A 57,671-nucleotide genomic window follows, 5' to 3' on the forward strand; every position below is an offset into this window, starting at 1 on the left:
GCGGATCTGCTCGTGCACGAGGTCGAGCCCCGTGATGGCTTCCGTCACCGGGTGCTCGACCTGCAGACGGGTGTTCATCTCGATGAAGTAGAACTCGCCGTTCTCGTACAGGAACTCGATCGTGCCGGCGCCCCGGTACTTCATCTGGGCCATGGCGTCAGCGCAGATCTCGCCGATGCGGCGGCGCTGCGCGTCGTCGAGAGCCGGGGAGCGGGCCTCCTCCCAGACCTTCTGGTGGCGGCGCTGGAGCGAGCAGTCGCGCTCGCCGAGGTGCACCGCCTTGCCCTTGCCGTCGCCGAACACCTGAACTTCGATGTGGCGAGGCTTGCTGAGATACTTCTCGAGATAGACGGCATCGTCGCCGAACGCCGCGCCGGCCTCGGCGCGCGCCGTGGACAGGGCAAGCGACAGGTCGGCGGCCGTATGCGCCACCTTCATGCCACGCCCGCCGCCGCCGGCCGACGCCTTCACGAGGACCGGAAAGCCGATGTCCTGCGCCACGCGCATCGCCTCGGCGTCGTCGGTCACCGCGCCGGCCGAGCCGGGCACGACGGGAATGCCCAGCGCCTTGGCCGTGCGCTTGGCCTCGATCTTGTCGCCCATCACGCGGATATGCTCGGCGGTCGGGCCGATGAAGGCGATGTTGTGCGCCTCCAGAATGTCGGCGAAGCGGGCGTTCTCGGACAGGAACCCGTATCCCGGATGGACGGCGTCGGCGCCCGAGATCTCGCACGCCGCCAGGATCTGCGGAATGTTGAGATAGCTGTCGCGGGCGGGCGGCGGCCCGATGCAGACGCTCTCGTCCGCGAGGCGCACATGCATGGCCGCGTTGTCGGCCGTGGAGTGGACCGCGACCGTCGCGATGCCGAGCTCCTTGCAGGCCCGCAGCACGCGGAGCGCGATCTCGCCGCGATTGGCGATCAGTACCTTGTTGAACATGAATGCCCTTCCGATGCTCGCCCGACCGCGAAACCGATGCGCGCCTCCTTGCGGAGGATCAGCCGATGACGACCAGCGCCTCGCCGTATTCCACCGGCTGGCCGTTGTCGACACAGATGCGCTTGATCGTGCCCGAGCGAGGCGCGGGGATCTGGTTCATCGTCTTCATCGCCTCGATGATGAGGAGCGTCTCGCCCTCGCTCACCGTCTGCCCGATCTCGACGAACGGCTTGGCGCCCGGTGCGGAGGCCAGATAGACCGTGCCGACCATGGGCGAGGGGACGGAGCCGACCTCGGGCCCGCTGGACGCGGCCGGAGCGGCGGGGGCCGCCGGAGCCTGGGGCGCCGCGACCGGCATGGGTGCCGGTGCCGGAACGGCATGGGCATAGCCGGCGGCCGCCACGTATTCCTTCTGGCGCGAGACGCGGATGCGCAGCTCGCCCTGCTCGATCTCGATCTCGGTCAGATCGGTGTCGTTCAGGATGTCGGCGAGCTCGCGTACCAGCGAACGGTCCACAGTCGAATCCTTTTCCATATTGGTCCTTCGAACTCGCCGGGCGGGCAGGGCGGAATGGGCCACCCGCCGCCGGTCAATCATGCAACGCCGGGCCCGGACCACGAACGGTCCCGGCTCCGAAAGGGGCAGGCGGGAGCCTGCCGGTCAGCTTTGTGACGGATCGAACGCCGAAGCGACGCATCCGTTCGATCCGTGCCGTATAAACGCTTGCGGGCGGCACGGAAAGCCGGGACGACGCGGCCGGGCCGCCAGGATCAGTCCGCGGCGGGCGGACAGGTGGCCGAACCGCAGGCGCGCACGCTGGCGATCTTCTGCGCCAGCGCGTCGGCCCCGACGGCACCCGGCACCAGCTCGTCGCCGATCACATAGCTCGGCGTGCCGTTGATGCCGAGCGCGGTTGCCAGCTCCGCGCTCTCGTTAAGCGCCGCCGCGACGGCGGTGCCGCCCATCAGCGGGCGCAACGTCGATTCGGGCACGCCCAGCTCGGCGGCGACTTCCAGCGCCCGCGCCTCGTCCACCTGCGCGCGGGAGCCCAGAAGCGTCTTCTGGAATGCGGGATAGGCGTCCGGCTTGGCTTCGCGGAAGGCGAGGCTGACGCGTGCGGCGGCTTCCGAGGGAGGGCCGAGGACCGGAATCTCCTTGTAGACGACGCGCAGCTTCGGGTCGCTTTCGAGCAGCACCTGGAGGTCGCTCGCGGCACGGCGGCAATACCCGCAATTGTAGTCGAAGAACTCGACCAGGGTGACGTCGCCTTCCGGATTTCCGGCGACCGTGCCGTCCGGAGAGGACACGAGCCGGTCGCGGAGTTCGGCGATCGTTTCGCCCTGGCCGGCCTTCGCCTCGGCCGTGCGCTTCGCCTCCAGGGCTTGGAGCGATTCGAGGAGCACCTCCGGATGCTCGATCAGGTAGTTGCGCACGATCGTCTCGATCTCGCTCGTCTGCGCCTGATCGAAGGCGTGCGCCGGCCCGGCAACGAGCGTCGCGCCGACGAGCAGCGGCGCCGTCGCCCGGAGGAGACGCGTCGCAGGGGAACCGATCCGTTGCCGGGGAGATGTCATTTGCGGTTCACCTTCGTCGTGATGATGTCCTGCGCCTGCCGCCACTGCGGCGAGTTCGGACGGAACTTCTGTTGCGCGCGCGCCGCGAAAACCTTGGCTTGGCGGAAGTTGCCGCCCTCCCAGTATCCCTCGGCGGTGGCGAGCTCGGCGGCACCGATGTCGCCGGTCTTGCCGTAGGCCATGGCGAGGAACTGATAGGCGGTAGAGTTGCCCGGATCGCGCTCCAGCCCCCGGCGGATCTGCGCGATGGCGTCCTTCATCCTCTCCGGCTTGCCCCCGGTCACCAGCGCCTGGCCGACCGCAGCCTCGAGGATGCCGGACTTGGTGGGATCGAGCTTGGCAGCCTTGGCAAAGGCGGCGGCGGCCTCGTCGGACCGTCCGGCCGCCATAAGGATCTCGCCGCGGACCTCGTGGAACCACGGCGTGCCGGGCGATTCGGCGATCAGCGCATCGATCTTGGCGAGCGCGGCGCGCGGCGAGCCCGCCAGATGCGTCGCGATGGCGTCGCCGTAGCGGGCCGGAAGGCTGTTGAGATTGCGTCCGAAGGTGCGCCGGACCTGGCCCGCTCCGCCGTTGTAGGCGGCGATCTTGGCTCGCGCGAGGTCGTGGCGAAGCTGCAGGGCCGGCGGGTCCTTCTTGTCGAAGTAGGGGCTCTCCTTCGCCGCCGTCTGGAGGAAGCCGATGCGGTCCTGCGGCGCCGGGTGGGATGTGACGTAGCGGTCCGACGAGACGCCCGACAGCATGTTCTTGCGCATCAGGCCGGCGAAGCTGTCGAGCAGACCCTTGGGCGACTGCTGGGTCTTCAAAAGATAGGTGAGGGCGGAGCGATCGGCGGTGGTCTCCTCCGTCCGCTGATAGGCGAAAAGGCCGCGCTGGGCGATGTTGCCGCCGCTGGTCATCAGGCCGCCGCCGAGCCCCGCGACAGATCCGGAACCGCTGGCCGCGCCGGCAGCCGCGACGCCCGCGCCGAGGAGGCCCGCCACCACCGCGATGGTCTTGGCGCGCTCGATCTGGTCGCGCAGCCGCTCCTGGTGGCCACCGGCCAGATGGCCGATCTCATGCGCCAGAACGCCGATCGTCTCGTTGGGCGTCTCGGATTCGAGGATCGTGCCCGTGTTGATGAAGATGCGGCGGCCGGCCACGAAGGCGTTGAAGGCGAGATCGTTGACCAGCACGATCTCGACCCGGGCCGGCGAAAGGCCGGCGGCGCGCAGGAGGGGCTGCGAGTAGTCCTTGACGAGGCCCTCGATCTCGGCGTCGCGCACGACCGGCAGCGAGGCGCGGCGCGCCGTCTGCGCATGGGCCGGCGGTAGCGCGATGGCGAGAGCCAAACCGGCGGCGACGCCCTTGGCGAACAGGCCCTTGAACAAAAAATCCACCCCAAGTCTTCCCAGGCTTGTCCACGCACTTCTAGAACGCGGTTCCCCGGACGGCCATCCTCGGATCCTGGAAGGGCACTTTTTTCCGGCGTTTATGAGGCTTCCATGTACGACACCCCGCCCGCCGCCCCGTCGCGCCGCTCCGACGTCGACCCGTTCCGGGCCATGGACGTGATGGCGGCCGCGAATCGGATGGTCGCCGCCGGGCGAGACGTGATCTCGCTCGCCGTGGGCCAGCCTTCGGCGCCCGTGCCGGGCACGGTGGCCGAGTCGGTCGGAGCGTTCCTGCGCCGGGGACGCATCGGCTACACGGACGCGCTCGGCCGGGCCAGCCTGCGGGCGCGCATCGCGCGCCATTACGCTGAGGCCTACGGCGTCGACGTGCCCGCCGAACGCGTGATGGTGACCACCGGATCCTCCGCCGGCTTCAACCTCGCGTTCCTGACCGCCTTCGACGTCGGCGACCGGGTCGCCATCGCGACGCCCGGCTACCCTGCCTATCGCAACATCCTGAAGGCGCTCGGCATCGAGCCGGTCGAGATCGAGGTGGGGCCGGAAGACGACTACGTGCTCACCGCCGAGGCGCTGGAGCGTGTCCACCGCGAGACGCCCGTGCGCGGCGTGCTGATCGCGAGCCCCGCCAATCCGACCGGCACGGTCACGTCGCCGGACGAGCTGCGACGCCTGGTGCAGTTCGCGGACGCCGCCGGCATCGTCTTCGTCTCGGACGAGATCTATCACGGGCTCGCCTTCGGGCGGGAAACCGCCTCGGCGCTCCAGTTCTCGGACCGGGCGATCGTGGTGAACTCGTTCTCGAAGTACTACTGCATGACCGGCTGGCGGATCGGCTGGTTGGTTCTGCCGCCGCATCTGGTTCGCCCGGCCGAGCGCGTCGGGCAGAGCCTCTACATCTCGGCACCTGAACTCAGCCAGGTCGGCGCGGAGGCCGTGTTCGAGGCGACCGAGGAACTGGAAGCCGTGAAGCTCGGCTACGAGCGGAGCCGCGCGCTGCTGATGGATGCGCTTCCCGCCCTCGGCTTCGGCGACATCGCCCCCATCGACGGCGCGTTCTACGCCTACGCTTCCATTCCGCAGGGGTTCGCGGACGCGACGGAGCTGGCCCGGCATCTGCTCGACACCGCGCTCGTCGCCGCCACGCCGGGGCTCGACTTCGATCTGCGGCGCGGCCACCGGACGATGCGCCTGTCCTATGCCGGAGACCCGTCGGAGATCGCGGAAGCGGTGAGGCGGCTGCGGACGGTGCCCGGCCTCGGCGGCTGAACGCGGCCCGTAAACGAAAAGAGCGGCCTTTCGGCCGCTCCCTCGTCGCTTACTCGGCGCTGCGGCGCGACCACCAGCCGCGGCGCTTGGGCTTTTCCTCGGCGCCCTCGTCCGTGGCCTCCTCGCCGTTGGCGATCAGGCGCAAACCGCGACGAACCGTGACCGTCTCCTCCTCGACCGGCTCCTCGTCCTCGGACGGGAAGACGGCGTCGAGCGGCGGGTTGCCGTCCATGGCGGCGCTCGCCTCGGCGGTGGTCGACATCACCTCGTTCTCGTCGGGAACCGCGACGTCGGCGTTGGTCAGCGCCTCGGCGGCTTCCTCGGACGGGTCGCCCTCGACCGCCTCCACCGCGTCGGTCATCTCCGGCTCGAACGAGGCATCGGGAACTGCTTCCGCGAGGACCGGCAGTTCGGGCACCGCATCGTCGCCGGACAGCTCGGCGACGGGCTCCGCGCCGTCGTCGCCGCCGGCGGACGCCTCGTTGCCGGCTTCGTCGTCGCGGTTGCGGCGACCGCCACGGCGGCCGCGGCGACGGCGCTTGCGGTCGCCGCCGTTGCCTTCGTCGTCCGACGCTTCCGTGGTCGGCGCGGCCGGAGCATCGCCCTCCGCGGCGGCATCCTCGTCAACGTCGGCCTCGTCGTCGTTCGCGGCCGAGGTCGCGGCGCCGTTCTCATCGCCCCGACGACCGCCACGACGGCGGCGGCGGCGACGGCGAGAGCCGTCGCGCTGCTCCTCGCCATCCGAGCCGCCGGCGCGGGCTACGGCTTCCTCTTCGGTCGACTCCGCCTCGGACTCCACCACGACCTCCTCGATCTCGACCGTATCGGGCGAGACGGAGGAGAGGGTGGCGATGGCCTCGGGCTTCACGCGGCGCGTCGCCTCGGCGCCGTGCTCGATCGCCACGTGCTGGTGGCCGAAGCCTTCCACCGCCTCCAGGAGGATGCGCAGCCCGTAGTGGCGCTCCAGCTCGTCCAGGGTGGAACGCTTCTCGTTGAGCACGTAGAGCGCCGTCGCGGTCGGCACCTTCACCGTCAGGTCGTGCGTGCCGTGCTTCTGCAGGTGCTCCTCGATGGAGCGCAGCACCTGGAGCGCCAGCGACGACGACGAACGGATGAAGCCGTTGCCGTTGCAGACGGGGCAGGTCTGCGTGGTCGATTCCAGGACACTCGCGCGGATGCGCTGGCGGCTCATCTCCAGGAGGCCGAAATGCGAGATGCGGCCGATCTGGATGCGCGCCCGATCGTCCTTGAGGCAGTCCTTCAGCCGCTTCTCGACGTTCCGGTTGTTGCGCTTCTCCTCCATGTCGATGAAGTCGACCACGATCAGGCCGGCGAGATCGCGCAGGCGGAGCTGGCGGGCGACCTCCTCGGCTGCCTCCAGGTTGGTCTGGTAGGCCGTGTCCTCGACCGAGTGCTCGCGCGTCGAACGGCCCGAGTTCACGTCGATGGCGACCAGCGCCTCGGTCTGGTTGATGATGATGTACCCGCCGGACTTCAGCGTCACGTGCGGCTGCAACATCTTGTCGAGCTGCGCCTCGATGCCCTGCCGCGCGAAGATCGGGCTCTGATCGCGATAGGGCTGCACCACCTTTGCCTGGCTCGGCATCAGCATGCGCATGAAGTCCTTCGCCTCGCGGTAGCCGCTCTCGCCGGCCACGAGGATCTGGTCGATGTCCTTGTTGTACAGGTCGCGGATCGACCGCTTGATGAGGCTGCCTTCCTCGTAGACGAGGGCGGGCGCGGTGGACTGGAGCGTCAGCGTGCGCACCGTCTCCCACAGCCGCATCAGGTACTCGTAGTCGCGCTTCACCTCGGCCTTGGTGCGGTTGGCACCGGCCGTGCGCAGGATGATGCCCATGCCGCGCGGCACCTCGAGATCGCGCGCGACCTCCTTCAGGCGCTTGCGGTCGGCCGCGTTGGTGATCTTGCGGGAGATGCCGCCGCCGCGCGCCGTGTTGGGCATCAGCACCGAGTAGCGGCCGGCCAGCGACAGGTAGGTGGTGAGCGCCGCGCCCTTGTTGCCGCGCTCTTCCTTGACGACCTGCACCAGCAGGATCTGGCGGCGCTTGATGACCTCCTGGATCTTGTAATGCTTGCGCGGCGCGCGGTTGCTGCGAACCGGCACTTCCTCCATCGCATCTTCGCTGCCGAGATCGTCCACCTCGTCGGCCTCGTCGACCGCAGGCTCCTCCTCGGTCTCGCGCGAGCGACGCGAGCGGCGGCCGCGACGCGGCTTCCCGTCCTCCTCGACGTCGGCCTTGGCCTCGGTAGCCTCGGTGGCTTCGCCCGCTTCGTCAACGCCCGTCACCGCCTCGGCGGTTTCCGGACCGGCCTCGCCGGACGCGGTCTCGCTGCCGTCGGCCGCGGTATCCGCGATCTCGGCGTCGTCGCCGGTCTCGCCTTCGACCACTTCGGACACGCTGTCGTCCGTCGCCTCGGCGGCCTTGGCCTCGGCGGAGCGCGAGCGGCGGCTGCGCGAACGGCTCGGCTTGGCGGGCTTGCGCTCCTCGACCTCGTCGTCCTCCTCGGCCTGCGCGAGGTCGTGCTCGATCAGCGCCTGACGGTCGGCGTGGGGGATCTGGTAGTAGTCGGGGTGGATCTCGTTGAAGGCGAGGAAGCCGTGGCGGTTGCCGCCGTACTCGACGAAGGCGGCCTGGAGCGACGGCTCGACGCGCGTCACCTTCGCCAGATAGATGTTCCCCTTGATCTGCTTCTTGTGCTCGGACTCGAAATCGAACTCTTCGACCCGGTTACCCTTGACGACGACGACCCGGGTTTCCTCCGGGTGGGCCGCGTCGATCAGCATCTTGTCTGCCATGGAAATACAACTCCGGGACCCGCGGGCGCCCGGATCGCGCGACCTCGAAGGTCGGACGCGGAGCTGGCGCTGGGGGGTCCGCAATGGTGCGTTCGGGCCGTGGGGAGGCGAGCATCCGCGACGGACGAGCGTCCGGCCCGATGGGGCGGGAGGCGGGCGTCGATGGGAGCCGGTATGCCAATGACACGCGAGAACGACCTGCAACATAGGATGGCCGCTTTCGCGGCCGACGAGAACGCGACTTCGGCGGAGTCTTATCCATGCCTCGTTCGCGAAGAGACCGGTGAGCGTGTGAGACCCTGCCGGCACAAATCTGTGTGAGTTTCCCGCGCCGGTCGGATCGTGCGCCGGTCGAGGGGGCCGACCCGCACGGGCCGACGAATTCGACGACGCACCCGTTCTGGTGACGCGGGAGCCTCAATCATGCTTGTAAGGCTCTATAGTCCCGCAAACAAGGGGAGAGCCCGCCAAAGCGGCAGTTGCGGCTTTCGCCTCCATGTTGTTCGACCCGCCCAGCACGTGAACTCAGCATCCGACGGTCGCCACTCGTGTCCTTCCATCGCTTCGTACTCGCCCTGTTCGCTTCGCTCCTGCTGGCCGCCGCCGTGCGGCCAGCCTGGTCGGCGGGCGATCCATCCATCGTCACGGCCATCCGCGAGATATCCGGCCCCGACGGATTCGGTCTCGACATCGACGTCGAAGGGGCCGCCAAGCCGCGGCTGATTCTGCTGCGCAATCCCTATCGCGTGGCCCTCGACTTCGACCACACGCTGGCGGCGGCGAAACTACCACCTGTCCCGGACGGCCCCCTGGTGAAGGATCTGCGGCACGGGCTGATCGGGGCGGACCGCTACCGGCTGATCCTGACGCTGGCCCGCGCCGTGCGGCCCGAGCTCAGCGTGGTGCCGCGCGGCGATGCCTCGCGCGTCTCGCTGCACCTCGAGCCGGCGGCGGACGACGCTTTCGTCGCCGCGCCCGTCCGCAGCGCGCCGACGCCGGTCCAGGCCAAGGGCGGCGCACGAAGCCCCTTCGTGGTCGTGCTGGATCCCGGCCACGGGGGAATCGACCGGGGGGCCACGGGCGAGAACGGGACGGAGGAGAAGGCCGTCAATCTCGCCTTCGGCATGGCGCTGCGCGACGCCCTGGCCCGCTACCCCGGCGTGAAGGTGCTGATGACGCGCGAGGACGACACCTTCATTCCGCTGAACGAGCGCGCCGCGATCGCGCGCCGGGCGAACGCCAACCTCATGGTGTCGCTCCATGCGGATTCGATCCGCTACAAGGACCTGCGGGGAGCGACGGTCTACACGCTTTCGGAAAAGGCCTCCGACAGCCTTTCGCGCGAGCTGGCGGACGTGGAGAACTCGGCGGACCGTTTCGCGGGCCCCGAATGGGACCAGGATGCGCCCGAGATCCACGACATCCTGGTCGATCTGGTTCGACGCGAGACCGAGGGGCTTTCCGAGCATTTCGCCGTGCGACTGGTGGCCGACCTGCGCGACGGCGAGATCCGCCTCATCAACAACCCCAAGCGTTCCGCAGGCTTTCGCGTCCTGCGTGCGCCGGACGTGCCGTCGATCCTCCTGGAGATGGGGTACCTCTCCAACCCGGAGGACGAACGGGAGCTGAAGTCGGCCGAGTGGCAGAAGCGACTGGCCGAGATTCTCGCGCGGTCGATCGCCGATTTCGCCGGCCGAGCACCCGTCTCTGCCAAGCCCTGACGGTGCAATCGTTGCGGGCGCGCAACAGTCGGGGCGGCAACACCCCGCGATCATCCGGCCGCCGCATTCTCCACGCATGAACGATGCGTTAGGAATTCCTCCAACGCGGGGCCATCCCGCCATGCCCGGCCCACCGAGCCGCGCGGCGTCTCCCTGCGCCGCCGGACCGGTAGCCATGGAGACACGATGATCAGACTTCTCGGCTACCTGTTCGGCATCGGCACGGTGTTCGCGCTGATCCTCGCTGGCGGCGTCGCCTGGTACGTGGCGAGCATGAGCCAGGACCTGCCGGACTATCAGGTCCTCGAAAAGTACGAGCCGCCGGTCACCACGCGCCTCCACGCCGCGGACGGCTCGCTGATGGCCGAGTACGCCAAGGAGCGGCGGCTGTACCTGCCGATCCAGGCGATCCCGCAGCGCCTCAAGGACGCGTTCCTCTCGGCCGAGGACAAGAACTTCTACAACCACCCGGGCGTGGACCTCGAGGGGATCGGCCGCGCCGCGCTGCTCTACGTGCGCGGCGGCCCCATGCAGGGCGGCTCGACCATCACGCAGCAGGTCGCCAAGAACTTCCTGCTGACCAACGAGCGGTCGCTGGAGCGCAAGGTGAAGGAAGCGATCCTGTCGCTGCGCATCGAGCAGGCCTACTCCAAGGACCGCATCCTAGAGCTGTACCTGAACGAGATCTATCTCGGCATGGGCTCCTACGGCGTCGCCGCCGCCTCGCTCGCCTATTTCGACAAGTCGGTGAACGAGCTCGAGATCCAGGAAGTGGCGTATCTCGCCGCCCTGCCGAAGGCGCCCGAGAACTACAACCCGTTCCGCGACCCGGAGGAGGCGATCGGCCGCCGCAACTGGGTGATCCAGCGCATGGCCGAGAACGGCTTCATCACGCAGGACGAGGCGCTGGCGGCGATCGCCAAGCCTCTCGGCGTCAACCCGCGCCCGAGCGGCACCTATCTCGCCTCCGCCGAGTATTTCACCGAGGAAGTGCGCCGTCAGGTGATCGCCCGCTACGGCGTCAAGGCGCTCTACGAGGGCGGCCTCTCGGTCCGCTCGACGCTCGATCCGCAGTTGCAGGTCGAGGCGCGCACCTCGCTCCAGCACGCGCTGGTGCAGTACGACCAGACGCGCGGCTATCGCGGGCCGGTCGAGACCGTGGAGCTGGGAGGCGACTGGGGGCAGGCGCTCAACAAGATCGAGCCCTATGCGGACGTGCCGGAATGGCGCCTCGCGGTGGTCCTCTCGTCCGACGCGAACTCCGCGAGCGTCGGCCTCCAGCCGCCGCGCGAGGTTTCGGGCCGTCGCGGCGCCGAGCGCGAGATCGCGACGCTGAGCCAGGCCGACATGAAGTGGGCGATGCGCCAGGATCGCGACGGAAAACGCAGCACGGCGCGTTCGGTGGACGACGTCTTGGCGCGCGGCGACATCGTCTATGTCGAGCGGCAGGCCGACGGCGACGGCTACGTCCTGCGCCAGCCGCCGAAGGTGCAGGGCGCGCTGGTGGCGATGGACCCGCACACGGGCCGCGTGCTGGCGATGGTCGGCGGGTTCTCCTACGCGCAGTCCGAATTCAACCGCGCCACGCAGGCGATGCGCCAGCCCGGATCGGCCTTCAAACCCTTCGTCTACGCCGCGGCGCTGGACAACGGCTACACGCCGGCGTCCGTGATCCTCGACGCGCCGGTCTCGATCCCGGACGGGCGGGGCGGTTTCTGGGAACCGAAGAACTACGGCGGCGAGGTGGCCGGCCCCTCGACGCTGCGGCTCGGCATCGAGAAGAGCCGCAACCTCATGACGGTACGCCTTGCCGACGACATGGGCATGAAGCTCGTGGCGGAATACGCGGAGCGCTTTGGCATCTACGACAAGATGGCGCCTTATCTTCCGATGGCGCTGGGCTCCGGCGAGACCACGGTCCTGCGCATGGTGTCGGCCTATTCGGTGATCGCCAACGGCGGCCGTTCGATCGAGCCCTCGGTGATCGACCGCGTGCAGGATCGCTACGGACACACCGTGTATCGCCACGACAACCGCCAGTGCGACGCGTGCAACGCTTCCGGCTGGGACGGCCAGAGCGAGCCGGAACTGGTGGACGAGCGCCAGCAGGTGCTGGACCCGATGACCGCCTACCAGATCACCTCCATGATGGAAGGCGTGGTCCAGCGCGGCACCGCGACGGTGGTCAAGCAGGTGGGCGTGCCGATCGCCGGCAAGACCGGTACCACCAACGACGAGAAGGACGCCTGGTTCGTGGGCTTCACGCCGAACCTCGTGACCGGCGTGTACCTGGGCTACGACAACCCGCAGTCGCTGGGCCATGGCGGAACCGGGGGCGGCTTCGCGGCGCCGGTCTTCAACGAGTTCATGAAGCAGGCCCTGGCCGGCAAGCCGGTGGTGGACTTCCGAATTCCCGACGGCATGACGCAGATCGCAGTGAACCGGGCCACCGGCATGGCCGCTTCGCCGGGTGCCGAAGGCTCGATCATCGAGGCCTTCAAGCCGGGCACCGGCCCATCCGATCAGTACGAGGTGATCGGCGGCACCTATGCGAGCGCCCCGGCGGAACAGGCGATCTCGCCCGAGGCCGCACAGGCGATCGCGAGCGGGGCGGGCGGGCTGTTCTAGCCGTCGGCCGAGACGCGACGCGGATGTTTCCGGCCCCGGCGGTTCGCTCCGTCCGGGGCCGGTCCGCTTTACAGCCCGGCGCGCCGTCCCTATGGTCCGCGCCATTCTTCCAGGACATCACGAGGGGAATGCCGGCATGCGTGCCGAAATCGAATCCATTGTCTCCGACATCAAGCAGGCCGTAAGCCTGCTGAGGAGGCATCTTTGACTGGGATCAATCGGTCCGAGAACTCGATCGCCTGAACGCGGCCGCCGAGGATCCTTCCCTGTGGAACGATCCGGCCGAGGCGCAGCGCCTGATGAAGGAGCGCCAGCGCCTGGAGACCGCCATCACCGGCATCCGCGCGCTGGAGCAGGGCCTCCAGGACAATATCGAACTCATCGCCATGGGCGAGGAGGAGGGTGACGCCGAGGTCGTGACGGAGGCGGAGAACGCCATCCGTGCGCTGGAGAAGGACGTCGCCGAGCGGCAGATCGAGACGCTGCTCTCGGGCGAGGCCGACGCCAACGACACCTACGTGGAAATCCACTCGGGCGCCGGCGGCACGGAGAGCCAGGACTGGGCGTCGATGCTTCTGCGCATGTACATGCGCTGGGGCGAGCGTGCCAAGATGAAGGTCGAGATGCTGGAGCACAACTCCGGCGAAGAGGCCGGCATCAAGTCCGCCACCATCCTGCTGAAGGGGCACAACGCCTACGGCAAGATGAAGGTGGAATCGGGTGTCCATCGGCTCGTGCGCATCTCGCCCTACGACAGCCAGGCGCGCCGGCACACCTCGTTCGCGTCCGTCTGGGTCTATCCGGTGGTGGACGATTCGATCGAGGTCGACGTCAACGAAGGCGACGTGCGCATCGACACCTATCGCGCCTCGGGCGCGGGCGGCCAGCACGTCAACACGACCGACTCGGCCGTGCGCATCACCCATCTGGCGACCGGCATCGTGGTGCAGTGCCAGAGCGAACGCTCGCAGCACAAGAACCGCGCCACGGCCTGGAACATGCTGCGCGCGCGGCTCTATGAGGAGGAGCTGAAGAAGCGCGAGGAGAAGGCGAACGCCGAGGCCGCGTCCAAGACGGACATCGGCTGGGGCCACCAGATCCGCTCCTACGTTCTGCAGCCCTACCAGATGGTCAAGGACCTGCGCACCGGCGTCGAGAGCACGGCGCCGCAGGACGTGCTGGACGGCGGGATCGACGGGTTCATCGAGGCGGCGCTGGCGCAGCGCGTCTTCGGCGGCGACGTCGAGGTCACCGACGTCGACTGACCGGTCTGCATCGAACGAACGGAGAGAGGCCGCCCCGAACCGGGCGGCCTTTCGCTTGTTGGAAGGTCAGAGTTCGGCCCAGCGGCGACCGGCGTCGATGTAGCGTTGCGGATTGACGGCCTCGCCGTTCACCCGCACCTCGTAGTGCAGGTGCGGCCCCGTGCTGCGTCCCGTGGTGCCGATCAGGCCGAGCCGCGTGCCCGGCGCAACGCTCTGTCCGACGCGGACGTCGATCCGCGACATGTGGGCGAAGCGCGTGGTGACGCCGTTGCCGTGATCCACCTCGACCGCCAGCCCGTAGCCGCCCTGGTCGCCGGCCGAGATCACGCGGCCTTCGCCCGTGGCACGGACTGGCGTGCCCGGCGCCCCGGCGAAGTCGATGCCCGTGTGCATCGCCGCGCGGCCGAGGAACGGGTCGGTGCGCAATCCGAAGGTCGAGCTTCGCACCGTGCCCGGCGGCTTGGGGTCGGCCAGCGGCAGGCGCTCGGCCGTGCCGCGCAGGTCGTCCATGCGCGACAGCATGCCCTCCAGCAGATGCAGCTGCGTGTCGAAGGAGGCGTCGGCCGGGGGCGGCACGAAGATGCCGCCTTCCCCCATGTCCGCTCCAAGAGGACGCAGGAGATCGCTCATGCGATCGACCTTCTCGGCGGCGTCCTGCGACAGCTTGGCGACGCCGGCCGCCTGCTGGCCCTCGACCATGCCGACGCTCTGGCGGATGGAGGGCAGCACCACGTCCCGGATATGCTCCACCGCATCGGCCCGCGCGTCCCGCGAAGGCGCCAGCGCCTTGCCGATGCGCCCGAGCATGCCCCAGCCGCCGGCGGCGGGCTCCGTGGACGCTGTCGTGGCGGCATCGATCAGCCCCTCGGCCGCTGCCTTGTCGAGCAGGGGTTCGAGCTTCTCGAACCGCCCGACGAGCTGCGCCTGCTGCGAAAGCAGAACGTCCAACTGCTTGGCGATCTGATCCCGGTCGATGTGCTGCCGGGTGGTCAGCTTGTCCACCTCCTGGCGGAGCCCGCTGATGCGCTTCTCGTAGACGGTGGTCGTCGCGACCTCGCGCTCCACCATCATCCGCACCACGCTGTCGCCCGACAACGACAGGCCCACGGCGCCGATCCCGCCGACGACGCCGAGAACCGCCGCTACGGCGGCGGTGCCCAGGAGCCAGGACGGCACGGTCCAGTGGCGCACGCGCTCGCCGCGCGCGATGACGATCGTATGGGATCTGACTCGGTTTCCGAAAACGGAACCGCGAGGCTGCAAACTCATGCACCCGCTCCACCCGCGCCGGACAGTCGGCAACATGGAGGAATTAGAAACGGTTAAGGTTAAGGGGTCGTTGACGCGGCGTGCCGACGGCTATTGCGAGAGCGGCGACAGGTTGCGGTAGAAGGTCGGCGTCAACCCGGCTTCCGCGCGGGCGCGGTCGTTGAAGGGCGCCTTGACCTCGCCGCGGAAGCACTCGCGCACGAGTTCCTGGAACCGCCGCGCCGGATCGATCCGCTGGCGCGCGCACAGGAAGCGGAACCACTTGGCGCCGACCGCGACGTGACGTTTCTCGTCGTTGTAGATGACGTCGAGGATGGCCGCCGTTTCGGGGTCTCCGACCTCGTGGAGCTTGGAGAGGAGCGATGGCGTGACGTCCAGCCCGCGCGCCTCGAGAATCAGCGGCACAACGGCAAGGCGCGCCGCCAGATCGTGGCCGGTGACCTCCACGGCCTGCCAGAGACCGTCGTGGGCGGCCATCGCGCCGTAGCGCGAGCCGAGCGCGGCGAGCCTGTCCGACAGCAACCCGAAATGGCGCGCCTCGTCGGTCGCCACCATCATCCAGCCGTCGAAGAACGAGCGCGGCACCGGCTGGCCGCAGAAGCGGGCGACGATGTCGAGCGCGAGGTCGATGGCGTTAAGCTCGATATGGGCAAGGGCGTGGATCATCGCGATCCGCCCGTCCAGCGTATGAACGGAACGCCGTGGCACGTGGCGCGGCGAGACCAGCATCGGCTCGGCCGGGCGGCCCGGCCGCGCGGGCAGGGGCGGATCCGAAGGCGCCGACAGGCCGAGCGTACGCGCCGCCCACCGTTCGCCGGCCAGACGCGTCAGTTGCCGCTTGCGATCGAGGTCGGGCTCGCCCAGCGCCTCGATCGCGAGCCCGCGCAGGGTGGGCGTCGCCAGACGGCTCACGCGGCGGCGCCCGCCAGCTTGCGCGCCTCGTCCAGCACCTCGCGAGCGTGCCCGTCCACCTTGACCTTCGGCCAGACACGGCGGACGACGCCTTCGCCGTCGACCAGGACGGTGGTGCGTTCCACCCCCATGTAGGTCTTGCCGTACATGCTCTTCTGCACCCAGACGCCCGCGGCTTCCAGGAGGGTGCGCTCGGTGTCGGCCAGAAGGGGCACGGCGAGCCCGTGCTTGTCGCGGAAGCGGCAGTGCTTGTCCACCGGATCGGGAGACACGCCGTAGACCGGCACGCCGGCAGCGGCGAAGTCCGGGGCGAGGGCGGTGAAGTCGAGCGCCTCCAGCGTGCAGCCGGACGTGTCGTCCTTGGGATAGAAGAAGGCGACGAACGGCCGGCCGCGAAGCTGCCCGCTCGCCACCCGGCCGCCGTCGTCCGCCGGGAGGTCGAAATCCGGAAATGCCTGTCCCGCGGTCAAGTTCGCCATTCGTCCGTCCTTTCGGTCCTCATGCGCCTCACTCGGCGTCGCGTCCGGCGCGACCGAGCCGCTCGCGAAACGAGCGCACGCTTCCAATTCGCCCTCAATCATAGCGTCGGCAAGTCGAAGGCAAGCTATCGCCGTATTGATGGGTCCTTAAGGGTGGGGTGGCTTGTAGCGCCCTTCGCCGCTCAATGGGAGACGATCGGACTTGATGGGAAGAATTCGGCGTCTCGTCGGTGCGGTTCTCGGCCTCCTTCTGTTTCTCGTCGTGCTCGTTGCGGGCGCGGCGGCGTTTCTCCTTGCCACCGATACCGGCGAGCGCTTCGTCCAGTCGCAGACCCAGGCGGCGCTTTCGCGGCTTCTGGGACCGCGCTACGAGGCCTCGCTCGGACGCCAGCAGCTCGAACTGCGCCGGGACGGCACGCTGGCGCTGAACTGGTACGACGCCGCCCTGCATCGCAAGGACCGGCCGGACCGCGAATCGCGGGTCGACCGGGTGTCGGTGGCGCTTCGGCTGATGCCGCTTGTCGGCGGCTCGCTGGAGTTCGGCAGGCTGGAAATCGCCGGAGCCGACCTCGACCTCGCCGCCTTCGCGGGAAACGCCCCTCGGGCGCCCAGGGACTCCGCCGCGGCTGCGGACGGACGCTCAGTGCTGGCGCGCACGATCGACAACGGCGTCGCGGCGCTCGAACGACAGCTCCAGGCCTTGCAGGCGTTCCATTTCGATACGCTGAGCCTCCAGGACATCCGCGTCGTGGGATTGCCGGACGCCGCGAAACCGTGGTCGGACCTCGTGGTCCGGCGAGTGGAGTTGCACCGGGCGCTGGACGGCACGCTGCGGCTCGTTTCCAACGTCGAGGCGGGGGCGATCCCGCTGCTGCTTTCGGGCACGGCGGAGTTCGATCCGGCCACGAGCCGACTGACGCGGCTCGGCGCGCATTCCGGTCGGATCGACCTCGGCGCCGTGGCGCCTCCGGCGGACGAGGCCGACGAGCAGGACGAGCGGCCATTCGGGAGCGATTCCGAAACCTGGTTCGATCTGTCGCTCGACCGCGCCCGGCCCGACGAACCCGCCGTCGTACGCGCAAGCGCCCACCTCGGCGCGGGGCATCTCCAGCTCGGCCTGAACCGCACGCGCGTGGAAAGCGGGCGGCTCGACGCGACCTATCGCCAGGGCGACGAGCGGCTCGTCATCGAACCGAGCCCGTTCCGCTTCCGCGACGTCGCCTTCGACCTGTCGGGCTCGGTGGAGCAGACCAACCGCGACGCGCCGGACGAAGCGCCGGTCTACGGGTTCAAGGTCGCGGCGCCGGCGATCCGCTCGGCGGTCGGGCGGGACGCCGCATCGGAGGGCTCACCGATGAGCGCCGACCTCGAGCTGGAAGGCAGCTTCACGCCGCGCGCGCGGCAGCTCGAACTGCGGTCCGCCTCGCTGCGAACCGACGGCGGGACGCTGGAAGGCAGCGCCGGCTACGACGGCTCGGCGCCCGATGCGCGCAGCTTCCTGAACCTCGGCGCGACGTCCATTTCGGCCGCCTCGGTGAAGGCGTTCTGGCCGTTCAACATCGCCGGAAAGGCCCGTCGCTGGGTCCTGGATCACCTGGCGTCCGAGGGTCATGTGCCGAGCGGCACGATCGCGATCGACATCCGGCGCGACCGGATCGGCGAGGCCTTCAAGATCGGCGGTTCGCCAAGCGACACCGAGCTGCGGCTGGACGTTCCCGTACGCGGCGTGGCGCTCGCGACCGTCGGCGATCTGCCTGGTCTGCGGCAGATGGACGGTCTGTTGACCGTGCGCGGCATCCGCACCGACATCGCGGTGGAGAAGGGGGCCGTCGACGGTTTCGACAAGATCGCGATCGAGCCGTCCCACCTGGTTCTCCAGCGCCCTCCCGAGGGCAATCCCCGCGATCTCGGGATCGAGCTCGACATGCAGGCGTCGGGCGAGATCGCGCAGCTCATGGCGGTGGCGGATCGTGAGCCGATCCACGCCTTCCGCAACGTTCCGCTCGCGATCGACCCGTTCAAGGGACGCGCGTCCGCCAAGGTCGGCGCGACGCTCGTGCTCGGCGACGACATCCCCCGCGACCGACAGGTAACGAGCTGGAGCGTGGAGGCCGAACTCGACGGCATCGATCCGGGACAGGCGATCGAAGGGCGGAGGTTCTCGGACCTGCACGGCTTGTTCCATGCGATCCCCGGACAGGCGAGCGGTTCGCTCGACGGTTCGATGGACGGCATACCGGCCAAGATGACCTTCGCCTTACCCTTCGGCGCGAACCCGGTGGGAGCCCGCAGTCTCGAGGCGGACCTCAAGGTGCCGTCCGCCAAGGTCGTCGACCTCGTGCCAGCGCTGGACGGTGTGGTGAAGGGGACGATCGCCGCGCGGATCACCGACGACGCCGACGGCATGCATGCCCGACTCGACCTCGGCCAGACCCAGCTCGACCTGCCGGCCGTGGCCTGGAGGAAGGGCGCCGGCATCGCGGCCGAGCTCTCCTTCGCGCTGCGGCGCGACGGCGACACGACCGAGCTGCGTGATCTCGATCTGAAGGGCGACGGGTTCCGCGCGAGCGGAACGATCGCGGTGGACAAGCGCGGGCTGCGCCGGGCCAGCCTCAGCCGCGTCGCTCTCAATCCGGGAGACGCGGTCGCGGTGGACGTCGAACGGCACGGCGACGGGTTCGGCATCCAGGTCCAGGGCGACCGCTTCGATGCACGTCCGATCCTGGCCGAGATCAAGGCCGGCCTCGGACGCGACAAGAAGGGCCGCGTGGGCGGCGGCACGTTCGACGTGACGATGGACGTCGGGCGGCTCGACGGGTTCAACGGACGCGCCGTGGACGGGTTCTCCCTGAACTACGCGTCGGCGGACGGGCGCATGGCGGCGCTGGCGCTCGGCGGTTCGATCAACGGCGCCAGCCTCGCCGGCGATCTCGCGCCGCAGAAGGACCAGCGCCGCATCCGCATCGCGGCGGGCGACGTGGGCGGCCTGCTCGGCTTCGCCGGGCTCTACGGCCACATGGAAGGCGGGCAGGGAACCCTTGCAGTCATCGGCTCGGCCGACGCGGGCTATGCGGGCGACCTGAAGCTCACGAATTTCACCTTGGTGGACGAGCCGCGCCTGTCGCGCATCGTGGGCTCGTCGCCGACACCTGGTGCCGCCAGCCTGTCGCAGGCGATCGGGCAGGACCTGCGGACGGAACGGGCCTTCTTCGACCATGCCTCGGCCAAGCTCGCCTATGGCAAGGGCAGCCTGCGGGTGGCGGACGGGATCGTGCGCGGGCCCATCTTCGGATCGAGCTTCGCCGGCGTCGTCTACGATCCGAGCGGCCAGATCGACGTGTCGGGCTCGTTCATGCCGGCCTACGGGATCAACCGGGTGTTCGGCGCGATCCCGCTTCTCGGGCAGATCCTCGGAAACGGCCAGGAGGGGGGGCTGATCGGGATCACCTACCGCTTGAGCGGGGCCATGGCCTCGCCGTCGCTGGTGGTGAACCCGATCTCGGCCATCGCGCCCGGCATCTTCCGCCAGATCTTCGCCTTCGACTGAGATCAGTCGGCGGTCTTCACCAGGACATGCCGCTTCTTACCCAGCGAGAGCTTGGCGACGCCGTCCGCCAGCGCCGACGCGGTCACCGTCATGCGCTCGTCCGAGACGGGCTGGTCGTTGAGCCGGACCGCGCCGCCCGCGACATGGCGCCGCGCCTCGCCGTTCGAGGCGGCAAGACCGGCCTTCACGACGAGCGACAGGATGCCGACGCCGCCATCCAGTTCGGCCTTCGGAAGGAGAACGGTCGGCAACGTGTCGGCGAGCGCACCTTGCTCGAAGGTCGTGCGGGCCGTCGCCTCGGCTTCCTCGGCCGCGGCGCGTCCGTGAACGATCGCGGTGGTCTCGGTGGCGAGGATCTTCTTCGCCTCGTTGATCTCGGCCCCACCGAGCGCGGCGAGGCGCGCGATTTCGTCCAGCGGCAGGCGGGTGAAGATCTTCAGGAAGCGTCCGACGTCGGCGTCCTCGGTGTTGCGCCAGTACTGCCAGAACTCGTACGGGCTGAAGAGGTCGCCGTTGAGCCACACGGCGCCCGAGGCCGACTTGCCCATCTTCTCGCCGGAGGACTTGGTGAGCAGCGGCGTGGTCAGCGCGTAGAGCTGCGGGCCGCCCATGCGGTGGCTGAGGTCGACACCGTTGATGATGTTGCCCCACTGATCGGAGCCGCCCATCTGCAGCACCGTGCCGTAGCGCCGGTTGAGCTCGGTGAAGTCGTAGCCCTGCATGATCATGTAGTTGAATTCGAGGAAGCTCAGCGACTGCTCCCGGTCGAGCCGCAGCTTCACCGAATCGAAGCTGAGCATGCGGTTGACCGAGAAATGCCGCCCCACATCGCGCAGGAACTCGACGTAGTTCAGCTTCATCAGCCAGTCGGCATTGTTCACCATGATGGCCGCATTGGGCCCGTCGTAGCGCAGGATGTTGCCGAAGACGCGCTGGATGCCGTCGATGTTCGTCTGGATCTGCTCGGGCGTCAGCATGCCGCGCTGGCTGTCCCGGAACGACGGATCGCCGACCATCGACGTGCCCCCGCCCATCAGGCTGATCGCCTGGTGGCCCGTCTCCTGGAGCCAGTAGAGCATCGTGACCGAGATCAGGTTGCCGATGTGGATCGACGTCGCCGTGGCGTCGTAGCCGACATAGCCGGTGATCCGGCCCCGATGCGCGAGCGCGTCCAGTCCCTCGGGGTCGGAGACCTGATGGATGAACCCGCGCTCGTCGAGAACGCGCAGGAAGTCGGATTTGAAGCGGCTCATGGGTCTGTTCCGTCGCATGGGCGGCGGCGGCGCGCTCGGGCGCGGCCGCCGGCTGTCGGGCTTACTTCAGGCGCTTGGGCCGGGCGTCGGAGAGCTCTCCGGCCAGGCGGCGGTCGAGATATTCGGAGCACTCGGCCAGAAGCTCCTCGGTCTGCTCGCCGAAGAAGTGGTTGGCGCCCGCCAGCGTCTTCTGGGTGATCATGATGCCCTTCTGGGTCTTGAGCTTGTCGACAAGCCCCTGGACGTCCTTGGGTGGCGCCACCTTGTCCTTCTCGCCGTGAATGATGAGGCCCGAGGACGGGCAGGGCGCCAGGAACGAGAAGTCGTAGGAATTGGGCTGCGGCGCGATGGAGATGAAGCCCTCGATCTCCGGCCGGCGCATCAGGAGCTGCATGCCGATCCAGGAACCGAACGAGTATCCCGCCACCCAGCAGTGCTTGGAATCGGGGTGCAAGGCCTGGATCCAGTCCAGCGCGGCGGCGGCGTCCGACAGCTCGCCCGCGCCGTGGTCGAACTCGCCCTGGCTGCGCCCGATTCCGCGGAAATTGAAGCGCAGCGTCGTGAAGCCGCGCTCCACGAACATGTAGAAGAGCTGGTAGACGATCTGGTTGTTCATCGTGCCGCCGAAGCGGGGATGCGGATGGAGAACGATCGCGATCGGCGCGTTCTTCTCCTTCGCCGCCTGATAGCGACCTTCCAGGCGGCCGGCCGGTCCGTTGAAGATGACTTCGGGCATTGCATAACCTCAAGGGGGACTCGGGTGACCGGACGGGCCAGGCACCTTGACGGGGAATGGGCAGCCTCTTAAAGTTCTTGGTTAGAACGATTCAAAACTACACGGGTCCTACAGGGGCGCTATGTAGTCCGCCGAGTGCTTCGAACACAAACATTTTCGAGCGTCGGCTGTTGAGCGAACCCTCGACGGGCCAACCGGAAGAAGCGCGAAGGTCGGCTGTGCGCGAGACGCGTCTTTATCTGGACCACAACGCGAGCGCGCCCCTCCTGTCCGAGGCGCGGGACGCCATTGTCGCCGCGCTGGCGACAGTGGGCAACCCGTCGTCGGTCCATGCGGAGGGACGCGCCGCACGCTCGCTCCTGGCGACGGCCCGCGCCGACGTGGCGCGGCTGGCGGGTGCCGAGGCCGAAGCCGTGGTCTTCACCAGTGGCGCGACGGAAGCGGCGTCGACCTGCCTGACGCCGCATTGGGCGCGGGACGGGCGGGACGTGACCGCCGCTCGGCTTGCGGTGATCGACACCGACCACCCCTGCATCCGCGAAGGCGGCCGCTTCGCATCCGCCGACGCGACGCGCCTTCCGGTCGATCCGAACGGCGTGGTGCGGCTCGACGCGCTGGACCGGTGGCTCGCGGCCGGGCCACCGGGTCTCGTGGCCTTCTGCGCCGCCAACAGTGAGACCGGGTTGCTGCAACCGGCGGGCGAAATCGTGAGCCGGGCGCGAGCCGCAGGCGCGATCGTCGTCTGCGACGGCGTACAGGCGGCCGGGCGGATCCCGCTGGATGCGCTGGCGCTCGGGGCGGACGCGTTGATCCTGTCTGCCCACAAGATCGGCGGCCCGAAGGGGGTGGGTGCGTTCGTGCTCGGCTCCACCGGCCTTCGCCCCCGTCCGCTGCTGACCGGCGGCGCGCAGGAGACGCGCCAGCGCGCCGGAACGGAGGCTGCGGCCCTGATTGCCGGCTTCGGCGCGGCGGCATGCCTCGCTCGGCGCACGCCCGAAGAGCGCGCCCGCATGCTCGACCTTCGCGAGCGGCTGGAGCGCGGCATCCTGACGCTGTCGCCGGGATTCTCGATCGTCGGCGGCACGGCGGAACGCCTGCCGCAGACCGTGATGCTGCATCATCCCGGCCGACGCGCCGAGACGGCGCAGATCGCCATGGACCTCGCCGGGATCGCGGTCTCGGCCGGGTCGGCCTGCGCCTCCGGCAAGGTGGGCGGGTCGTCGGTCCTGGAAGCGATGGCGCGCGGCGGCGCCGCCGTGGAGCCCGACATGGGCGGACTGCGGATAAGCTTCGGGCCGGAAACGGAAGCGGCCGCGATCGACCGCTTCCTGTCGGCCTTCGGCGCGCATTGCGCCCGCTCGGCCGAAAGGGCGGGCACACGACAAGTCGCGTGAACGGCGTCAGCCAATCTGGTCCGGCACCTTCAACTTTTAGGGTCGGACCCCCATTTGAACCGTTGTGAACTGCCGCTATAGGGCAGTCCACGAGCCAACCACCGGACCTTGAATCCGGCGAGTGTGGAGAGAGACGATGCCAGCAGTCCAGGAGACGATCGATCAGGTGCGCCAGATCGACGTCGACCAATACAAGTACGGCTTCGAGACGCTGATCGAGATGGACGTGGCCCCGAAGGGGCTGAACGAGGACACCATCCGGTTGATCTCGGCCAAGAAGAACGAGCCGGAATGGATGCTGGAATGGCGGCTCCAGGCCTTCGAGCGCTGGAAGTCGATGGAGAGCCCGTCCTGGGCGCGTCTCGACTATCCGCCGATCGACTTCCAGGACATCCACTACTACGCGGCGCCGAAGTCGATGTCGGGCCCGGCCTCGCTCGACGAGGTGGACCCCGAAATCCTGCGCACCTACGAGAAGCTCGGCATCCCGCTCAAGGAGCAGGAGATCCTCGCGGGCGTCCGCAGGGCCGACGAGCCCTCGCAGTTCGACGCCGAGGACGATTCCGGCGTGCCGCCCTCGGAGGGCAGCTACGGCCGGCGCGTGGCCGTGGACGCGGTGTTCGATTCGGTCTCGGTCGCGACCACCTTCAAGAAGGAACTCCAGAAGGCCGGCGTGATCTTCATGCCGATCTCGGAGGCGATCCGCGAGCATCCCGAGCTGGTGCAGAAGTACCTCGGCTCGGTGGTCCCGGTGTCGGACAACTTCTTCGCCACGATGAACTCGGCCGTCTTCACCGACGGGTCCTTCGTCTACGTGCCGCCGGGCGTCCGCTGCCCGATGGAGCTGTCCACCTATTTCCGCATCAACGAGCGCAACACCGGCCAGTTCGAGCGCACGCTGATCATCGCCGACAAAGGCTCCTACGTCTCGTATCTCGAGGGCTGCACGGCGCCCCAGCGCGACGAGAACCAGCTCCATGCGGCGGTGGTCGAGCTCGTCGCGCTCGACGATGCCGAGATCAAGTACTCCACCGTCCAGAACTGGTATCCGGGCGACAAGGAGGGCAAGGGCGGCATCTACAACTTCGTCACCAAGCGCGGCGACTGCCGGGGCGCGAACTCGCGCATCTCTTGGACGCAGGTGGAGACGGGCTCGGCCATCACCTGGAAGTACCCGTCCTGCATCCTGCGCGGCGACGGCTCGCGCGGCGAGTTCTATTCGATCGCGGTGTCCAACGGACGCCAGCAGATCGATTCGGGCACCAAGATGATCCACATCGGCAAGAACACGTCGAGCCGGATCATCTCCAAGGGCATCTCGGCGGGCAACTCGAACAACACCTATCGCGGCCAGGTCACGGCCATGCGCAAGGCCGCGAACGCGCGCAACTTCACGCAGTGCGATTCACTTCTGATCGGCGAGGAATGCGGCGCGCACACGGTGCCCTACATCGAGGCGAAGAACGCGACGGCGCAGTTCGAGCACGAGGCGACCACCTCGAAGATCTCCGAGGATCAGCTCTTCTACTGCATGCAGCGCGGCATCCCCGAGGAGGAGGCCGTGGCCCTGATCGTCAACGGCTTCGTCAAGGACGTGATCCAGCAGCTCCCCATGGAGTTCGCCGTGGAAGCGCAGAAGCTGATCGGGATCTCGCTCGAAGGCAGCGTCGGCTAAGCGTCGACGCCTGCCAGCCCACACCATCTCGACCGCGCACCGACCGATGCGCCGACCAACGCTCTAGAAGAACGAAGATGCTGGAAATCAGAAACCTGCACGCCCGTGTGGCGGATACCGACACCGAAATCCTGCGCGGCCTGGACCTGACGGTCGCGGACGGCGAGGTTGCGGCGATCATGGGGCCGAACGGGTCGGGCAAGTCCACCCTGTCCTACATCATCGCCGGCCGCGAGGACTACGAGGTCACCGAAGGCGACATCCTGTACAACGGCGAGTCGATCCTGGAGATGGATGCGGCCGAGCGCGCGGCCTCCGGCGTGTTCCTGGCCTTCCAGTACCCGCTGGAGATCCCGGGCGTCGCCACGATGACTTTCCTCAAGACGGCCCTCAACTCGCAGCGCAAGGCGCGCGGCGAGGGCGAGCTGACCACGCCCGAGTTCATGCGCCGCGTGAAGGCCTCGGCGGCCGATCTCAAGATCGAGGCGGAGATGCTCAAGCGCCCCCTCAACGTCGGCTTCTCCGGCGGCGAGAAGAAGCGCGCCGAGATTCTGCAGATGGCGTTGCTAGAGCCCAAGCTCTGCGTGATGGACGAGACCGATTCCGGCCTCGACATCGATGCGCTGAAGATCGTGGCGGACGGCGTCAACGCGCTGCGCGGCCCCGACCGCTCGTTCTTGGTCATCACGCACTACCAGCGCCTGCTCGATTACATCGTGCCGGACAAGGTGCACGTCCTCTACAAGGGCCGGATCATCAAGTCCGGCGACAAGTCGCTGGCGCTGCAGCTCGAGAACGAGGGTTACGCTCAGATCATCGGCGAGGCGGCCTGATGTCGGCCGTCACCCAGACCCGCACCAAGGCGGAACTGGCGCTGATCCAACGCGGCCAGACCTCCGCCGCCACCGACGCGCAACGGCGCGCGCTCGACGTGCTGGCGGCCGAGGGCCTGCCGAGCCGTCGCGTCGAGGCCTGGCACTACACGGATCTGCGTGTCCTGCTGGGACGCCAGGCCGAGGCGGGGAACGAAGGCGGCGAGCCGAGCTATCTGACGCCCTTCCTGCCGCACAGCGTGGTGGTGGAGCTCGGAACGGCGGGCGCCGGCAACGACCCGGCGCCGGGCGTCGCGATCGAGGCGGCTACGCAGGCCCCGGGGTACGACGAGGTGGTCAACCATCTCGATCGCGCGGTGGATACGGTTCGCCTCGTCAATACGGCGATGGGGGCGGCGGGCTCGCACCTGCGCATCGGCAAGGCCGAGGGCGCCGAGAGCGTCACCGAGCTGCGCCCGCAGCCAGGCGCCGGCGGCAGCCATGCCTTCTCGCGCGTCGAGGTCGGCGCGGGGGCCCGGGCGACGCTGGTCGAACGCGCGCCGGCGGGCGCGGCGGGCGACCTGTCCTCGGCCGTGCACGATCTCGACATCGGCGACGGCGCGGAAGCGCTGTGGATCGTGGTGCAGGAGAAGGGCGCGGCCGAGACGCATCTCGGCCAGCTCAACGTGCGCCTCGGCGCGGATGCCAAGCTGCGGCTGTTCGTCCTGAACGCCGGAGGCGCCGTCGTGCGCCAGGAAGTCCACGCGGTGACGGTGGGCGAGGGCGCCGACATCCAGATCCGCGGCGTCAACCTTCTCGAGGCGGGCCAGCACGTGGACGTCACCACGACGCTGAACCACAACGTCGCGCACACGACCTCCACCGAGATCTTCCGCAACGTGGTGTTCGGCGGACACGGCGTGTTCCAGGGCATGATCCGCGTGGCCAAGGGCGCGCAGAAGACCGACGCGCGCCTCGCCTGCAACACGTTGCTCCTATCGGACGACGGCGACTTCTCGGCCAAGCCCGAGCTGGAGATCTTCGCGGACGACGTTCAGTGCGGCCACGGCGCGACGGCCGGCGAGATCAACGCCGATCACCTCTTCTACCTCATGAGCCGAGGCATTCCCGAGGCGCCCGCGCGCGCGCTTCTCGTGAAGGCCTTCGTGGACGAGGTGGTGGAGGACCTGGAGGACGAGGCATTGGTCGAAGCGCTGGAAGCGCGGATCGACGATTGGCTGGCGCGGGACCGGTAGTCCCGCGCACCATCCGAGCCGGCTTGCCGCCGGAAACGCGGAGAGCGGACCGATGAACATTCAGACCGTCGCCAGCGAGCGATACGATGTCGAGGCGATCCGTCGCGACTTTCCGATCCTCGCGCGAGAGGTGCACGGGAAGCCGCTGGTCTATCTCGACAACGGCGCCTCGGCGCAGAAGCCGCGCCAGGTTCTGGACCGTATCCAGTCGGCCTATGCGAGTACCTATTCCAACGTGCATCGCGGGCTGCACTTCCTGTCGAACAAGGCGACGGAGGAGTTCGAGGCCGCGCGCGAGACCGTTCGCGGCTTCCTGAACGCCGCGAGCCACGACGAGATCGTCTTCACCCGCTCGGCCACAGAGGCCATCAACCTCGTGGCCTACGGCTACGGGATGAAGGAGATCGGGGAGGGCGACGAGATCGTGCTCACGGTGATGGAGCATCACTCCAACATCGTGCCATGGCATTTCCTGCGCGAGCGCAAGGGAGCCAAGCTCGTCTTCGTGCCGGTGGCGGACGACGGGTCGATCGCGCTCGAGGACTTCGAGCGGGCCCTTTCGCCGCGCACCAAGCTCGTCGCCTTCACACACATGTCCAACGTCCTCGGCACCGTGACGCCGGCGAAAGCGGTGACGGCGCTCGCGCATTCGCGCGGCATCCCCGTGCTGATCGACGGCAGCCAGGGGGCCGTCCATCTGCCGGTGGACGTGCAGGACATCGGCTGCGACTTCTACGTGCTGACCGGGCACAAGGTCTATGGCCCGACCGGCATCGGCGTCCTCTACGGCCGCTTCGAGATGCTCGACCGCATGCAACCGTTCAACGGCGGCGGCGAGATGATCGTGGAGGTGAGCGAGGAGAGCGTGACCTACAACGCCCCGCCGCATCGCTTCGAGGCCGGCACGCCGCCGATCGTCCAGGCGATCGGGCTCGGCGCCGCGCTCGACTATATGCTCGCGGTCGGGCGGGAGCGGATCGCGGCGCACGAGGAGAGCCTTCGGGCCTATGCCCACGAGCGCTTGAAGGCGGTGCCCACGCTGCGCATCTATGGCGAGGCGCCGGGCAAGGGCGCGATCGTCGCCTTCGATCTCGAAGGCATCCATGCCCACGACGTGTCGATGGTGATCGACCGCGAGGGTGTGGCGGTCCGCGCCGGCACGCATTGCGCCCAGCCGCTGCTGCGGCGTTTCGGGGCGACATCCACTTGCCGCGCCTCGTTCGGCATGTACAACACGCTGGCCGAGGTCGACCGCCTCGCCGAAGCGCTGGAAAAGGCGCATCGCTTCTTCGCCTGAGGAGCCATCTGATGGCCGACACACACGACACGGCGGCGCTCGATACGCCGCAGACCACCGACGCGGAGCGCGTCGGCGCCAACCTCCAGACTGCCGGAACGGCCAAGGAATCGGCCATTCCGCCGGACGAGCTCGCCCGGCTGACGGACGACATCGTGGCCGCGCTCAAGACCGTCTACGATCCCGAGATTCCCGCCGACATCTACGAGCTCGGCCTGATCTACAAGATCGACATCGACGACGACCGCAACGTCGACATCGACATGACGTTGACGGCGCCGGGCTGCCCTGTGGCGGGCGAGATGCCGGGCTGGGTGGAGAACGCCGTCGGATCGGTGGAAGGCATCCAGGTGGTCAAGGTCGAGCTGGTGTTCGATCCGCCCTGGACGCCCGAGCGCATGAGCGAGGAAGCCCAGGTGGCCGTCGGCTGGTTCTGACCAGCCGGAACGGGCTTGCGCGACCGCGCCGCACGTCCCAACTTGCTGATGACACCGCCTTGAAGGAGCCTCCCATGGGCCGCTTTTCCGTTCTTTCCCTGTCCGACGCCGCCGCCGAGCGTGTGCGCGCGATCGTGGAAGCGCGCGGCGGCGAGGCGCTGGGCCTGCGCGTCGGCGTCAAGAAGGGCGGCTGCGCGGGCATGGAATACACGATCGACCTTGTGACGGAGCCGAAGCCCGGCGAGGACATGGTGGAGCACGCCGGGGCCAAGGTCTTCGTGGCCCCCGAGGCGGTGCTGTTCCTGCTCGGCACACGCATGGACTACGAGGAGACGACGCTCCGGTCCGGTTTCACCTTCACCAACCCCAACCAGACCTCGGCCTGCGGCTGCGGCGAATCCATCGAACTCAAGCCGGCGGACGACGCGGCCGTGGCGGCGGCGCGATCCGCGGCCTGAGACCGCCTTGGACGACGAAACGCTCCACGAGCTGTTCGCATCGCTCCAGCCGATCTCGATCCGCCGCATGTTCGGGGGGAAGGGCGTCTACGCCGATGGGCGCATCTTGGCCGTCGTCCTGAGGGACGAACTCCTGCTAAAGACCGATGCCCTCACCGCCGCCCGGTTCGAGGCGGCCGGCGCGCGCCGCTGGACCTACCAGCGCGAGGGCCGGGCCCCCGTCGACATGCCCTATCACAGCCTTCCCGAGGACGCCTGGGACGATCCCGAGATAATGGCCGAATGGGCCCGGCTCGCGGGCGAGGCCGCCGTGCGGCATGGCATGAAAAAGCCGCCGAGGCGCGGCAAGCGTCCACCGGCAGCCGAAGAGAAAGGCGAACCGCGTCGGCGGATCAGGCGCCCGTCTGAATGAGCATGAAGGCGGGGATCTCGTCGCCGAAGCCGACGGGCGTCGCGTCGTCTCGGCCCGAGCCGCCGCGCTCGCCGGACCGCCGCCCACCACCCGCCTGCGGGCGGTCGTTGCGGCGCGCGGGACGGCTCTCCTCGCGCGGGTCGGCGCGCTTAGCCGGCTCGGCAGGAATGGCCTCCAGAAGCTCCGACGCTGCCTGCTCCACCTCGTTGCCGCTCTCGTCGTCCACGACGCTCTCGGCGGCCGCCTCGCGGCTGCGGCGGGTGGTCCGTCCCGAACGCGAGGACGAGCGCCGCCCGTCCGTCTCGCTCCGGCGACTGGCGCCCCGGCGGCCCTTGGGCGCCTCTTCGGTCTCCTCGACGGCCGGTAGCGACGCGACGTCGCCGTCGAGCCATTCGACCTGCTTGCCGATCATCGTCTCGATCGCGTCGAGATATTTCTTGTCGGCCTTCGCGACGAGGGTGAACGCCTTGCCCGAGCGGCCGGCACGGCCGGTACGGCCGATGCGGTGAACGTAGTCCTCGGCATGGATCGGAACGTCGAAATTGAAGACGTGGCTGACCATCGGGATGTCGAGGCCGCGCGCGGCGACGTCGGAGGCCACCAGCAGCGTCAGCTTGTTGTCGCGGAAGGCCTGCAGCGTCATCGTGCGCGCGCGCTGGTCCATGTCGCCATGCAGCGCGCCGACGGAGAATCCATGCTTCTCCAGCGAGCGGAAGAGCAGCGACACGTCGCGCTTGCGGTTGCAGAAGATGATGGCGTTGGTCAGCTCGTCGCCCTGCTCGCGGATCACCCGGCGCAGCGTCTCGCGCTTCTCGTAGTCCTCCTTGCGGGTCGCGACCAGCCGCTGCTCAACGGTGAGAGCGGTGGACGAGGCCTTGGCGACCTCGACCCGCACGGGGTTCTGGAGGAACTGGTCCGCGAGGCGCGTGATCTCGGGCGGCATCGTGGCCGAGAAGAACAGCGTCTGGCGCGTGAAGGGGATCATCTTGCAGATGCGCTCGATGTCCGGGATGAAGCCCATGTCGAGCATCCGGTCGGCTTCATCGATCACGAGGATCTCGACGCCGGTCATCAGCAGGCGGCCGCGCTCGAAATGGTCGAGAAGGCGGCCCGGCGTCGCGATCAGGACATCGACGCCGCGTTCCAGCTTCTTGTTCTGCTCCTCGAAGGAGACGCCGCCGATCAGCAGCGCCACGTTGAGGCGCTGATTGACGCCGTACTTGACGAAGGATTCTTCGACCTGCGCGGCGAGCTCGCGCGTCGGCTCGATGATCAGCGTGCGCGGCATGCGCGCGCGGGCGCGGCCCTGCTCCAGCAGCGTCAGCATCGGCAGCACGAAGGAGGCGGTCTTTCCCGTTCCGGTCTGGGCGATGCCCAGCACGTCCCGCCGCTGGAGTGCGTGCGGGATCGCTTGTGCCTGAATCGGCGTCGGCTCCGTGTAACCGGCCGCTTCCACGGCGGACAGAACCTTCGCACTCAGACCAAGATCAGAAAAGGGCATGAAATCGGATGTCTCTTGCTGCCGGACTTGGGAGCAAGTCCGAAGGAGCTTCGTATCCCGTGACGGGCGATAGGCGTCCAAGTCCGGTCTGTCAACCAGAGAACAAGTTCGCACGCATCTTATCCTCCGCCGAAGATTAGTCCGGCGGCGGCGATTCTTGCTGCGACTTCGTATCCCGAACTATTGGCGCCCGCGAAGGCGCGCGTCGAGCCGGGGCGGCTCAGTTCGACGCGGGACCGAAGCGATAGGGCTGGCCGGGCGCCACGAACAGCTCGTAGGTCTCGGAAATCTCGCCGTCGAGCGGCACGATGTCGAAGAACAACGTCAGGTTGCTTTCCTCGCCCTCCGCCGGCGCGTCCGCGCGGTAGCCGACGATCGCCCCGTCGACCTCGGCGATCTCGGTCACCTCGGTGCTCGCCACCACCAGCGGCTTGCCGTCGCGCTCCTCGACCTGCTGGAAGAAGAACCGGCTTCCCTTCGTCTCGCCGAGCGCCTGCGTCATGATCGTGCGCCACACGCCGTTGCGCTCGCCCTCCACCCAGGGACCGACGATCTGCACGTCGCCGATGACGGGCGACAGGTTGGCGATCGCGCTCATGACCTCGGCGTTGCGATCCGTCGACGGCGACGCGGCCGGAGCGTCCGATCCGGCCGGCGCTGCGGGCGCTGCGGGTGCCGGCGCAGTTGGAGCCTCGGCGGGGGCCGGAGCGGCGGCGCCGTCCTGCGGGGCGGGCGCGGCAGGCTCCTGCGCCATCGCCGGCACGGCCGAGACGATCGCCATGGCGAACGCGGTGCGGATCAATCGATTCATGGTCGTACCCCCGGCTGTCGGCAAAGTCTCTTCAGACGTCGAGATCCTGGACGAAGGCCGCCCGATCCTGGATGAAGCGGAAGCGCGCCTCGGGCCTGTTGCCCATCAGCGCATCCACCGCACCCGCCGTCCCGGCCTCTGGAGAAGCATCGATCTCGACGCGAAGCAAGGTGCGCCGTCGCGGATCCATCGTGGTTTCCTTGAGCTGGGCCGGCAGCATCTCGCCGAGGCCCTTGAACCGGCTGACCTCGACCTTTCCCTTGCCCTTGAACTCGCGCGCCACGATCCGCTCCCGGTCCGCGTCGTCGCGGGCGTAGATCGTCTTGCCGCCCTGCGTCAGCTTGTAGAGCGGGGGCACCGCCAGGAAGAGGTGACCGTTGCGGATCAGCTCGGGCATCTCCTGGTAGAAGAAGGTGATGAGTAGGGAGGCGATGTGCGCGCCGTCGACGTCGGCGTCGGTCATCACGACCACCCGCTCGTAGCGCAGGTCGTCGTCGCGATACTTGCCGCGCGTGCCGCAGCCGAGCGCCAGGGTGAGGTCGGCGAGCTGCTGGTTGGCGCCGAGCTTTTCGCGGCCGGCCGACGCGACGTTGAGGATCTTGCCGCGCAGCGGCAGCACCGCCTGGCGCGCGCGGTCCCGCGCCTGCTTGGCCGACCCGCCCGCCGAGTCGCCCTCCACGATGAACAGCTCCGCCCCGGCAGCGCCGGTCTGCGAGCAGTCCGCCAGCTTGCCGGGCAGGCGCAGCTTGCGTGTCGCCGTCTTGCGGCTGACCTCCTTTTCCTGCTTGCGCCGAAGCCGCTCGTCCGCACGCTCCACCACCCAGTCGATCAGCCGCGAGGCATCCTGCGGCGAGGAGGCGAGCCAGATGTCGAAGGAATCGCGGATGGAGGTCTCGACGATCCGCTGCGCCTCCGCCGTGGCGAGGCGGTCCTTGGTCTGTCCCACGAATTCCGGCTCGCGGATGAACACCGACAGCATGGCCGACGCGGTGATCATCACGTCGTCGGCGGTGATGCTGGCCGCCTTGCGGTTGCCGGACAGCTCGGCGAACGCCTTGAGGCCGCGGAGCAGGACCGCGCGCAGGCCCGCCTCGTGCGAGCCGCCCTCCGGCGTCGGGATGGTGTTGACGTAGGAACGGACGGCGCCGTCCTCCATGGTCCAGGACACGGCCCATTCCACCGCGCCGTGGCCGGACACCTTCTCCGTCCGCCCCGCGAAGATCTGCGAGGTGACACGCGTCTGGCCGCCGAGCGAGGCCTCCAGATAGTCCTTGAGGCCGCCCGGGAAATGGAAGCTGGCGCGGGCGGGAACCTTGCCGTCGCCCGGCAGCAGAGCGGGCGCGCAGGACCAGCGGATCTCGACGCCGCCGAAGAGGTAGGCCTTGGAGCGCGCCATGGCGAAGAGGCGGGCCGGCTGGAAGGTCGCGCCGTCGCCGAAGATCTTGGTGTCCGGGCGGAACCGCACGCGGGTGCCGCGCCGGTTCTGCACCTCGCCCACCTCCATGAGGCCGGACGTGGGAATGCCGCGCGAATACGTCTGCCGATACAGCCGCCGGTTGCGCGCGACCTCGACCTCCAGCGCGTCGGACAGCGCGTTGACAACCGAGATTCCGACGCCGTGGAGGCCGCCCGAGGTCTCGTAGACCTTGGAATCGAACTTGCCGCCAGCGTGCAGCGTCGTCATGATGACTTCCAGCGCCGACTTGTCGCGATACTTCGGGTGCGGGTCGATGGGAATGCCGCGCCCGTTGTCGGTCACCGACAGGAAACCCTCCTCGTCCAGCGCCACTTCGATGAAGTTGGCATGGCCGGCGACGGCCTCGTCCATCGAGTTGTCGATGACCTCGGCGAAGAGATGGTGCAGGGCCTTCTCATCGGTTCCGCCGATATACATGCCGGGCCGGCGGCGAACGGGCTCGAGCCCTTCCAGCACCTCGATATCGGCCGCCGTATAGTCGGCGGGCGGCATGGGGGAGGGCGCGGGAGCCGGTTGCGCCCGATCGCTCTGCGCGCGCTCGGCGGACGGACGGGACGGCGCGCGGGCTCCGGCGAAAAGATCCTGACTCATACGTTCATCCGGCTTCGGACAGACCACTCGCGGACGTGCTGCGGCATGATGTCGAGGTAACCTTTCGACCTTTGTTCTGCAAGTGTTCTCACCCGTCGCGCATGATGCGGCGGGGGACCGGGCGCGTTTATCCCGCACATGGCGCATCGCCGCAACGCCTGCCCGCGTGCCGGCCCGCTAAGGTGAGCCGGAACCGGGGCGAAAGGGGAACCGAGGATGCGCAGAACAAGCCGGGTGCTGGGCCTGGCCGTCGGCCTGCTTTGCGCGGCCACGGCGAGCCGGGCCGAGCCCTTCGCGCCGTTCCGGGACGAGCTTTTCGCCTATCCGCAGCCGGTCGCGAGCCTCGACGACGGCCGACGGCTCGACGTGCCCTACAGCGAGGAACGGGATATCGATCGCAGGGACGAGATACCCGAGCGCCGCGTGAGGCGCGCCTATGTCGAGCTACGGGGCCTGGGCGCGGCGTCGGAGCGGACACTGCGCACGCCGGATGGCCTCTTGCGCTTCGCAACCTTGGGTGCGTCGCGGGGCGGGAGCACCGTTCTCGTGTTCGTGCACGGCCGCAACGGGGATCGCCGACTGGGCCTCAACGACTGGTCGTTCGGCGGAAACTTCAACCGGCTCAAGAACCTCCTCGTGCGCGCCGGCGGGACCTACGTCACGGTGGACGGAGGCCGGCTGGACGACGCGGACGCCGGCCGCGTCGGGCTCCTGCTCCGCGAGCTTCGGCGCGAGCATCCCGCCTCGACGCTGATCCTCGCCTGCGCCTCCATGGGCGGGCAGATCTGCTGGTCGCTGGCCACCAGCAACGCTGCGCCGCCGATCGACGCGATGGTGCTGCTCGGCACCGACTCGGCGCCGGAGCGTTTCCGCGCGCTGCGCAGCAGCCGGCCCGAGCCGATGCCTGTCCTGATCGCGCACGGGACACGCGATAAGGTCTACGCCTTCGATCGCCAGCTCGCGGCGTATCGATCCGTGCGTGCGGCACAGCCGACCTATCCCATCCGCTTCGTGGGCTTCGAGGACGGCAACCACGGCACGCCGATCCGCATGGTCGACTGGCGCGACACGTTGAATTGGATCGCCGGCGCGGTTAGGCCTCCCGGGTCGCCATAGGGCGGGCGGATCGCGCTGGCCCCCGTCCACCCTGTAGGAGCTCCCGCTGTGATCACGGGTCCCGATCTTCAGTCGCTCGTCTCGCAGATCGCGGACGAGATGCGTGCGCGGCCGGACCGGGGTCGGGTCGCCGACTACATTCCCGAACTCGCGCGCGTCGATCCGGCCTATTTCGGCATGGCGGTGGCGCTTCCGGACGGAACCGTGGCAGCGGCCGGAGACGCCGACACGCCGTTCTCGATCCAGAGCATCTCGAAGGTCTTCACCCTGACGCTGGCCCTCGGCATCGCCGGCGACCGGCTCTGGAAGCGGGTGGGGCGCGAGCCCTCGGGCAGCGCGTTCAATTCGATCGTCCAGCTCGAGAGCGAGAAGGGGGTCCCGCGCAACCCCTTCATCAATGCCGGGGCGATCGCCGTGACGGATGTCATCCTGTCCGGCCACAAGCCGCGCGAGGCGCTGGGCGAGATCCTACGCTTCATGCGTTTCCTGTCGGACGACCAAGGCGTCGCGATCGATAAGGCGGTGGCGGAATCCGAGCAACGCACCGGCTTCCGCAACATGGCGCTGGCCAACTACATGAAGTCGTTCGGCGTGATCGAGAACCCGGTGGACTACACGCTTGGGGTCTACTTCCATCACTGCGCCATCGCGATGTCCTGCCGGCAGCTCGCGCTGGCGGGTCGCTTCCTGGCCCAATCGGGCCGCCACCCCGCGACGGGGCTCTCGGTGATCCAGGCGGAGCGGGCACGCCGCATCAACGCGATCATGCTCACCTGCGGCCACTACGACGGGTCGGGCGAATTCGCCTATCGTGTCGGCCTGCCCGGCAAGAGCGGGGTGGGGGGCGGCATCCTGGCCGTCGTCCCGGGCCAGGCATCCATCGCGGTCTGGTCGCCCGGGCTGGACGCCGCGGGAAACTCCCACCTCGGGCGCATCGCGCTGGAGGCTTTCGCCAAACGCTCGGGCGTCTCGATCTTCGGCGCCTGAGGCTCCGAAGTCAGGCGTCGCTTCGCGGCTTGGCCTCGTCCACCGCGGCCTGATGGTACCAGGCGTCGCAGTCCACCACCATTTCGGGAACCGGATTCCTGTCTGCCGCCTGTGCGGCCCAGGCGCGAGCGCCGCGCCGACCGCCGAGCGGGAAGGCCAGGATGGTTGCGCCTTGGATCGATGCCGTCCGTTCCATTGCGATCTCCTCTCCGAGGATATGCCGCGCCTTTCAGCATCGCGGCCTGCTCATTTCATATTCAATATGCACCTTATTTCAGCAGTTGTAAGGCCCTCGCGCGATCCTTCGGGGCCTGCCGAGCGTCCCACGATGAGGGTAAAGAAACTTCGTTATGCGCCCGCATGGGTGCCTATCGGAGCTCAAACCCTGCATATGCGGTGGTTTGACGGTTTGGCACGGCGACCCCGACAGCTCGTCGGCACGGCCGACTCCAACGTAGCTCACCTCATCCCGCGGAACTGGCATGAGATATGCATGTGCTCCTTTAGGCTGGCTCTGGCCGTGCGCCATGCGAGGCGCGCGAGAGCCGGCCGACGCTTTGGAGAGTTGGGATGACGAAATACAAGCTCGAATACATTTGGCTCGACGGCTACACCCCGGTGCCGAATCTTCGTGGCAAGACGCAGATCAAGGACTTCGCGGAGTTCCCGAAGCTGGAGGAGCTTCCGCTCTGGGGCTTCGACGGCTCGTCCACCATGCAGGCAGAAGGCCGCAGCTCGGACTGCGTTCTCAAGCCGGTCGCCGTGTATCCCGACCCCGCCCGCACCAACGGCGCCCTCGTCATGTGCGAGGTCATGATGCCGGACGGCGTGACGCCGCACGCATCGAACGCCCGCGCCACCATCCTGGACGACGAGAACGCCTGGTTCGGTTTCGAGCAGGAGTACTTCTTCTACAAGAACGGTCGTCCGCTCGGCTTCCCCGAGAGCGGGTTCCCGGCGCCTCAGGGTCCGTACTACACGGGCGTCGGCTACTCCAACGTCGGCTCCGTGGCGCGCCAGATCGTCGAGGAGCATCTCGACCAGTGCCTCGCCGCCGGCATCAACCACGAGGGCATCAACGCCGAGGTGGCGAAGGGCCAGTGGGAATTCCAGATCTTCGGCAAGGGCTCCAAGAAGGCCGCCGACCAGATCTGGATGGCGCGCTACCTGCTCCAGCGCATCTGCGAGAAGTACGAGATCGACATCGAGTGGCACTGCAAACCGCTCGGCGACACCGATTGGAACGGCTCGGGCATGCACTGCAACTTCTCGACCGCGCACATGCGTGACGTCGGCGGCAAGGCCTACTTCGAGGCGCTGATGGCGGCCTTCGAGAAGAACCTCGAGGCCCATATCGCGGTCTACGGCCCGGACAACCACATGCGCCTGACCGGCAAGCACGAGACCGCGCCCTGGAACAAGTTCTCCTACGGCGTGGCCGACCGTGGCGCTTCGATCCGCGTGCCGCACTCGTTCGTCAACAACGGCTACAAGGGCTATCTTGAGGATCGCCGCCCGAACTCCCAGGGCTGCCCCTACCAGATCGCCAGCCAGGTGCTGAAGACGATCTCCGAAGTGCCGATGGACGCCGAGGTCTCGGCCGCCGCCTAACGCGGTCGTCTCCTCGAAACGCATCGAAGGGCCCGGCGGAGCGATCCGCCGGCCTTTTCGTGTCGGGCCGTGGATGTGGGGCCGGCGCGATCCCGAGCCGCACCGGGGCAGGGCGGCCCAAGACCGCCAATCGCTTTACGTGGAAGCCGATGGGCGGCGCCGCGCGGTCCATGCGCCGGGTGTTGCGCAACGAAAAAGGCCCCGGCGCGATGTGCGCCGGGGCCCGCAAACGCAGTCCGATCGCGACGGATCAGACCGAGTAGTACATGTCGAACTCGACCGGATGCGGCGTCATCTCGAAGCGAAGGACCTCGGCCATCTTCAGGTCGATGAAGGCGTCGATCTGGTCGTCGTCGAACACGCCGCCGGCCTTCAGGTAGTCGCGGTCGGAATCGAGGCTCTCCATCGCCTCGCGCAGGCTGCGGCAGACCGTCGGGATCTCCTTCAGCTCCTCGGGCGGCAGGTCGTAGAGATCCTTGTCCATGGCGGAGCCGGGATGAATCTTGTTCTTGATGCCGTCGAGGCCGGCCATCAGCATGGCGGCGAAGGCGAGGTAGGGGTTCGCCGTCGGATCCGGGAAGCGGACCTCGACGCGCTTGGCCTTCGGCGACTGGCCGAACGGGATGCGGCAGGAGGCCGAGCGGTTGCGCGCAGAATAGGCGAGCAGCACCGGCGCCTCGTAGCCCGGCACCAGTCGCTTGAACGAGTTGGTCGACGGGTTGGTGAAGGCGTTCAGCGACTTGGCGTGCTTGATGATGCCGCCGATGTAGAACAGGGCGTTCTCGGACAGACCGGCATACTCGTTGCCCGCGAAGGTCGGCTTGCCGCCCTTCCAGATCGACTGGTGGACGTGCATGCCCGAGCCGTTGTCGCCGAAGATCGGCTTCGGCATGAAGGTCGCCGTCTTGCCGTAGGCATTGGCGACCTGGTGGATCACGTACTTGTAGATCTGCATCTTGTCCGCGTTGCGGACCAGCGTGTCGAACTTGATGCCGAGTTCGTGCTGCGCGGCTGCCACCTCGTGGTGGTGCTTCTCGACCGAGACGCCCATCTCGGCCATGACCGTCAGCATCTCGGAGCGCATGTCCTGGCAGCTGTCGACCGGCGGGACGGGAAAGTAGCCGCCCTTGACGCGCGGACGGTGGCCGAGATTGCCGGTCTCGTACTCGCTGTCGTCGTTGGAAGGCAGTTCGGTCGAGTCCAGCTTGAAGCCCGTGTTGTACGGGTCGGCCTTGTAGCGGACGTCGTCGAAGATGAAGAACTCGGCTTCCGGGCCGAAATAGGCCGTGTCGCCGATGCCGGACTGGTTCAGGTAGGCCTCGGCCTTCTTGGCCGTGCCGCGCGGGTCGCGGTTGTAGCTCTCGCCCGAGACCGGGTCGAGGATGTCGCAGTAGAGGACCATCGTCGACTGCGCGAAGAACGGATCCATGTGGGCCGTCTCGGGATCCGGCATGAGCGTCATGTCGGACTCGTTGATCGCCTTCCACCCGGCGATCGACGAACCGTCGAACATCGAGCCTTCCGAGAACATGTCCTCGTCGACGATGGACTGGTCCATCGTCACGTGCTGGAGCTTGCCCTTGGGGTCCGTGAAGCGCAGGTCGACGAACTTGACGTCGTTGTCCTTGATCTGCTTCAGAATATCGTTGCCCGAAGTCATGAGTGTCCTTTCTGTCTGGACGACCGAACTCGTTTGGCTGACTGGAATGCTGCCGGAAATCAGATCGCGTCGACGCCGATCTCGCCGGTGCGGATGCGCACGGCTTCCTCGACGTGGGAGACGAAGATCTTGCCGTCGCCGATGCGGCCGGTCTGCGCCGCCTTGCGGATCGCCTCCACGGCGGCCTCCACGGCTTCGTCGGCGAGAACGATCTCGATCTTCACCTTGGGCAGAAAGTCGACCACGTATTCGGCGCCGCGATAGAGCTCCGTGTGGCCCTTCTGGCGACCGAAGCCCTTGGCCTCGATGACGGTGATGCCCTGGAGGCCGACGTCCTGAAGGGCTTCCTTCACTTCGTCCAGCTTGAAGGGCTTGATGATCGCTTCGACCTTCTTCACCGAAGTCACTCTCCCCTTACGTATCCGCCCTCGGACGGATAACCGTCTGCTCCCGGCCGTGAAGCGTTTAGCCTGTCGATCCGGCCGAGTCGATGCGGCGAATGCCTGTGCGTTGTGTAGCGGATGAGTGACGCGAAAACTAGCGAACACTGCCCCGCAACTGCCCAGCGAATGCGCAAACGCCGCCCAATATCTGGGCAACCGATGGAGTTTTCACCAAGATGCGTTCTTCGGTATCGCCGACATCGCTGCTGGACGACGGAGGCGTCAAACGGGCGGACGCCCTTGCCGTCGCGTCAGGCATCCCGCTGGCCGAGCTCGTGCAGAGGGCCGGGCGGGCCGTGGCCGAGGTCGCCGCGACCGGCCTTGCGAATGGTGCGCGGGTGGCGGTCTGGGCCGGGCCGGGCATGAACGGGGCGGACGCCCGCGTCGCCGCCCGCTGCCTCGCCGAGCGCCACGACGTATCGCTCTTCGCGTTCGGGAGCGGTGAGGGCGACCAGCCGCTGAGTGCCTTCGAGGAGGACCGATACGATCTCGTGATCGACGGCCTGTTCGGGATCGGTCTCCAACGCCCGTTGGATCCCGTCTGCACCGAGGCCGTGCGCAGGCTCGCCGCCGGAGGATCACAGGTTCTCTCGATCGACATGCCCAGCGGTGTCGACGCCGCGAGCGGCGCGTTGCTCGGTGCCGCCGTCCGGGCGCACCGGACGGTGACGTTCGAGCGGCGCCGGGTGGGCCACCTCCTGATGCCCGGACGTGCGCAATGCGGCGCGCTGATCGTCGCCGACATCGGCATGCCGCCGGACATCTGGAACGACGTGCCGAGCGTTGCCGACGCCAACGAGCCGCGGCTTTGGCTCGCCGCGTTGCGGCACCCCTCCGCCGCCGGCCACAAGTACGACCGTGGCCATGCGGTGGTGTTCGCCGGCCCGGTGGAGAAGGGCGGCGCGGCGCGCCTTTCGGCCATGGCGGCGCTTCGCGGTGGCGCCGGTCTCGTCACGCTCGCCGCCCCGCGCGAGGCGCTGTCGGGCCTCTCCGCCCAGGTCACCGCCCTGATGCTGCGGGGCTGCGATGCGCAGGACGATTTCGACGGCCTGCTCGAGGACGAGCGGTTCAACGCCTTCGTGCTCGGGCCGGGCTTCGGCGACGCGGCCAAGGCTCGCCGTTTCGCCGCACGCATCATCGAGGCGAACCGCGCCGTCGTGCTGGATGCCGACGCGATCACGGCGTTCGGTGAGGCTCCCGAGGACCTGTTCCGCCTGTGTGCCGGGGGGACCGGCGGGGACGTGGTCCTGACACCGCACGGCGGCGAGTTCCGGAGATTGTTTCCCGATATCGCGGGCGACGGGGGGTTGTCGAAGCTGGAGGCGGCGCGCGCGGCAGCGGCACGCCCCGGCGCGGTGGTGGTGTTCAAGGGCGCCGACACGGTGATCGCGGCCCCGGACGGGCGGGCGGCGATCAACGCCACCGGCACGCCATGGCTCGCGACGGCGGGGACGGGAGACGTGCTGGCCGGTATCGTCGCCGCTCAGCTTGCCCAGGGCACGCCGGTGTTCGAGGCGGCCTGTGCCGGCGTCTGGATGCACGGGCGAGCCGCCGAAGCGTTCGGGCCGGGGCTGATCTCGGAGGATCTGCCGGGCGCGCTGCCGCAGGTCCATGCGGAGATCGCGGCGCTGCGGGCGCCCGGCGGCGGCTGACCGACCCGCCGGGCTCAGTTTCGGCTATTCCGCCGCTTCGGCCTTAGCGATGGGGCGGCGCTGGAGCAGGTCCTTCAGGAAACGGCCGGTGTAGGAGCGGGGTACCTTCACCAGGTCCTCCGGCGTCCCCGTGGCGACGATCTCGCCGCCGCCGTCGCCGCCCTCCGGGCCGATGTCGATCACCCAGTCCGCCGTCTTGATGACCTCGAGATTGTGCTCGATCACCACGACGGTGTTGCCTTGATCGACCAGTTCGTGGAGCACTTCCAGAAGCTTGGCGACGTCGTGGAAATGCAGGCCGGTGGTCGGCTCGTCCAGGATGTAGAGCGTGCGCCCCGTGGCGCGGCGCGACAGTTCCTTGGCGAGCTTCACGCGCTGCGCCTCGCCGCCGGACAGCGTGTTCGCCTGCTGGCCGACCTTGATGTAGCCCAGGCCCACCTCGTTCAGCGTCACCAGCTTGTCGCGCACGGCGGGAACCGCCGAAAAGAACTCGACGCCTTCCTCCACCGTCATGTCGAGCACGTCGGCGATCGACTTCTCCTTGAAGGTGACCTCCAGCGTCTCCCGGTTGTAGCGCTTGCCGTGGCACACGTCGCAGGTCACGTAGACGTCGGGCAGGAAGTGCATCTCGATCTTGATGACGCCGTCGCCCTGGCAGGCCTCGCAGCGGCCGCCCTTGACGTTGAACGAGAAGCGGCCGGGCTGATAGCCGCGCGCCTTCGCCTCGGGCAGGCCGGCGAACCAGTCGCGGATCGGTGTGAAGGCACCGGTATAGGTCGCCGGGTTGGACCGCGGCGTGCGGCCGATCGGCGACTGGTCGATGTCGATCACCTTGTCGAGGAGCTCAAGCCCGTCCACCCGGTCGTGGTCCGCGGGCACGTCGCGCGCGCCGGAGATGCGCCGGGCCGCCGCCTTGAACAAGGTCTCGATGAGGAAGGTCGACTTGCCGCCGCCCGAAACACCGGTGACGCAGGTGAACACGCCCATCGGAACGTCCGCCGTCACGTCCTTGAGGTTGTTGCCGCGCGCGCCGACGACCTTGATCGCCTTGCCCTTCTGAGGCTTGCGCCGCTTGGCCGGCACCGGAACGCCCTTGGCGCCCGAAAGGTATGCGCCGGTCAGCGAATCGGGATGAGCCATGACCTCGGCCGGCGTCCCGGACGCGATCACCCGCCCGCCATGCACGCCCGCCGCCGGGCCGATGTCCACCACGTGGTCCGCCATCATGATGGCGTCCTCGTCGTGCTCCACCACGATCACGGTGTTGCCGATGTCGCGAAGGTGCTTCAACGTCGCGAGCAGGCGCTCGTTGTCGCGCTGGTGGAGACCGATGGAGGGTTCGTCCAGCACGTAGAGCACGCCGGTCAGGCCCGACCCGATCTGCGAGGCGAGGCGGATGCGCTGGCTCTCGCCCCCCGACAGCGTGCCCGACGACCGCGACAGGGTCAGGTATTCGAGGCCGACGTCGTTGAGGAAGCGCAGGCGCTCGCGAATCTCCTTGAGAATGCGGACCGCGATCTCGTTCTGCTTCTGCGTCAGTTTCTCGGGCAGAGCCTCGAACCAGGCGCCCGCCTGGCGGATCGACTGCTCGCTGACCTCGCCGATGTGGAGGCCGGCGACCTTAACGGCGAGCGCCTCCGGTTTCAGCCGGAAGCCCGAGCAGGCCGGGCAGGGGGTCGCCGACATGTATCGCTCGATCTCCTCGCGCGACCACGCGGAATCGGTCTCCTTCCAGCGGCGTTCCAGGTTGGGCACGATGCCCTCGAAGGTCTTCGTGGTGGAGTAGGACCGCAGGCCGTCGTTGTAGCGGAACTCGATCTTGGTCCGCCCCGTGCCGTTCAGGATCGCGTTGCGCGCCGACTCCGGCAGGGCGGACCACCGGTCGGTCTGCTTGAACCCGTATTCGCGGCCGAGCGCCTCCAGCGTCTGGCCGTAATAGGGCGAGGTCGATTTCGCCCATGGCGCGATGGCGCCGCCCTTGAGGGTTCGGTTCTCGTCGGGAACGATCAGCTTCGGGTCGATCTGCTGCTGCGAGCCGAGCCCGTCGCAGCGCGGACAGGCGCCGAACGGGTTGTTGAAGGAGAACAGGCGCGGCTCGATCTCCGAGATCGTGAAGCCCGAGACCGGGCAGGCGAACTTCTCGGAGAACAGGATCTGGCGAGGCTTGCCGTTGTCGTCCAGGCCGTCGGCGAACTCGGCGACTGCCAAACCCTCCGCCAACCGGAGGGCGGTCTCCAGCGAATCGGCGAGGCGCGCCTTGATGTCGCCGCGCACGACGATGCGGTCCACCACGACGTCGATGTCGTGCTTGAACTTCTTGTCCAGCGCCGGTGCGTCGGCGATGTCGTAGAACTCTCCGTCGATGCGGACCCGCTGGAAGCCCTTCTTCTGAAGCTCGGCGAGTTCCTTCTTGTACTCGCCCTTGCGGCCCCGGATCATCGGCGCCAGGAGGTAGAGGCGCGTGCCTTCCTCCAGCATCATGATGCGATCGACCATCTGGCTGACGGTCTGGCTCTCGATCGGAAGGCCGGTCGCGGGCGAGTAGGGCACGCCCACACGCGCGAAGAGCAGGCGGAGATAGTCGTAGATCTCCGTCACCGTGCCCACGGTGGAGCGGGGATTCTTGGACGTCGTCTTCTGCTCGATGGAGATGGCCGGCGACAGGCCGTCGATCTGGTCGACGTCCGGCTTCTGCATCATCTCGAGGAACTGCCGGGCGTAGGCCGAAAGGCTCTCGACGTAGCGGCGCTGCCCTTCGGCATAAATCGTGTCGAAGGCGAGCGACGACTTGCCGGAGCCGGACAGGCCGGTCATCACGATGAGCTTGTCGCGCGGAATGTCGAGATCGACATTCTTGAGATTGTGCTCGCGAGCGCCGCGGATCGAGATGACGTTCTTCATGGAGACTGGCCGCGCTGTGTCGAATTCGGAATCTTGAATGAAATGCCGCAGGGATCGGTTCGCCCGGCCCGGCCCGGATTTTTCTTTTCCCCTGCGTCGCCCATATCGTGGGACAGGCGGCAAGAATCAAACGCGAAGGCGGCGGGTCGGTGTCGAAACGATTTCGTTCCACGTTTGTTCTAGATGAAGGACGCCGATACGGCAATCGGCGACGGCGCTCCCTACGGGCGCCGGACGGCAAGAGTTGGGGATCGCGCTCCGCGGGCGGTATCGAAACCGCCACGCAGCCTCTAGGGTCCGCGCGACGAGCGTTCATACGGAGAAGAAGAATGGCGGGCAGCGTCAACAAGGTCATCCTCGTCGGCAATCTGGGCGCCGATCCCGAGATCAAGCGGCTGAATTCCGGCGATGCGATCGCGAACCTGCGCATCGCGACGTCCGAAACCTGGCGCGACAAGAACTCGGGTGAGCGCAAGGAGCGCACCGAGTGGCACAGCGTGGTGATCTTCAACGAGAACCTGGTAAAGGTCGCCGAGCAGTACCTGAAGAAGGGGTCCACGATCTACATCGAGGGCCAGCTTCAGACGCGCTCGTGGGAAGACCAGCAGGGCCAGAAGCGCTACACGACCGAAGTCGTGCTCCAGCGCTTCCGGGGAGAACTGCAGATGCTGGGCGGTCGCGGCGACGGCGGCGGCGGCGGCTCGTCCTACGAGGGCGGCGGCGGAGATCGCTCCGGCGGCCGCTCGGGCGGTGGAGACTACGGACGCGGCTCCGGCGGCGGTGGCGGCCGAGGGCAGGGCGGCGGCGGGTTCGGCGGTGGCGGTGGCGGCGGTGGTCGCCCGTCCGACGACATGGACGACGAAATCCCGTTCTGACAGGTGGGGTCGGCGCAGTGTAAACTGAAAGCCTGATTGCGGAGCTTTCGCAACGAGTTGAGTCGTGCGCACCTCATTGCGCTTGCACCGCCAATTTTTCACTGATCTTTTGGCGCTCATCCGTGTAAACGAGATGGGCGCCAATGCGTGCTGAACAGGCATCACAGGCTACCGGAAGCGTAAAGGTGACGATCCTGCGCGGCGGGGAGCGTTTCCCGCTGTACCACGGCCGGAATGGTGTTCCGGACCCCTGGATCACGCGCTACTGCGCCGTCGAGCTCCGCACGGCCGGCCTTTCGGTGAATACCATCGCCCGTGCAGCGAAAGCGGTGGCGCTCCTGCTGGACTGGGCGGCGGCGAGGTCGGTCGACATCACGGCGCGCATCGAGTCGGGCGATTTCTTCACGCACGAAGAAAGCCTCGACCTATCGAACTGGCTCCGGCGGAGCCGCGCGAGGGCAAAGGCAGACGGCACCGTAAAGGCCGTCGTGGACGCCAACACCCATGAGAATCGTGTGAGCTGCGTGCGCAGCTACATTCGCTGGCGCGGGGAAATCGCGGTCCACCGCATCCCAGTCGCTTCCGGTCGGTACGGAGACGGTTCGAAAAAGCTGGCGGCCTGGGACCGCATGATGTCCGGCCTCGCGCGGGGCGGGACGACGAAAAAGAGGTACGGGCTCACCGATGAGCAGCGCGCGTTGTTCCTCCGGATCATCCATCCCGACGCCGACGGCAATCCCTTCGACCGTCATCACCGCCACCGCAACTACGCTATCCTCCTCGCATACTACGAACTTGGACTGCGGCGCGGGGAACCCTTCGTTCTAAAGTCCGGCGACCTGCGAATCAGCGGAGCGACCCCGAAACTCGCGGTGCGAGCTAGGCCGGACGATCCCGATGATCCACGTCCCGACCAGCCGCTCGTGAAGACGGCGGAGCGGCTGCTCCCGGTCGGAGCGGAGCTGCTCGGCGCCCTCGACACCTGGATCTTGCGGAACAGGTCCGACAAGGATCGCTATCCGGGCGCCAAAAAGCACCCCTTCGTCTTCGTCTCGGAGAACGGGCGCCCGATGGCGCTCCGCACCGTCTACGACCTCTTCGTCAAGATGCGGGAGCGCTATCCCGAGCTGCCGCGGGACTTCTCGCCGCATATCCTCCGCCACGACTGGAACGACAGGTTCTCCGCCCTTTGCGACCGCCGGCGGGAGGCCGACGCGTTGGCCAACGTCCCGCAGTCGCATCGACTGACGAAAGCGAAGGAGGAGAGCGTGAGGAACTACCTGATGGGATGGAAGAAGCACTCCAAGCGCGCGGCGACCTACACGAACCGCAGCACCGAGGCGACCGCCTCGGAACTGATGCTGACTTTGCAGGACCGCAGCACCAATGGCTAGAACCGCAACGGGTCGCCCGCCCATGCCTCAGCCCCGCATTTAGGTCAGGCGCGCCCCCGAGGACGAGCGGTTCGTCGTGGCGCGCGCCGGCACGACCCTCGACGTGGCGGCTGACGCCGGACACCGACAGGTTCATCTCGGCCGCAGCGCGCGTCATGCTCCGCGCTTCCGCGACCCTGACGAACGCCTGCAACTCGGTCCAGCGATCCATTTCGGAGCCTTCGTTGACAGCGGCGTCTTCGACACTCACCGCCGGTTCTCCGATGTAGTGGGTGGGCTGTAACTGAGTCGAGGACGTCGGACCCGAAAACCAATAGGTCCGATTTTGACAAATGCCGTCACAAGCTCGTGGCGAAGAAGCCGTCGGCTGGCAGGCCGGATCGGTTGCTCCGCGGTCACGCTATCCTCTTAACGTGCATGTCGAGATTCTAAGCTCGGGGAAGCCGCGCGCGCCATATGTCTTGGCTCACATCACCCCGGAATACGTAGTAGAACCTGGGAATGAAGCCACTAATCGCTCCCGAGAAACGATTTCCTGCTGATATGGTTGTTCGGTCGTCGATCATGCCGGACATCAGAGTCCGCAGACCATCGGCGCGAGCTTGAGGAGGGAAGCTGTGGGACGAGGTTCTCGGCAACTCGGCAAGCACACCCTCGCCGCCCGCTTCCGGTTCTCCGAGGACTCGATAAGGGTCGCGGGAGGCGCGCTGGCGTCGCGGCTAGCCCGGGCTACCGACGTGGAGACGGGCGAGCCATGCCTCATGAGGTTGTTCGCCAAAACCGGCACGGCGATCGATGAGGATGTTCGCAGGCTTGTCGACGGCGGTATCCGCCGCATCCGCCGCGTCTTCTCCTCACGGCGGGCGAGAGAGGTTCTCGTCGAGGTGACCGAGGTCGTGGAGGACGAGCACGAGCTTGGCATCGTAATGCTCGATCCCGGAACTCCGTTGCTCGGCTCTGCGCGAAGGACTGCCCTTCGGCGCCAATCCTGCATGACGAACCGCGGCCGGCGGGACTTCTGGCTCAACATGTCCCGGGTCATCGAGGGACTGACAAATTGTCACGACGCGGGCATCGTGCACGGTGCCATCGACGGGTCGGCGATCTTCGCCGGCGACGAGCAGGCACTGAGCTACCGGCTCGGCGGCTACGAGGCGTGCGTGCATATCACCGACGATCCGCGTCCGTCCGAAATGGCGCTCAGGACGTCGAGCGCCGTTTCCTTCCGTCAAGATCTGGCTGACTTAGCCGAAGTGATACGCTCGGCGCTCGGTCTCGGACAGCCGGAAGAACCCGTCCTGACGAATATCGAGAGGCGCATGCTGGCCAGGATGGCCGATCCGCCGCACTTCCAGCTCTACGACGGCCATGTCGCCCTCTCGGATTTGGCCGAGGTCATCGAGGACCTTGCTCGGCTCGGCACGAGCGTCGAGGGCGAGTTGGTCCTCTACCCGGGGCAAGACGTCCTGCGGAGCGATCTGCCGTCCTTGGCATCAGGGGCGATCCCGGCGGAGAACAGGGAAGCGGTTCTGCGGTTCGTCGCGGACGACCTGCTCGGACCGGACACGCGCCTGGTGGGAATCGACGATCGCAAGGTCCGGGTCGTGACCGACCTCGCCACGTATGTGGTCGAACTCGTCGACGATCGGATCGGCATGATCGTGCGCGGGGGGAAGCGACGGCCGAACGACGCCATCGCGGATGCGGTCGACATTAAGCGGCGCATCCATCTGGCGAGGCACCGAGGCGCGGCGGCCGAGCGTGTCCGCCGGCTCGGCAACGGTGCCCTGTCCTGGATGGGCGTGCGGGAGGCACCCGCGCCCACGGCGCCATTCGACGATCCGCCCTCCTGGCATGCACTGATCCTGTTGGAGGCATTCGCGCTCTTGAGGCAGCAGTTCCGCACCTTCCCGGTCGAGACGATCGCACCTCCTCGATCCCGAGCCGATCTCGTGTGGATCGCCGCTCGGAGCGACGAGGAACGCGCAGAGCAGCGGAAGCGATTGAAGCTGCCGCCGCTGGCCGTAGCGCTGGATCGGGAAATGAAGCATGACGAGGGGCGCGCGGATTGGACGGTCTCGCTCAGCGACACACTGGGCCGACCCAGGGAGCGGCTCCCCGAACTCGCCCTGGAAATGATCGATGAGATCGGGGGTCGACTGGCCTATGGTTTCAGGTCGAGCGAACCCGTCCTGACTGGACAGGACCTCTTTCTGCGACCGCGCACCGAAGCCGGAACCGAGGGCGCCATTCGCCGCCGGCTGCAAAACGTCGTGGCCGCAAGGGCGAACGTCGAGCTTCTGAGGGCGCTCGACGACCCCGCAAGCGTCGCGATGGACGCGGCCCTGCGGGCCGTCGCAGTACCGGGTGAGCCTCCACCCGACCTCGACGGATCCAAGAGAGGAGCTTGGGAGGCTATTGCGGAGGGGCGATCCATCAACGTTGTCGTTGGGCCACCCGGCGTCGGGAAGACATATCTCATAACCCGGCTGATTGAGAGCATCCTCGTGGGGACGCCGAACGCACGCATCCTGGTGGCGTCCCAGAACCACGAGACGCTCATCACGATGGAACACGAGCTGAAGGAGGTGCTGACGGCACACGGCAAGATCGTCGTGCGCGTGGAGAAGTCCGAAGTGCAGGCGGATGCCACACTCCTGAGGCAGACCTCGCGAGCCTGCCTCGAGGCAGCGCTGCGCTCGGAGATCACGGGCCCGCTCGTCAATCCCTATCGCGAGATCCGTGAGGCGCTGCGGCCGACCGACGTGGCCGAGCGGGTTCTCGCCGAACGTGTCATGCGCGACACCGACAGCCTGCTCCTGCGCTCGGCGGACGTGACGCTCGCGACGACCTCGTCGTCGTTCGTCGAGGACATGATAGCCGATGGGGAGCAGTTCGACTGGGTCTTCGTCGAGGAGGCCGCCCGTGCCAACGGGGCCGAGCTGATTGGCGCGCTTCTCCTCGGCAACCGGCGCGTGATGATCGGCGACCATCGGCAGCTATCTCCCTTCGAGGCGGATGAGCGGAAGAAGTTCTTCGAACCTTTCCGCGCGGAGGAGCTGCTCAAGGACGGGGCGGAGCGGCTAGCGTCGATCCCGGATCTCCCGCCGGAGGTCGATACGACGTTCGAGCGACTGAACGCCGATCGAGGGCTGCTGATCGATGTGTTGGCCACCGCCACCCGACTGGAGGAGCCGTTCCGCTCGATTGCCGAGAGGGAGAAGGAACGCGAGGTCGATCTGGGTCGTCCGAGCGTCGTGGCGAAGACACTGCGGGAACAGAGCCGCATGCACCCGGCCATCTGTCGGATCGTCTCCCGCACGTTCTACGACGGCGATCTCGTCCCGACCGACCGGGTCATGGACCGGAAAGCGACGGTTCGCTCGCGGGGCGGTTTCCCGACGTCGCCGATCGTCGTGCTGGATCTGCCGCCACTCGGTACGTCCAGCCTTCGATCCTTCGAGAGGAGGAAAAGGAAGGATCTGACAAATCCGTCCGAGGCCGCGGCCTTGGTCGAAGCGGTCAAAGGCGTGGCTCCGGCCGTGGACGCTGAAGTTCAGCCGAGCCTCGTCGTGTTGGCGACCTACACCGGGCAGGTCAAACTTCTCGAACTTCTCCTAAAGCCGAGGATCGACGCAGAGGGGCGACTTAGGGGCTTCGTCTCCCCACGCGGAGACGGGCGCTTCGTTTATACGAGCGACAGCTTCCAAGGCGGCGAGGCGGACGTGGTCCTGGCGAGCTTGGTGCGCAACAACGTCGTGGTCGGCAGGCCGGCTCTGGGGTTCTTGAGCAACCCGCAGCGATTGAACGTCCTCCTGAGCCGGGCGAGGCAGAAGCTTATCGTCGCGACGAGCCTCCAGTTCCTCTCCGATGTCGTGGACGGGACCGATCGAGACAGGACCGGCGGGCCATTGAGTTTCATCCGGACGCTCGTGGAGGAGTTGCGCGAATCGGCAGGCGAGGCGGACGCGGGCCATCCACGAGGCGCGACGATCCTGGCGCGGGACGAGCGCGGAAAGAGCGCCCGATGATGATCTACATCGCGGCTTGGCACTATCGAGCACGTGTGGTCTTTCAGCGGACCTGGGGCTGGAGCCCGGTAGAGGAGCTCGTGCTCTTGCATCTCGATAACTCGCCTGGATCGATGGAGACCATCAGGGTCGATCTGGGTCTGGATGCGCAGGTGGTCGGTGCGACTTTGTCACGGCTGATGCGGTTCGGCTTGATCGAACTGCGGACATATCCCTCTCCATCCCTGACCACGAGCGCGTTGGGTCGGCAGTTCATACGTTCAGGCCAGCCTCTGCCAGAGCGAACCGTTGATCGCGAGGTGCCCGTGAGCCTCGTCTACGAGCGCGTCGGCCAATCGGTGTTTAAGCGCCGGGACGTGGACTTTGTGCCCGAACGGGAGATCGGGCATTTCCACTCCGCCGTGAGGTTCTCGCGGGAGGAGCGTGACGAGACCGACGAGACAATGGCGCTACGCGTCGGACGTCACATGGCAGGCTCGATGCGGCCTGGGGAGTGGCTACGGGGTGTCACCGCCATCAACTCGGTCTTGCGGCGCGTCTACCTCAAGATCGACCTGACCGACGTGCGGAACGGCATCTTCCCAAAGAACGCGAGCGAGGAGCTCGTCGCTGCCCTTCGCGCGACGATGGAGAGCGGGAGCCTGCCGTCCCTCACGCGCGAGGAGCCTCCGCCGTCCCCATCCATCGAAACCGAATTTGGACCGGAAAACTTCCTTGTGGGATCCGCCGATCATGTGGATCGGTTCGTCGAGATCGTGGATCGTGCCAGCCAAGACGTGTTCGTCCTTTCTACCTTCGTTGCTGACCAAGCTGATGAAAAGGGCCGCGACCGCCGGAACCGCATCCTCGAAGCTCTGGAGCGTGCGCTCAAGCGTGGCGTGCGATGCCACCTATTCTTCGGGACCTCGCGCGACGAGCACGGCAAGCACGCGCAGGCAATGGAAGACCTGCGCCTCAGGCTGTCGGCAGGAAGCGTAACCCGCGGGTACCTGAAGGTCCACCGTGATCCCGTCAGGAGCCATGCCAAGATTTTGGCGGCCGACGACGGAGCGGGGGGCGCGGTCGCTGTCATCGGATCATGCAACTGGTTGTCGTCACCCTTTTCGGCCGTGGAGGCTTCGGTGATCCTTAAGGAAGCCGGTGCCGCGGCCATTGGCTTGAACATCCTGGGCTCCATCGTGGCGCCGCTCGCGGACGCGAGCCGATCCCGCGAGTCCTTGCGCTTCATGGCGGCCGAGCTACGCCGTTCCCTGGAAAGCCCCGGTAAGCGCCCAACGCCGTCCGCGCTCCCGAAAGCCCGCCTGTCCGTCGTCTACTCCGCCGACCACGAACGTTTGCTCCGGAAGGCGGCCCATGAAGCCGATCGGCGCTTCGTCTGTTGCACGCACAGGCTTGGTGCGCCGATGGTCCCGGCATTGTTCACTCCCGCGGAAGTGGCGGGTCGACGCCTGGAGGACGTAAGGGTGCTCTACTCACGGCAGACGGGACCCGTCAAACGACGTCACGTTTCCGAGCAGCGCGAGCGTCTCGACGGTCTGGTGCAGGTAATAGGGGTGAAAGAGCCCCAACTTCACTGCAAGTTCCTGCTTTGGGACGACGACGACGTGGTGGTCAGTACGATGAACTGGGGGTCACAGTCGGGAAGGGACGACGATCCGTTGGACGAGATTGGCGTCCACCTTCAAGGGCCTGGATTGGCAGCAGCGCTCCTCGAACGCGTCGAGCATTTGCTGCTGGCGACAGACGGAGGCGAGTGACCGCCGTCGCGCCGGACCGGGTGCCGGCGTGTCGGGAGCCAACGCTCCGCGGCGCAGGGCCGGCCGTCACTGTTGCCGACGTTGGTCCTCGGCGTGGCTCAACCGGCATCTTGCGAAACCTGATCGGTTGACGTTGGAAGTTGGCGCGTCCGCGACGGCGGCCGACGGTCACGTTCGCCGCAGGACGGGAGAATGCTAGTCCATCGAGATCCCTTCCGTCGGCTAGCCGGCGAAGCGGCCAAGGCGTCGACCGAGTTGGGGGAGGCGGCACCGCCCGACGCCGCCTCCCGGTTTGTTCGTTTGTTCAGGTTCCATCGACGGATCCTGCACACCAGCTTCGTCCTCAGAGCCCGTCGCAGGCATCACATCGGACCCGCCACTGTCCGCCCTCGCTCCGCAGACGTCCCGACCAGCCACATCGATCGCAAATCCGCTTGGACGCCGCCTCGGCCCAGTCCACGATGTCCTCGATGCGATCGCCGCCGTAATGCGTCATGCGCAAGGCGCCCCACTTCTCCTTGATGTCGGACCAGGCGAAATCGGCCCGCTCGTCGTCCTCGAGAGCCGCGTCGACACGCCGGAACACCTCGGCGAGTAGATGGTCCCAGCCATCGCCGACAGCGAAGCCGAACGGCGTCCCACCAAACTGAGCGCTCCAGCGGCGGCCGAGGTGTCGGCGCCAGTCCGATTCGTCCATGTCCACCGACACTGCGTCAGTTCCGCCGTGCGAGCGACGCACGGGCGTCGAGAAGTGCCTCAACGTAGCGCCGCAGATCCCGCAGGCTCCCCTCTAGGCCGAAAGAGACGGTCAGCGCCTCGAGCTCCTCGACGTCGAGCGGCGGCTCCATGCCAAGGTCCAGCCCCCGCTCGCGGACGAGGTCGCGCCGGATCCGGTCGGCGAGCGCAGGCACGTGCGCCGAGGAGGGCAGAGGTACCTTCAGCACCCGAAGCCGGTTGAGCAGCGGGCCCGGGATGCCAGTCGTTGAGTTCGCGGTACAGAGCCATACGACGTGCGAAGCGTCGAGCTCGGCATCGAGGAAGTGGTCTCGCCAGGCGCGGGACGACAGCGGCTCTAGGAGCGAGAGGAGAGGGTCATGGATGGCCCCGGCCGACGAACGCCCGGCCTTTTCCAATTCGTCAACCAGGATGCCGGGGTTGGCCACCTTGTGCTGGGCGAACAGCCGAAGCGGAACGGACGGGTGCGCGTCGCGCCATCGCCGGGGAGATCCTGTCAGGCTCTGATCCATGGTCGTGCCCGCGTCGACGGGGGCGAACGGGATGCCGAGCGCGTCAAGGACGTCCCTGCACAGGCGTGATTTACCAGCTCCCGGAGGTCCGACGAGAAGGACAGGACGAAGGCGCACCGGACGGCCCTCCGCGAGATCGCCGAGCATTCGCTCGATGGCGGCCGCAGCGTGAGGATGGGCGGCGAGGAGATCCCGTCGCACCTCGACGAGTTCGCGGGCCGGCACGAGGGGAAGCGCGATGCCGAGGATGTCGCCGACGCCAGACTCCTTTCTCAGCTCGCGGGAAAGGTGAACATGGGGGACGACCACGATCTTCGGCGCCTCCTGCGGGGACGAGGCCGCGCCTGTCCGACCTGAGCCCTTGCCGACCTCCGCGCCATGCAACGTCGTGAGGCCGTAGCCGGCCGCGTAACCTTCCTGGTAGCCGATCTCCCGAGCATGCGAATCCACGGACGCCCAGAGAGCTGCCACAACCTCCAGCCCCAGCTCCTTCGGTTGCTGAGTCACTCCAACTGCGCCGGCGCGAAACTTGCTGTCGATGCCGTTGGCGAGAGCTCCCCAGCCCACGGCATGTCCGAGCATCCATTCGGCGTCGTTGACGGCGCGGGTGACAAGGCGGATGTCGTCCGGCTTCTCGAGGGTGCGCCCCCTGACCGTGTCGTGGAGGGCGACCATGAGATACGCCTCGGCCGCGCACCGCGCTGAGACCTCAAGTTGCGCCGAGCGGTACCGCCGGGCCGCGAGGTAGGCCAGCATCGTCCACTTCAGGGTCTCGTCGGCGGTCTCCAGCAGCTCGGCGAGCGGCATGTCGACGAGGTGCGGGAGGTCTGCCGCCGCGGCGTTGATGATGCTGTCGATGAGGAGGCGGGTGCGCCCGTGTGCCTGCTTAGCCAGCAGGATGCGCGCGCGCTCCTCAAGGGCAGCGGGCCCGCAGGACATCAGGTCATGGATGGGATGGCGCTCTCGCAGGCGCGCCGCTTCTTTTTCGGTCAGTGCGGTCACGAGGCTCTCGGAAGTTCAGGCCGCGGCACCAAGGTGAAGGGCGGCGGACCAATGGGCCTTACGCGGACATCAGGAAGGACGCCGCCTATCTGAAGCGTTCGCGGGCGGAGGGCTGGTGCAGCACCGTCGGATCGCGACGGGGGCTCGAGCGCGAGCAAGATCGGCGGGACGGGTATGGCCGGACTTTTACCCTTTGGGGCGGCCGAGACGCCGTCCTCAATGCCACTTGCTTCGTATGGCGCGGGGGCCGAGCGTGTACCAGCGTGACAGCGTTCGGGCGACGCCGTGCTCGGGCGCCCAGACCCATAGGTCGGATGTCTCGCCGAGGCGCCCATCGCGGACGGAGGGGTGATGCTCCAGGATGCCGCGCAGGCACGGAACGGGCCGCGTCGACATGGACCAGTCGCGGATGTGGACGGCGTTTTCCCCGGCGAGTCGTGCCGGGTCGCCGCCGGCCTTCAGTGTTTCAATATCCGCGACGAGGTCCTTAAAGCGTTCGAGGTGCTCATCGAGCTGGAAGACCCGGCCGGAGGGTTGGATGATGATCGTCATGGCTAGCTTGGCGTTGGCCGCCGCGGGGCGGCGCGCGGGAGGCAAAAATCGGGCAGCAGTTCGGGGGATGGTTCGTTGCGGCTCGCGGTCAAGCCGCAAGCGTCCAGGGCGTCTAGGCGGCTCAGGCGGCCCCTGCGCTGGCTTGCGACATGCTTGCAGACACGCGACTGCGGTACTCCTCCGAGATGGAGGCTATTCGCTCCGAGACGCTCCCGACGTCGGCGAAGGGCGCAGCGTCGTGGAAGAGCTCTGGGATGTCGCCGGCATAGAGCGTGAGCCAGCCCAGCGCCCGCCAGATCGGGGCGTCGGGATCGTTGTACGATTTCCAATCCTGCTGGTATGCTAAGGTCGCCGCGGTGACCGCAACCGGAATGATCGAGTGCGTATCGCCGAGATTGACGGCGTAGATCCAGCACCTCAGCTTCCCGCTCCTCGCGTCGGGCGACCAGCCGCTCAGGTCCAGGTCCGGGTTCCTGAACGCCTCCGCCGTTGCCTGCACCGCTTTCAAGGATTCGGTCGCCAGCATCTCGCGGCAGGCCGAACTCAGCTCCGACTGGACGCCCTGCGGATCCCTTGCCTCCGCCTCCCGGAGCAAGTTCTCGGCGAAGCACCTCATGTCCCGGCCCAACTGCCCGCCCATGAAGGGAAAGCCGCGCAGCAACTGCTGCGCGGTCGGCAGCGAGTAGCCCGCGAGGATGCGTTCGCGCGCGTCGCTGCCCGGCAGGGCAACCTCTGCCCGCGAGGTGCTGTTGAGCGTTTGCGCGGCGTCCGCCGACGTGTCTGTCATGGGATCGAACTCCCGGCACCTCTGGATGCCACCTCTCGGACCGGGTTGCGGCCCAGGCGAATCACCGCCGGCCAGTGCGCGATTCCGTCGCCTGCCCCGGTGAATGGAATGGGTAATAAACGGGATTTCAAATCCCGTCTATAACCCATTCTAATCCGGGATGCTGCCCGCCCTCCGCAAATTGTTGACACAAGGGGCCGCTCGGGGATCCTGGCCGGGATGCCCGCAGACCCGAACCTTCTCAAAGCCGCGCGTATCCTGCTTGGCCTGTCGCAGGACGACCTGGCGAACGCGGTCGGCATCTCCCGGAAAAGCCTTGCCCGCGTCGAGGCCGGCGGCGTCGACTCCACGCTTGGGACGGTCGAGGCGATAAAGGTCGCCCTTGAACTGCGCGGCGTCACGTTCCTGGGAGGTTCGGAGTCGTTCGGACCGGGCTTGAGGGTGCCCGCCGACCTAGCCTCCGGATGGGAGGCCGAGAGGGCACGCCTGGCGCTTGAACGTGGCCGCTCCAAAACCGAGAACGAGGAGCCCTGAGCACGCGTGCGGCGTGTCCGCGACGCGACGGAGGCTGATCCGGAACGACTGCCTAGTGTCGCGTCTGCCCGCCGCGACCGGGATCTCGGCAGGGCGGCGCGGCTCGCGGGGGGCTCCGGCCCGTCGCGGCCGCGGAGGGACAACCTTGTGCCGGCATCGTGCGCCCGACCGGGGCGGCCGCAGCGACGCGAGGGACTGCGATCCGCAGCTTGAAGGCAACGCGCGCCGTCCCTGGGCATGACCTCGGCCGTCGACGCTTTGTCGCGGGTCAGTCAACGAAGGCGGGGCTTGGCCCGAGGGACGGGTAGCGGGAGGCGACGGCGGTTCGCGTCATGGCACGGGCGGCCGCGCGAGTAGCTCGGCGCACGCGCTTTCCCGCGGCGAAGGTCAACGGGGAGGCTGCGCCCGAGGGTGTGCCTCACGTCGGGGGTCATTTTGGCCGCGACCTTCGCAACCGTTGCCCGCTAGCACCCGAAAGCTCCCTGCACGACAGACCAGCTCTGCCCATTTCTCAGCATCGCCGCGATGCCGGCGTTGCGCCTCGCGTCTTCGGGCAGACCCTTTGTAGCGACCGTCCGCCTTGGCTCTCACCTGACCCTCACCGATGCGCCGTCGGCGGTCCTCGTCGTCCGTCCTCGCGACCGCTGCGAGCATGTCGAGCACGTCGAGCATCATCGCGTTGACCGCGTCGAACATTCGACCGCACTAATCGGCGGGAATGGTTGTTGCAGCGACCAGAACGAATGCATCGTCGCAGTCGTTGGAACGTCAAAGCGCCAAGCTGAAGACCCGTGAAAAATGAAATCATTCTTCATTCCTGTATCTGCACAACGTTCTGGCAGCCTTGTGAAAAATGATTTCATTTTTCACCGAATGTATTCGATGGAGAATTATTCATTTACAGCGAGCGCGCGATTGATTTATCCATCATAGTTAGTCACGATGCCTGCCCATGTACCAGGAAGCGGCTTCTTATATCGTCAAGGTGCGGCGCTTCGCCGGCGGCGAGCAATGCCCGCTGGCCCACGATGCGAAAGTCATCCTCGCCCGCGCGCCGAACCTTTGCGCGTTGATCTCGCTTCGCCCGCGTAAGGGGTCGTCGGGAACGCTGACTTACACGAACCACAGCATCGAAGAGACCTCCCCTAAACTGATACTCGGATTGCAGGACCACAGCACCAATGGCTAGGAGCGCAACG

Annotated in this window: 45 protein-coding genes and 1 pseudogene (2 of these 46 cut by a window edge); 24 read left to right on the plus strand and 22 right to left on the minus strand. The window is 67.7% G+C overall.

The window, feature by feature from the left end; all coding sequences use genetic code 11:
• The 4 genes from accC to D3218_RS03030 all read right to left on the minus strand — a co-directional run.
• Positions 1-939, minus strand: partial view of an acetyl-CoA carboxylase biotin carboxylase subunit gene (gene accC, locus D3218_RS03015; protein ID WP_119538381.1) — the 5' portion only. It extends 414 nt beyond the left edge of the window; the window shows 939 of its 1,353 coding nt (coding positions 1-939); its start codon is at positions 937-939; its stop codon lies beyond the left edge, outside the window.
• Positions 940-997: 58 nt separating this feature from the next.
• Complete coding sequence (gene accB, locus D3218_RS03020; protein WP_119538382.1) at positions 998-1,474, minus strand: acetyl-CoA carboxylase biotin carboxyl carrier protein; 477 nt, start codon at positions 1,472-1,474, stop codon at positions 998-1,000.
• Positions 1,475-1,710: 236 nt separating this feature from the next.
• Positions 1,711-2,514: a DsbA family protein gene (locus D3218_RS03025; protein WP_119538383.1), complete on the minus strand. Its 804-nt coding sequence runs from the start codon at positions 2,512-2,514 to the stop codon at positions 1,711-1,713.
• Entirely contained in the window at positions 2,511-3,893 is a 1,383-nt protein-coding gene (locus D3218_RS03030; RefSeq protein WP_245414891.1) for a M48 family metalloprotease, read from the minus strand. The genes D3218_RS03025 and D3218_RS03030 overlap by 4 nt, the downstream gene beginning before the upstream one ends.
• Before the next feature lie 105 nt (positions 3,894-3,998).
• On the opposite strand from D3218_RS03030, the gene D3218_RS03035 reads away from it, so the two are divergent.
• Entirely contained in the window at positions 3,999-5,174 is a 1,176-nt protein-coding gene (locus D3218_RS03035) for a pyridoxal phosphate-dependent aminotransferase (RefSeq protein ID WP_119538384.1), read from the plus strand.
• 49 nt (positions 5,175-5,223) lie between these two features.
• Here the strand turns inward: D3218_RS03035 and D3218_RS03040 are convergent, their stop codons facing one another.
• Positions 5,224-7,992, minus strand: a complete 2,769-nt coding sequence (locus D3218_RS03040) for an Rne/Rng family ribonuclease (RefSeq protein ID WP_119538385.1) — start codon at positions 7,990-7,992, stop codon at positions 5,224-5,226.
• Between the two features lie 548 nt (positions 7,993-8,540).
• Between D3218_RS03040 and D3218_RS03045 the strand changes: the two genes are divergently transcribed.
• The 3 genes from D3218_RS03045 to prfB all read left to right on the plus strand — a co-directional run bounded on the left by D3218_RS03045 (position 8,541) and on the right by prfB (position 13,606).
• Positions 8,541-9,713: an N-acetylmuramoyl-L-alanine amidase gene (locus D3218_RS03045; protein ID WP_119538386.1), complete on the plus strand. Its 1,173-nt coding sequence runs from the start codon at positions 8,541-8,543 to the stop codon at positions 9,711-9,713.
• A gap of 186 nt (positions 9,714-9,899) precedes the next feature.
• Positions 9,900-12,341: a penicillin-binding protein 1A gene (locus D3218_RS03050; protein ID WP_119538387.1), complete on the plus strand. Its 2,442-nt coding sequence runs from the start codon at positions 9,900-9,902 to the stop codon at positions 12,339-12,341.
• A gap of 136 nt (positions 12,342-12,477) precedes the next feature.
• A protein-coding gene (gene prfB, locus D3218_RS03055) for a peptide chain release factor 2 (RefSeq protein ID WP_119538388.1) occupies positions 12,478-13,606 on the plus strand; the annotation gives its coding sequence in 2 pieces (ribosomal slippage) (positions 12,478-12,546 and positions 12,548-13,606; 1,128 coding nt in all).
• Positions 13,607-13,672: 66 nt separating this feature from the next.
• Here the strand turns inward: prfB and D3218_RS03060 are convergent.
• From D3218_RS03060 to D3218_RS03070, 3 genes are all read right to left on the minus strand, one after another.
• Positions 13,673-14,797 carry a M23 family metallopeptidase gene (locus D3218_RS03060; protein ID WP_168990395.1) on the minus strand — a complete coding sequence of 375 codons (1,125 nt, stop codon included), beginning with the start codon at positions 14,795-14,797 and terminating at the stop codon, positions 13,673-13,675.
• A 168-nt stretch (positions 14,798-14,965) separates the two neighbouring features.
• On the minus strand, positions 14,966-15,787 hold the full coding sequence (locus D3218_RS03065) for a ferritin-like domain-containing protein (protein WP_119538390.1): 822 nt from the start codon (positions 15,785-15,787) through the stop codon (positions 14,966-14,968).
• Positions 15,784-16,266: a peroxiredoxin gene (locus D3218_RS03070; RefSeq protein WP_119538391.1), complete on the minus strand. Its 483-nt coding sequence runs from the start codon at positions 16,264-16,266 to the stop codon at positions 15,784-15,786. The genes D3218_RS03065 and D3218_RS03070 overlap by 4 nt, the downstream gene beginning before the upstream one ends.
• Positions 16,267-16,471: 205 nt before the next feature.
• Between D3218_RS03070 and D3218_RS03075 the strand changes: the two genes are divergently transcribed.
• A complete protein-coding gene (locus tag D3218_RS03075; protein ID WP_119538392.1) occupies positions 16,472-19,813 on the plus strand; it encodes a hypothetical protein in 3,342 nt (1,113 codons plus the stop codon).
• A 2-nt stretch (positions 19,814-19,815) separates the two neighbouring features.
• On the opposite strand, the gene tyrS is transcribed toward D3218_RS03075, so the two are convergent.
• Together tyrS and D3218_RS03085 are read right to left on the minus strand one after the other, a co-directional pair.
• On the minus strand, positions 19,816-21,066 hold the full coding sequence (gene tyrS, locus D3218_RS03080; RefSeq protein WP_119538393.1) for a tyrosine--tRNA ligase: 1,251 nt from the start codon (positions 21,064-21,066) through the stop codon (positions 19,816-19,818).
• A 61-nt stretch (positions 21,067-21,127) separates the two neighbouring features.
• Positions 21,128-21,802 carry an alpha/beta hydrolase gene (locus D3218_RS03085; protein WP_119538394.1) on the minus strand — a complete coding sequence of 225 codons (675 nt, stop codon included), beginning with the start codon at positions 21,800-21,802 and terminating at the stop codon, positions 21,128-21,130.
• Between the two features lie 218 nt (positions 21,803-22,020).
• Between D3218_RS03085 and D3218_RS03090 the strand changes: the two genes are divergently transcribed.
• From D3218_RS03090 to D3218_RS03125, 8 genes are all read left to right on the plus strand, one after another.
• Complete coding sequence (locus D3218_RS03090; protein ID WP_119538395.1) at positions 22,021-23,196, plus strand: cysteine desulfurase family protein; 1,176 nt, start codon at positions 22,021-22,023, stop codon at positions 23,194-23,196.
• 136 nt (positions 23,197-23,332) lie between these two features.
• Positions 23,333-24,871, plus strand: a complete 1,539-nt coding sequence (sufB, locus tag D3218_RS03095) for a Fe-S cluster assembly protein SufB (RefSeq protein WP_119538396.1) — start codon at positions 23,333-23,335, stop codon at positions 24,869-24,871.
• A gap of 77 nt (positions 24,872-24,948) precedes the next feature.
• The gene (gene sufC, locus D3218_RS03100) at positions 24,949-25,704 is read left to right on the plus strand and encodes a Fe-S cluster assembly ATPase SufC (RefSeq protein ID WP_119538397.1); all 756 of its coding nucleotides are present in this window, start codon (positions 24,949-24,951) and stop codon (positions 25,702-25,704) included.
• The gene (gene sufD, locus D3218_RS03105) at positions 25,704-26,939 is read left to right on the plus strand and encodes a Fe-S cluster assembly protein SufD (protein ID WP_119538398.1); all 1,236 of its coding nucleotides are present in this window, start codon (positions 25,704-25,706) and stop codon (positions 26,937-26,939) included. The genes sufC and sufD overlap by 1 nt, the downstream gene beginning before the upstream one ends.
• A 52-nt stretch (positions 26,940-26,991) precedes the next feature.
• Complete coding sequence (locus tag D3218_RS03110) at positions 26,992-28,236, plus strand: cysteine desulfurase (protein WP_119538399.1); 1,245 nt, start codon at positions 26,992-26,994, stop codon at positions 28,234-28,236.
• An 11-nt stretch (positions 28,237-28,247) separates the two neighbouring features.
• Entirely contained in the window at positions 28,248-28,673 is a 426-nt protein-coding gene (locus D3218_RS03115; RefSeq protein ID WP_245414892.1) for an SUF system Fe-S cluster assembly protein, read from the plus strand.
• Positions 28,674-28,747: 74 nt separating this feature from the next.
• Positions 28,748-29,131, plus strand: a complete 384-nt coding sequence (gene sufA, locus D3218_RS03120; protein ID WP_119538400.1) for a Fe-S cluster assembly scaffold SufA — start codon at positions 28,748-28,750, stop codon at positions 29,129-29,131.
• 7 nt (positions 29,132-29,138) lie between these two features.
• Positions 29,139-29,543 (plus strand): TfoX/Sxy family protein, encoded by a 405-nt coding sequence (locus tag D3218_RS03125; RefSeq protein WP_119538401.1) that lies wholly within the window; start codon positions 29,139-29,141, stop codon positions 29,541-29,543.
• Here D3218_RS03125 and D3218_RS03130 read toward each other — a convergent pair.
• The 3 genes from D3218_RS03130 to parE all read right to left on the minus strand — a co-directional run bounded on the left by D3218_RS03130 (position 29,524) and on the right by parE (position 33,923).
• The gene (locus tag D3218_RS03130) at positions 29,524-31,044 is read right to left on the minus strand and encodes a DEAD/DEAH box helicase (RefSeq protein WP_119538402.1); all 1,521 of its coding nucleotides are present in this window, start codon (positions 31,042-31,044) and stop codon (positions 29,524-29,526) included. The genes D3218_RS03125 and D3218_RS03130 overlap by 20 nt on opposite strands.
• A gap of 220 nt (positions 31,045-31,264) precedes the next feature.
• Positions 31,265-31,855 (minus strand): hypothetical protein, encoded by a 591-nt coding sequence (locus tag D3218_RS19910; protein ID WP_210209622.1) that lies wholly within the window; start codon positions 31,853-31,855, stop codon positions 31,265-31,267.
• 31 nt (positions 31,856-31,886) lie between these two features.
• Positions 31,887-33,923 (minus strand): DNA topoisomerase IV subunit B, encoded by a 2,037-nt coding sequence (gene parE / locus D3218_RS03140; protein WP_119538403.1) that lies wholly within the window; start codon positions 33,921-33,923, stop codon positions 31,887-31,889.
• Positions 33,924-34,139: 216 nt separating this feature from the next.
• On the opposite strand from parE, the gene D3218_RS03145 reads away from it, so the two are divergent.
• Positions 34,140-35,039: an alpha/beta hydrolase gene (locus D3218_RS03145; RefSeq protein ID WP_136625047.1), complete on the plus strand. Its 900-nt coding sequence runs from the start codon at positions 34,140-34,142 to the stop codon at positions 35,037-35,039.
• Positions 35,040-35,090: 51 nt separating this feature from the next.
• Positions 35,091-36,026 carry a glutaminase gene (locus D3218_RS03150; RefSeq protein WP_425359284.1) on the plus strand — a complete coding sequence of 312 codons (936 nt, stop codon included), beginning with the start codon at positions 35,091-35,093 and terminating at the stop codon, positions 36,024-36,026.
• 10 nt (positions 36,027-36,036) lie between these two features.
• On the opposite strand, the gene D3218_RS03155 is transcribed toward D3218_RS03150, so the two are convergent.
• The gene (locus D3218_RS03155; RefSeq protein WP_119538406.1) at positions 36,037-36,222 is read right to left on the minus strand and encodes a DUF2735 domain-containing protein; all 186 of its coding nucleotides are present in this window, start codon (positions 36,220-36,222) and stop codon (positions 36,037-36,039) included.
• Between the two features lie 374 nt (positions 36,223-36,596).
• On the opposite strand from D3218_RS03155, the gene D3218_RS03160 reads away from it, so the two are divergent.
• Positions 36,597-37,637: a glutamine synthetase beta-grasp domain-containing protein gene (locus tag D3218_RS03160; RefSeq protein WP_119538407.1), complete on the plus strand. Its 1,041-nt coding sequence runs from the start codon at positions 36,597-36,599 to the stop codon at positions 37,635-37,637.
• A 250-nt stretch (positions 37,638-37,887) separates the two neighbouring features.
• On the opposite strand, the gene glnA is transcribed toward D3218_RS03160, so the two are convergent.
• Both glnA and D3218_RS03170 read right to left on the minus strand, forming a co-directional pair.
• A complete protein-coding gene (gene glnA / locus D3218_RS03165) occupies positions 37,888-39,297 on the minus strand; it encodes a type I glutamate--ammonia ligase (RefSeq protein WP_119538408.1) in 1,410 nt (469 codons plus the stop codon).
• 59 nt (positions 39,298-39,356) lie between these two features.
• The gene (locus D3218_RS03170) at positions 39,357-39,695 is read right to left on the minus strand and encodes a P-II family nitrogen regulator (protein ID WP_119538409.1); all 339 of its coding nucleotides are present in this window, start codon (positions 39,693-39,695) and stop codon (positions 39,357-39,359) included.
• A 221-nt stretch (positions 39,696-39,916) separates the two neighbouring features.
• On the opposite strand from D3218_RS03170, the gene D3218_RS03175 reads away from it, so the two are divergent.
• On the plus strand, positions 39,917-41,392 hold the full coding sequence (locus D3218_RS03175) for an NAD(P)H-hydrate dehydratase (RefSeq protein ID WP_119538410.1): 1,476 nt from the start codon (positions 39,917-39,919) through the stop codon (positions 41,390-41,392).
• Positions 41,393-41,416: 24 nt separating this feature from the next.
• On the opposite strand, the gene uvrA is transcribed toward D3218_RS03175, so the two are convergent.
• Positions 41,417-44,293, minus strand: coding sequence for an excinuclease ABC subunit UvrA (gene uvrA / locus D3218_RS03180; RefSeq protein ID WP_119538411.1), 2,877 nt, complete (start codon positions 44,291-44,293; stop codon positions 41,417-41,419).
• A 329-nt stretch (positions 44,294-44,622) separates the two neighbouring features.
• Between uvrA and ssb the strand changes: the two genes are divergently transcribed.
• Positions 44,623-45,168, plus strand: a complete 546-nt coding sequence (gene ssb / locus D3218_RS03185; protein WP_119538412.1) for a single-stranded DNA-binding protein — start codon at positions 44,623-44,625, stop codon at positions 45,166-45,168.
• A gap of 185 nt (positions 45,169-45,353) precedes the next feature.
• Positions 45,354-46,562 (plus strand): tyrosine-type recombinase/integrase, encoded by a 1,209-nt coding sequence (locus tag D3218_RS20025; protein WP_245414893.1) that lies wholly within the window; start codon positions 45,354-45,356, stop codon positions 46,560-46,562.
• Positions 46,563-46,674: 112 nt separating this feature from the next.
• Here D3218_RS20025 and D3218_RS20220 read toward each other — a convergent pair.
• A pseudogene (locus D3218_RS20220) lies at positions 46,675-46,773 on the minus strand (LysR family transcriptional regulator); the annotation flags it as partial.
• 550 nt (positions 46,774-47,323) lie between these two features.
• On the opposite strand from D3218_RS20220, the gene D3218_RS03200 reads away from it, so the two are divergent.
• Positions 47,324-50,593: a DEAD/DEAH box helicase gene (locus D3218_RS03200; protein WP_119538497.1), complete on the plus strand. Its 3,270-nt coding sequence runs from the start codon at positions 47,324-47,326 to the stop codon at positions 50,591-50,593.
• Positions 50,590-52,350: a phospholipase D-like domain-containing protein gene (locus D3218_RS03205; RefSeq protein WP_119538414.1), complete on the plus strand. Its 1,761-nt coding sequence runs from the start codon at positions 50,590-50,592 to the stop codon at positions 52,348-52,350. The genes D3218_RS03200 and D3218_RS03205 overlap by 4 nt, the downstream gene beginning before the upstream one ends.
• 343 nt (positions 52,351-52,693) lie before the next feature.
• Here D3218_RS03205 and D3218_RS03210 read toward each other — a convergent pair whose 3' ends face one another.
• The 4 genes from D3218_RS03210 to D3218_RS03225 all read right to left on the minus strand — a co-directional run bounded on the left by D3218_RS03210 (position 52,694) and on the right by D3218_RS03225 (position 55,938).
• Positions 52,694-53,047 (minus strand): hypothetical protein, encoded by a 354-nt coding sequence (locus tag D3218_RS03210; protein WP_136625048.1) that lies wholly within the window; start codon positions 53,045-53,047, stop codon positions 52,694-52,696.
• A 16-nt stretch (positions 53,048-53,063) separates the two neighbouring features.
• Positions 53,064-54,599 (minus strand): AAA family ATPase, encoded by a 1,536-nt coding sequence (locus D3218_RS03215; protein WP_136625049.1) that lies wholly within the window; start codon positions 54,597-54,599, stop codon positions 53,064-53,066.
• 216 nt (positions 54,600-54,815) lie between these two features.
• Positions 54,816-55,151 (minus strand): hypothetical protein, encoded by a 336-nt coding sequence (locus D3218_RS03220; protein WP_136625050.1) that lies wholly within the window; start codon positions 55,149-55,151, stop codon positions 54,816-54,818.
• A 121-nt stretch (positions 55,152-55,272) separates the two neighbouring features.
• Entirely contained in the window at positions 55,273-55,938 is a 666-nt protein-coding gene (locus tag D3218_RS03225) for a hypothetical protein (RefSeq protein ID WP_119538418.1), read from the minus strand.
• A 219-nt stretch (positions 55,939-56,157) separates the two neighbouring features.
• Between D3218_RS03225 and D3218_RS03230 the strand changes: the two genes are divergently transcribed.
• The 3 genes from D3218_RS03230 to D3218_RS03245 form a co-directional block, all read left to right on the plus strand.
• Positions 56,158-56,472, plus strand: a complete 315-nt coding sequence (locus tag D3218_RS03230) for a helix-turn-helix transcriptional regulator (protein ID WP_119538419.1) — start codon at positions 56,158-56,160, stop codon at positions 56,470-56,472.
• Positions 56,473-57,424: 952 nt separating this feature from the next.
• Positions 57,425-57,661 carry a hypothetical protein gene (locus D3218_RS03240; protein ID WP_119538420.1) on the plus strand — a complete coding sequence of 79 codons (237 nt, stop codon included), beginning with the start codon at positions 57,425-57,427 and terminating at the stop codon, positions 57,659-57,661.
• Positions 57,654-57,671, plus strand: the beginning of a protein-coding gene (locus tag D3218_RS03245; RefSeq protein WP_119538421.1) for a site-specific integrase. It continues 1,548 nt past the right edge of the window; 18 of the gene's 1,566 nt are visible here — the first part of the coding sequence; the start codon lies at positions 57,654-57,656; the stop codon falls past the right edge of the window. The genes D3218_RS03240 and D3218_RS03245 overlap by 8 nt, the downstream gene beginning before the upstream one ends.

Source organism: Aureimonas flava, assembly GCF_003583935.1.
In the GTDB taxonomy this organism is placed as follows: domain Bacteria; phylum Pseudomonadota; class Alphaproteobacteria; order Rhizobiales; family Rhizobiaceae; genus Aureimonas; species Aureimonas flava.

Excerpts from the sequence above, each read along its gene's own strand:
- D3218_RS03205 (WP_119538414.1), top strand. The coding sequence starts at position 50,590 with ATGATGATCTACATCGCGGCTTGGCACTATCGAGCACGTGTGGTCTTT.
- sufD (WP_119538398.1), top strand. The coding sequence starts at position 25,704 with ATGTCGGCCGTCACCCAGACCCGCACCAAGGCGGAACTGGCGCTGATC.
- D3218_RS03035 (WP_119538384.1), top strand. The coding sequence starts at position 3,999 with ATGTACGACACCCCGCCCGCCGCCCCGTCGCGCCGCTCCGACGTCGAC.
- sufC (WP_119538397.1), top strand. The coding sequence starts at position 24,949 with ATGCTGGAAATCAGAAACCTGCACGCCCGTGTGGCGGATACCGACACC.
- D3218_RS03115 (WP_245414892.1), top strand. The coding sequence starts at position 28,248 with ATGGCCGACACACACGACACGGCGGCGCTCGATACGCCGCAGACCACC.
- D3218_RS03025 (WP_119538383.1), bottom strand. The coding sequence starts at position 2,514 with ATGACATCTCCCCGGCAACGGATCGGTTCCCCTGCGACGCGTCTCCTC.
- D3218_RS03200 (WP_119538497.1), top strand. The coding sequence starts at position 47,324 with ATGAGGTTGTTCGCCAAAACCGGCACGGCGATCGATGAGGATGTTCGC.
- tyrS (WP_119538393.1), bottom strand. The coding sequence starts at position 21,066 with ATGAGCCGCTTCAAATCCGACTTCCTGCGCGTTCTCGACGAGCGCGGG.
- D3218_RS03155 (WP_119538406.1), bottom strand. The coding sequence starts at position 36,222 with ATGGAACGGACGGCATCGATCCAAGGCGCAACCATCCTGGCCTTCCCG.
- sufA (WP_119538400.1), top strand. The coding sequence starts at position 28,748 with ATGGGCCGCTTTTCCGTTCTTTCCCTGTCCGACGCCGCCGCCGAGCGT.
- uvrA (WP_119538411.1), bottom strand. The coding sequence starts at position 44,293 with ATGAAGAACGTCATCTCGATCCGCGGCGCTCGCGAGCACAATCTCAAG.
- sufB (WP_119538396.1), top strand. The coding sequence starts at position 23,333 with ATGCCAGCAGTCCAGGAGACGATCGATCAGGTGCGCCAGATCGACGTC.
- D3218_RS03050 (WP_119538387.1), top strand. The coding sequence starts at position 9,900 with ATGATCAGACTTCTCGGCTACCTGTTCGGCATCGGCACGGTGTTCGCG.
- ssb (WP_119538412.1), top strand. The coding sequence starts at position 44,623 with ATGGCGGGCAGCGTCAACAAGGTCATCCTCGTCGGCAATCTGGGCGCC.
- D3218_RS03070 (WP_119538391.1), bottom strand. The coding sequence starts at position 16,266 with ATGGCGAACTTGACCGCGGGACAGGCATTTCCGGATTTCGACCTCCCG.
- D3218_RS03210 (WP_136625048.1), bottom strand. The coding sequence starts at position 53,047 with ATGGACGAATCGGACTGGCGCCGACACCTCGGCCGCCGCTGGAGCGCT.
- accB (WP_119538382.1), bottom strand. The coding sequence starts at position 1,474 with ATGGAAAAGGATTCGACTGTGGACCGTTCGCTGGTACGCGAGCTCGCC.
- D3218_RS03230 (WP_119538419.1), top strand. The coding sequence starts at position 56,158 with ATGCCCGCAGACCCGAACCTTCTCAAAGCCGCGCGTATCCTGCTTGGC.
- D3218_RS03220 (WP_136625050.1), bottom strand. The coding sequence starts at position 55,151 with ATGACGATCATCATCCAACCCTCCGGCCGGGTCTTCCAGCTCGATGAG.
- parE (WP_119538403.1), bottom strand. The coding sequence starts at position 33,923 with ATGAGTCAGGATCTTTTCGCCGGAGCCCGCGCGCCGTCCCGTCCGTCC.
- glnA (WP_119538408.1), bottom strand. The coding sequence starts at position 39,297 with ATGACTTCGGGCAACGATATTCTGAAGCAGATCAAGGACAACGACGTC.
- D3218_RS03175 (WP_119538410.1), top strand. The coding sequence starts at position 39,917 with ATGCGTTCTTCGGTATCGCCGACATCGCTGCTGGACGACGGAGGCGTC.
- D3218_RS03085 (WP_119538394.1), bottom strand. The coding sequence starts at position 21,802 with ATGCCCGAAGTCATCTTCAACGGACCGGCCGGCCGCCTGGAAGGTCGC.
- D3218_RS03225 (WP_119538418.1), bottom strand. The coding sequence starts at position 55,938 with ATGACAGACACGTCGGCGGACGCCGCGCAAACGCTCAACAGCACCTCG.
- D3218_RS03240 (WP_119538420.1), top strand. The coding sequence starts at position 57,425 with ATGTACCAGGAAGCGGCTTCTTATATCGTCAAGGTGCGGCGCTTCGCC.
- D3218_RS03075 (WP_119538392.1), top strand. The coding sequence starts at position 16,472 with ATGGGAAGAATTCGGCGTCTCGTCGGTGCGGTTCTCGGCCTCCTTCTG.
- D3218_RS03040 (WP_119538385.1), bottom strand. The coding sequence starts at position 7,992 with ATGGCAGACAAGATGCTGATCGACGCGGCCCACCCGGAGGAAACCCGG.
- D3218_RS03145 (WP_136625047.1), top strand. The coding sequence starts at position 34,140 with ATGCGCAGAACAAGCCGGGTGCTGGGCCTGGCCGTCGGCCTGCTTTGC.
- D3218_RS03160 (WP_119538407.1), top strand. The coding sequence starts at position 36,597 with ATGACGAAATACAAGCTCGAATACATTTGGCTCGACGGCTACACCCCG.
- D3218_RS19910 (WP_210209622.1), bottom strand. The coding sequence starts at position 31,855 with ATGAATCGATTGATCCGCACCGCGTTCGCCATGGCGATCGTCTCGGCC.
- D3218_RS03130 (WP_119538402.1), bottom strand. The coding sequence starts at position 31,044 with ATGCCCTTTTCTGATCTTGGTCTGAGTGCGAAGGTTCTGTCCGCCGTG.
- D3218_RS03110 (WP_119538399.1), top strand. The coding sequence starts at position 26,992 with ATGAACATTCAGACCGTCGCCAGCGAGCGATACGATGTCGAGGCGATC.